Below are 57,671 nucleotides of genomic sequence, written 5' to 3'. Positions count from 1 at the left end.
TTTATTACGATGTTTACGTTAAATCCCGTCGTTTTAGCTTGTTCTCTGATCGGGAGTTTGCTTTTTTTCGCGATGATGACACCATTGAAAACCTTTTGTAAGGATATCGGCTTTTATTTGCTCGTGTTTTTATTAATTGCGATAACCAATCCACTATTTAGCCATAATGGTGAAACGATTCTCTTTTTTATGAATGATAATCCTGTGACTTTTGAAGCGATCATCTATGGCGTGGCGATTGCAACAATGCTAGTGGCCATTATTTTTTGGAGCAAATCGTATAGTGAGCTTGTGACGGCCGATAAATTTCTTTATTTGTTTGGAAAAGCGGTTCCGAAATTGGCTTTAGTTGTTTCTATGGCTTTACGATTTATTCCGCTATTTAAATGGCAAATAAAAAAAGTGCACCAGGCGCAAAAAACACTGGGCTTATATACGAGTGAAAGTGTAACGGATAAAATGTTGAGCGGTATGCGCGTTTTCAATAGTATGTTGACTTGGTCTTTGGAAAATGCGATCCACCAGGCAGATGCGATGAAGGCAAGGGGGTATGGACTGAAAGGACGGACGAATTTTTCGTTGTTTAAAGTGGAGGCAAGGGATCGCTGGATGTTTGGCATTCTGGTATTACTGCTCATTTTGATCGTGATCGGCTTTCACAAAGGAGATTTTGCGTTTCATTATTATCCGTTCATATCTCCATTCGCCATCATTTCAGCAAACCTGATCCATTATATCAGTATTTTTTTACTCATGTTTTTTCCTTGTATTATGGAAGCGAAGGAGAATATCCAGTGGAGATTATTAAGGTCGAAAATGTCGGTTTCACCTATCCGCAGCAAAAGGAAAGTGTGATTCAAAATATACATTTTAATGTTCGACAAGGAGAATTTATTGTTCTGTTTGGTGAATCCGGCTCAGGCAAAACGACACTATTACGATTGCTAAAAAGGGAGCTGTCTCCTCATGGAAAACGGCAAGGGGATATTTATTACAAAGGGGTCAACATTGACGAATTGGACGAACGAACGGCGGCAAGTGATATCGGCTTTGTGATGCAAAATCCGGAACACCAAATCGTAACCGATAAAGTATGGCACGAATTGGCGTTTGGTTTGGAAAACATCGGTGTTCCTACATCTATCATTCGCCGCCGAGTCGGAGAAATGGCGAATTTTTTCGGCATTCACGGCTGGTTTCGAAAAAAAACAACGGAATTATCGGGTGGGCAAAAGCAGTTGTTAAACTTGGCTTCGATTATGGTGATGCAACCGCAAGTGCTGATTTTGGATGAGCCGACATCTCAGTTAGATCCCATTGCGGCATCAGAATTTATTGGCACATTACAAAAAATAAATCGAGATTTAGGTGTAACCATTTTGTTGGCAGAGCATCGCTTGGAAGAAGTCTTGCCGATCGCCGATCAAGTCATTGTATTGGAAAAAGGCAATCTCATCCTCAATGAACGCCCGGAATCGGTCGGGCAGCAATTAAAGAAAATCGACGCAACTCATAACATGTTGCAAGCTTTACCGAGCGCTGTCCGCATTTTTTATGGGGTAGGTGGGGAAGGGCAAAGTCCTTTGACGGTTCGTGAAGGCAGAGCTTTTTTACAGCATTTTCACAACGATATTGTCCGAGTAGATTGTGAAAACAGGGATCATGATAGCGAAGTAGAAACTGTCTTGCAGCTGAAAAATATTTGGTTTCGCTATGAAAGACATTTACCGGATGTATTAGCCGGAGTCTCTCTTGAAGTAAAAAAAGGAGAGATTGTTAGCATTCTTGGAGGAAACGGCTCGGGAAAAACAACGTTACTAAGCGTCATAGCCGGTCAAAATAGAGCATATCGCGGGGATGTTTTCATTCAGGGGAAAAATATAAAAAAATATAAAGGAAAGGAGCTGTATAAGCATCTTTTAGCGTTATTGCCCCAAGACCCGCAGACGGTTTTTTTGAAAGCGACTGTGAGCGAAGATTATCAGGAAATCGGCAAAGTAATGGATTATACAAAAGAATTGGTTGAAAAATATACAAACGAAGTTGCCGAAATGCTCTCGATTACGCATGTATTAGACAAGCATCCTTATGACTTAAGCGGCGGGGAGCAACAAAAAGTAGCACTCGGAAAAATACTTTTATTAAAACCGAAGATTATTTTATTAGATGAGCCGACAAAAGGAATTGATGCCTTTTCCAAGCTTGTTTTACGCGATATTTTACTGGATTTAAAAAAGCAGGGAGTGACGATGATTGTTGTCACACACGATGTTGAATTCGCCGCGTTAATTTCCGATCGCTGCGGTTTGTTTTTTGACCAGGAAATTGTGTCGATCGACAAGCCGGGACCCTTTTTTTCCAATAATCATTTTTATACGACGGCGGCGAATCGGATATCGCGGCATCGTTATGAGAATGCGATCACTTGTGAAGATGTGATTGAAATATGCCGGTTAAATGGTGTGAGAAAAGAGTATGCACATGTATAAAAAACAAACAACCTATTTGATGATCTTATTTCTCATTCCTCTTTTGATCGCGTTAGGTGTTATTCCTTTTCGTGATCGGAGTTATATGGTTATTTCTATTTTCATTGCCATTTTATCATTTGTCCCGATTTTTTTTACCTTTGAGCGCGGGAAAACGAATACGAGAAAAATGGTCATGTTAGCTGTCATGATTGCGATGTCGGTAGTGGGACGGTTTATTTTCGCGGCCCTTCCGGGGTTTAAGCCTGTTACTGCGATTGTTGTGATTACGGCGATGTTTTTTGGCGCGGAGGCGGGTTTTTTAGTCGGGGCTTTATCTGCTCTTCTTTCCAATTTTTACTTCGGACAAGGACCGTGGACACCTTTTCAGATGTTTTCATGGGGAATGATTGGTTTTATCGCAGGATTGCCATATATAAGTGAGCAGTTGAAAAGTCGGCGATTGCTTCTTATTTTATATGGGATCTTTGCGGGTATTGTCTTTTCTTTACTGATGGATATATGGACTGTGATGGCGTTGGATGGTACGTTTCATTTTTCTCGCTACGTGGCAACCGTGGCGCTTTCATTGCCTTTTATGGCGGTTTATGCGGTGTCCAATGTGATCTTTTTATTGTTGACGATTAAGCCAATCGGTGAAAAATTAGAAAGAATAAGAGTGAAATATGGCATGTAACCGTATTTGACTTAAAAAACGAGGGAGAATTTAGTGATGAACCATAAATCTCAAGAAGTGATCGATGAAATAAAGAAAGTGATGAAAGGGAAGGATGACGTTATCAAAAAAGCCTTTATGGCCATTTTAGCACAAGGCCATATTTTGCTTGAAGATATTCCAGGGGTAGGAAAAACAACACTTGCCCTCGCTTTTAGCAAGGTGATGGGGTTAGATTTTAATCGCATTCAATTTACACCCGATGTGGTTGCTTCAGATGTCACCGGCTTTACGATGTATGAGAAAGAGCAGGGGACATTTATTTTTCGACATGGGGCTGTTATGTGCAATTTGCTTTTGGCGGATGAAATAAACCGGACATCCAGTCGTACGCAGGCGGCCTTGTTGGAAGTAATGGAAGAAAAAAAAGTAACTGTTGATGGAAAGACATATCCTTTACCAGTACCTTTTCATGTCATTGCAACTCAAAATCCAGTCGGCTCGTATGGAACACAATTACTGCCTCAATCTCAATTGGATCGTTTCATGATAAAAATGAGCATCGGCTATCCAGATTTTCAAAGTCAGGTAGAAATTTTAAAAGATCGCCAGATTGAACAGCCGCTTGATCTCGTACGCGAAGTGATTTCCAGGGAAGAGCTCATTGAGATGCAGCAAGAAGTGAGCCGGATTCATGTATCAGACGCCATTTTAGAATATATTACGCACTTAACAGAGGCGACAAGAGAGCACCCGTTGATTGTCCAAGGGATAAGCCCGCGGGGAGCGTTGGCCATAAGTAAAATTGCGAAGGCAAATGCTTTTGTCACAGGTAGGGATTATGTGATTCCTGAAGATGTGATTGATCTGTTTATTGATACTTGTAATCATCGAATTATTTTAGACCAAAAGTCGAAAATCACCTATGAACGTTCACATCATGTATTAGAAGAAATTTTAGCAGAAATAAAAACGCCGGATATTCAAGGGATGGCCATGAATTAATATATGAATCCGGTCATGCGGCGAGGCACGCTCAATGGAAAGAACGGCAATAAGCGCATGAATGAACATGAACAGCCGCGGAGCATGTTGGTCGAGGGGGAAAAGGATGCTGCAATCAAGAATACAAATGGTTCTCTTGCTTTTATTTGTTCTTTTATTCTATGTATTTTCTGATTCTTATTTTGCGCTATTTTTACTCGTTGCTTCAATTGTGATCGTCCTTTTTTTAGGAATGAGCATTCTCATGATAAAAAATAGATTGGTGATCTCCATTGAAACAGTTGGAACTGTTCATAAACATGAAGAAGGTGCTATCTATTTGCGAGCAAAAAACCATTCCTTTTTGCCCATTGCAAAAGTAAAATGCACTTTATCGGTTCGCAATCTTTTGACCGGTGAAAACGAAAACCGGAAACAGCATGTATTTTTCGCGATCAATGCGAAGGCGCGGGAACGGATCGATTTAGAAATGGTTAGTGCTTATAGCGGTTGCATAGAACTGAGGATCGAACAAGTCACTTGTTACGATTTTATGGGTGTGTTTTCAACAAGAAGCGAGCCGAAGTCGATGGCCCGGCTGTTTGTTTTGCCAAACACTTTTTTGGCGGCGATCGATCTAAGTGAAGCGAATGTAGAACATCGAGATGGCGTCATGTCGGCCGCTGTAAAAAAAGGGAGCGATTCCAGTGAAATATTCGGCATAAAGGAGTATGTTCCCGGTGACAATGTGAAACAAATTCATTGGAAATTAACCAGTAAGTTCGATGATGTGATTGTAAAGGAACTAAGCGAAACGGTCGATCATTCGTTTCTCATTTTACTGGAAACTTCGATTTCTCCGGGGCGTAAAAGAGAAGCGCCCGCAGTAACAGATGCGATGATGGAAGCTTTTGTTTCGATTTCAAACTCATTGTTGCAATATGAACATGTGATTTCAATCGGTTGGTTTGATCATGAATCGAATCACTTATGTATAGAGGAAGTCTATTCTGTTGATCATTTCATTGGTTTATACAGCAGATTCCTACAGATACAAATGTTGGAAAGTGAACAATCTGTCATGAGGCATTATTTGAATATGGGAGAAGAGATATGTTCTCATATCGTCTATATCACTTCGGAACAGGCTGGTGGATTCGCCGAAGATTGGCCGAGTGAATTAGAAATAACGGTATTAAAGTGCGTAGAATCTTTACCGGATGATAGAGAACGGCTGACAGCGGAAGGAACGATCTTTACGCCAAACAATGTAGAAGAGGAATTACGCCAGCTTAGTATATAAGGGGTATGTAGCAATGAATGATCATTTGCAAGCGGTGGGCAGCCACATTCACATTTTGAACAGAAAAGCGGAAAGCGGCCAGGGAGCAACTCACTGGCGGTTTATGGGGAATGTGTTGATTTCGGGCTTATTATATACAGCACTTGTATTAAATATATTATCAATGTTTCGTCTGGAAGATGTGTCCTTTTTAGCCGTCATTCCCGGCTTCTTCCTGATTGCCTTTTTGAATAACGTTTTTGGGCGATCTACATTACGCTTCGCATTGCTTGCGTCTTTCCTGTTTCTGCTGATCATATTTTTGGTCATACAACATAAGCTGATGATCGCCGGCTTGTTGTTAATCAATAACCAAATAGCGGAAACGATAGGAATTCATACCGGATTTATGATGAAGCAGTATGCGATTTCGATTGACGCGGATCAATATCGGCTGGCCGCCAGTTCTTTTTGGAATTATGTTTCGGTCATGCTCGCATTCGGATGTCATGTCATCGTTCGATATCGTAAAGCTCTTTTGATGTGGATCGTTATTTTGCCCCTCTTTGTTTTTCAAATATATACGGGAATGACGCCCAGTATTTATCATCATGTTCTTTTGTTTTTTAGCGCATTATTCGTTGTCAACGACTCGTTTATACATCGAACAGACCGGGGGCCCTTATTCGGAAATCGTAAAAATGGCGTCGTTCTTTCCGTTTCATTGATTGTGCTTGTGTTATGTAGCAGTACTTTTCTTATATTGAATATGATTGAACCGATTTCGGGTTATTCAAAAAATGAAACAATTGCTGATTTACAATATGCATTAACGAATAAAGTGGCTGAATTTCGTTATGAAAAAGAGAAAACGAACACTTTTACTCAAGGAGACTTCAGAAACCTTGGCGAGCTTAAACTGTTGGATGTTCCTGCTCTTGAAGTCATTATGGATCAGCCGACATCGCTTTATTTAAGAGGCTATGTGGGTTCTGTTTATACTAAGGAACGCTGGACGGACTTGGATCAGCGTGTTTATTATGATTCACATGGATTATTTTATTGGCTGAACAAATCGCATTTTCATGCGCTTAATCAGTTAAATACTGTGTCCGATATGACAACTGTCGCTTCAAAAAAAAATCAAAATATCCAAATTACTATTCATAATGTAAATGCCAATAGCAAATATCTTTATGTGCCCTATGAACTGGCAACGAGAAAAGATCAGTTTGACAAAGTAAAAACGTTCGCTGATAGTAAGGTGATGTCTACCGCGTTTTTCGGTGAACGCTTTTATAAGTATCAATCTAAAGTTAATTTAGTAACAAAATATCCTGCGTTGGCAAGTCAATTGTATGAGGCAAAAAATCATGTGGCAGTGGATGAGTATTTAAAGAATGAAAGCCATTATAATGCGTTTGTTTATGAAAACTATACATCCATTCCGCGCGAAACAAGATTGTTGCTTCAGAACCATCTCGGGATGATCAAAGAGGAACAAGAGACTCGGCGATCATATGAGCAAGCGATTGAAGAAGTAAGAAGTTATTTAAGAAAGAATTTGACATACAACATGAATGTGGAGCCCGTTCAGAAAGACAAAGATTTTCTCATGCATTTTTTAGAAGATACAAAGGAAGGATATGCCACGCATTTTGCGACAGCGGCGACGGTCATGTTCCGCTACTTAGGTATTCCTTCACGATATGTGGAAGGTTACTTGATTACACCAAAGGACGTCAAAGGAACTTCACCATTTGAAAAAATGACGATAAATGGCACGAATGCCCATGCTTGGACAGAAATTTATATTGATGAAATTGGCTGGATTCCGATCGAGGTCACTCCGCCTTACTATCATATGATGGAGAAAACAGATCTATCCAATTATCCAACGGGAGCTGCGGCACCCGATCATCATCAGTCAGTGGCTCCATCTTCCAGTAACGCACCTTCCGGAAAACAAGAAGTGATAGATCGAGAACACAAAAAGACGAAAAAACAAAAACCGAAAGAAAAAATGTCTTTATTGGAAAAATGGACAATCGCCATCATCATTGTGATAGGGCTGCTCCTTGCAGGTTATATGTTATATTTAATGAAAAAAAGAAGAGACGTCCGAAAAAGAAAGGAAAGTTTTGAAGGGACAAATTATAAGGAACTCATTCCCAACCTATTTGCATATATCATGCTCTTGTTACATTATGACGGGATTCCCAAAAAGGGGGGCTCAACGTTTTCTTATGTGGAGGCCTTGGAAAAGAAGTATTCGAAAGAATATATACAACAGTTTGAACAAGTAGTGAAAATCAATCAAACATCTATTTATAGTCATCATGAAATCACGGAAGAACAATATATCCAGGTGAAACATTTTATGAATCAAACCTTGTCTGATCTGGTGAAATCGAAAAATATGTTGCAGCGTGTAAAGATGAAATTCTATGACTTTATTTATTAATGAAAAAAACATTTATGGGGGATAGGCAAGGGTGTTCAATGCTTTGGATGCTATGCATGCGGAAGAACAGATGTCGGCCCCGCCATGGTTGAGCGGCCGATTTTGAAGGCTCGGTGTATAGGCTTCCTTGCAGAATTGGATGAAACCGGGATTTTCAATAGCGATATGATCGAAAAGAGATGAATGGAGACAGTACGAACTAACACCTTTTTGAGGAAAACGTGGGAAAATACGGCTTAGCCATCAAATAAGATGGCTGTTTTTTTTTGAATTTTATTCGCGCGTTCCATTGACGAATGTGGTATCTGAATAGTATAATCCAAACGCCAATAACCGTATTGGAGAACGTTTATGTTTGATCCCCGTTTTTAAAATCGTAGGTTAAAAGGTTGAACTGGCAATGGAATGATGTCGTGCGGAACAAGGGAACAGCAAAAGAACGATTATCGAAGCAACATGTGTTTTAGGCAATTGTAGGAGTGAAAGTTTTACAATGAAAGCAATGGCGGACTGCTTGATTGTTCCCAAAGCAGAGTTCAGAGCAAATGAACGGTTGGCTTCAGAGAGAATAAACAAAATGAACCACTTTGAATGGCTTACGACCCAACAGCTTCTGAAGCTTGGGATGGAAAGTGGAGAATTACGCTCACTGCCATTATTTTTATGCCCAGTCAATGAACTCACTAGAAGAAAATGTAGCAATGATGGTGGATGTGCCATCATTAACGACAAGGAGGAAGAATATGTCTTGGTTTTATTTGGCAGTCGCAATCTTATTTGAAATAGCAGGAACCGTCTCGATGAAGTTGTCCGAAGGGTTTACCAAAGTGACTCCTTCCATCTCTATGATTGTCTTTTACATACTTGCTTTTGCCAGTCTTACTTTTTCCTTGAAAACCATTCCGGTAAGTGTTGCCTACGCGATTTGGTCAGGGGTGGGCACGGCAGCTATTGCCATTATCGGATATCTTGTTTTCAAGGAGACATTAACGGTGACAAAGGGTTTTGCTATTTTATTCATTATCGTCGGGGTCGTCTTGCTCAATGTCAATTCGGAATCAAGCGATTCAAGCAAGACTCAAATGAATGCGGAAAAATATAAAATGGAAGTGTAAGGTGAAAGTCATTCAAACAGTGTCGCAGGTAATGGTAATGACACGCGAAATAGGAGAAAATGATCAGGGAAGCTTTACATTCTTTCAGGAAAGGGGAGGGGCGACTCCCCAGGCTGATTTTTACGGTTGATCACTAAATGCAATAATGAGTTCCAATTGGCAAACTAATTCCCCATCAACGGCAGCAATTCCTTTTCTCTTGCCAATAGAACCTTTTACTCGCATAATTTCAACTTCGAGCCGGAGCTGATCTCCTGGTTTTACCTGCTTTTTAAAACGGCATTTATCTATTCCTGCCAATAACCCAATGTTTCCCTTGTTTTCATCTTTAGATAGCATGACAATTGCACTTACTTGAGCCAATGCTTCTACAACTAATACACCCGGCATGACTGGATGATCAGGGAAATGACCATTAAAAAAGTGTTCATTTATGCTTACATTTTTGATTCCAATTGCTCTTTTTCCTTCTTCCAGCTCTATAACCTTATCAACCAATAGAAATGGATGGCGATGTCTAATTATATCCTTCACTTTTTGGGTGTCCAACATGATCAGCACCCCACTTCATAATCAGTCCTGCATGTGTAAGACCTCCGCCAAATCCATAAACTAACAGGGTATCCCCGGTTTTCAATTTGCCCTCATTGATCCCAATTTGTAATGCCAATGGGATAGAAACCGAAGATGTATTTCCCATATATTCAACGCTTGTCAATGTTTGATCCAAGGATAAGCCCGATCTTTCACATATAGATTCGACCATTCTCAAGTTGGCACTGTGGGGAACAAACCAGTCGATGTCATCCATTTGCATCCCTGCTTGTTTCAGCAACTCGTTTATACCCGATGGAAGTGTACGTGAAGCCCACTTATATATTTCTCTTCCATTTTGGACAATTTTCCCAATTTTACTGAGGCCATTTCCATGCATTTGCTTGGATAAGTTTGTTCGATATAAATGTATCCCGCCTGCTCCATGGGTCCCCATATGGCTTGCGATGAAACTTGGCAGTTCCTCATCTTTTTCCACTAAAACTGCTGCTGCGCCGTCTCCAAATAAGACGCATGTCGTCCTGTCTGTATAGTCCGTGATCTTGGATAAGGTTTCTGAAGCGACGAATAAGACTTTACGATGAAGGCCGGATGTAATGAGCCCATTGGCCACATGCAATCCGTACGTAAATCCGGCGCAAGCCGCATTCAGATCCATTGCGCCTGCTTGCTGAATGCGAAAATGCTCTTGAATTTGGCTAGCTACACTTGGAAATGTAAAGTCAGGTGTTGTGGTTGATACGAGGATACAATCCACATCAGAAAGATCTTTGTTGTATTGTTGAATTAAATGTTCTATCGCTTTGAATGCCAATGTGGATGTAAATTCGTTTTCATTGGCAATCCTTCTTTCCTTCATGCCTGTTCTTTGTACAATCCACTCATCGCTCGTATCTACCATTTGTTCTAAATCATCATTTGTCAGTATTTTTTCTGGCACATAAGTTCCTAATGCGGTTATTCTTGCTTTGGATGGGATGTTATTCATATAATCGCTCCTTTAGATCAGTAGATATTATGACCTGGTAACATTCTCAACCATATAAAACTCAATTTTGTTTGCTTATTTGGCTTTGCAAAAAATGTGTTTTTTCGGATAGAAGATTAGTAAAAGCATTCAACTCATCTTTACTATTTGTATTGACATGGAAGGGTTCTCCAAAAATGACTGTAGCTTTTCGCGCTTTTACGAGTTCTTTTAAAGTAGCAGGCCCTTCGTATGCTGCGGGAACGACTGGAACCTTCGCCAAATTGGCGATCGTAACGGCTCCTCGCTTTAAGGAAACATCTTCTACCGTCCTTGTTCCCCCGGGGAATATTCCGACAACTTCTCCGGATTTTAATTGTTTAACAGGTATCTTGATGCTGCTGGGTGAAGGGGTTTCGCGGTTGACCGGAAAGGCATTGATCGCAAAAAGAAAACGGGCAATCAACTTGTTTTGGAACAGTTCTTGTTTTGCCATAAAGTGGATCGGGCGTGGCGTGCAAATGGCTAGAACGACAACATCCAGCCATCCTTTATGAGTACAAGTTAAAACATAGCCCCCTTTACGAGGGAGTGTTTGTTTATTTTGAACTTCCACTTTACCAAGAGTTCGAATTATGATCGTTGCCAAGATTAAAACGAATGAATACATAAAATCACCCTTATTTGTCACCAAGTTTTAGTACCTGGTTCTAATTATATAGAAAGTGTAAAAAATATTCAATGAGAAATCATAAGTATCTTACATATAGTAAAATAGGTAGAGAATCAAGAAAAAGGGGGCAGTTGAATGATCTTGGTCAGTTCATGTCTGGCAGGACTTGAAGTTAGATATAATGGAACACATTGTTTAAATAAACAAATCCATAGATTGGTGGCGGAAAAGAAGGCGGCCATGATCTGCCCTGAATTATGCGGTGGGTTGCCGATTCCAAGAGAACCAGCGGAAATTTTAGCCGGTAATGGTTTTGATGTCTTGGATGGCAAGGCAAAAGTCCTGACAAAATCAGGCGCGGATGTAACGGATTTTTACATAAAAGGGGCTTACGCCATTTTGGAAAAAGCGAAGGAAATCAATGCGTCCATTGTTATTCTGAAAGAAAACAGCCCTTCTTGCGGAAGTTCCATGATCTATGACGGAGAGTTCAAAGGTAATCAAGTTGTTGGGGACGGAGTTACTTCCGCATTATTAAAAAGAAACGGATTTCGGGTCATTTCTGAGGAGCAACTGGATGAGGAATTGATTGATTCATTGATGAACATGTAACTAAATAAAGTGGGATAAACGGTAAGACCATAGGCGATAACAAAAAAAGGGCGTGAAGTGGTAGACTTATGTTCGCAAGAGGATGCAGCGGGAGATGGTTACTATTTATTATTTCGGGGAGCGATCAAGATATGAAGGGAATATCCAAAACAATTCCTTTGGTTTGTGATCAATGTTGAGACCGACCTTCAAATAAAAAAAACGCTTATTTTCATCTTAAAAATGGATAAGCGTTTTTCATTTTCGTCTAAAGATTAAGCTGTTTTTCCCTTTACTTGCTTTATTCCCGTTTGTAGCAACAAATAGGCGATAACAAATGTAAGAGCGGCAGTGTAAAATAATGCTGGATGTCCGAATAAGTCCATTGTTAAACCGAGTGTCGCGGGTGCAATGACAGATGCTGACATAGAGAACAAGTAATACATTCCAGTAAAAAAGCCAATTTTTGTCAGTCCTCCCAGATCGGCAACGAGCGGATAGGCCTGCACGTTAATGAACGCCCAAGCGATTCCGCCAATAAATAGGATTATTTTCAGAACGAACATGGAACTGAGCCAAGGCATGATTAAAAATACAATAGGTAAGAAAACCAACCCGAGTAACATCGTCTTTCCTTTGCCAAGCCGTGTTCCAATGATACCCGCAGGAATTGCAAACACGACAAATGATAAACTAAAAAAACCAAGTGTCAACCCCGCATCTCCGGGACTTGCTTGTAAATGTTCAGTGGCGTACACAGTAAATTGCGCTTCTAGCCCACTATAGCCTATAAAGTATAAAAAGATTGCTAGTAAAATAAATAAATGCCCTCGAAAATCTGTATGGAATAATTTAGAAGCACTTTCCTTTAATGCTTGTAACGCCTTCACCTCTTCGTTTTCTTCTTGATGGACAGCAGCATACTTTGGATTTCGTTCAACAACAAAAAATAAGAGAACGGCAGCTAGAAATAATAATATACCACCTATGGAAAATGGATAATAAATTGATTGATCATAAAGTGGGGCTAAAATGAAAAGAGCGATTAAAGCGCCGATCCCGCCCATGAAATTGATATAACCGTTTGCTTTTGAACGATCGTCCTTTGGAGTGTGATCGGGCATTAACGCAATGACTGGCGCACGGAAAATAGTCATCGCCAATAAAAAGATGATATCAACAATAAGCAAGATGAGAAGAGTCGTTTGACTGGAAAAAGGAAGAATAATAAAAAATAAGGCTGCTAATGGCATTCCAACGAGTAAAAATGGTAATCGTCCGCCAAGTGGCGTTTTCAGTCGGTCCGACCAAGCCCCAATGATGGGAATCAACAAGACGGCCAGTAAATTGTCTAGTCCCATAATGGAACCGCGGATTGCTCGACTTTCAATAAAGTCTCCCAAGATGATCGGCATATATGCGTTATATACTGTCCAAACGAGTGTTAAAGCAAAAAATCCGCTTCCAATACTTGTATATATAAAAGTAGGTTTCCTCATATTCACACTCCTCAATAAAAATTACTTATTCTTGACGAGAATCTATTCGCACTCGAGAAATAAATCAAACGAAAGGCCATACAAAATGGATTGATTTAGGCTTTTTGAAAAATTACTAACGATTTGTATTCCCCCTTTACTTTTAGGGCTGGTGCGCCTCTTTGCAGTGAAAGAAGAGCGCTGGTTCTATGTTATGCTAAAACCAACTCGATTTATATGAATATTTCATAATTTTTATAATGCCGTTTCATATTAAGCTTCAACATTTGCATGACGAGCTTGCTATTTGTGACGATTCAACGATGTTTTCTGGATTTCTTCCATGAGGATATTAATAATAGCTGTACCCTTTATCCCTGGAATTTTAAAAGAAGTGAATGGCATTTCTGGCTTGGACAGTGACATCCGCTATCGTGTAAGACATACGGGACTGATTCGTTCATATTTCGTATCAAAATAACCGATATGAGGTCCCTTTTTCTAAATCATATCATATGAAAACACAAACCCACACTATAAATAGGGAATATGTGAAACCTGTCTTAAGGGCTTCGGAAAAACGCAATTCATTTTCGGAAGAGGAGATAGCTGTTGGAGTCATAAAAAAAGTAGTATAGGGCTTGCTCTATAAATGGAAGCGATTGAGCTGCAATTGCTGGCAAAAGAATGAGCATTTTAAGTGCTCTTCTCCCGATATTTCAGATGGTCCAAGGAGATAAAGCAAGTCAGTTTTGAAAGAGACAGAACTGTTTTTCATATTGCTATGAAATGTAGACTGATGAAGGTGGAGAGTAGGATCGCTAAAAACCGATGATCCTACTGTTTGTCTTTGGTCCCGCCCTGATTCATTGATATGAGAGAGGACCGTCCATTAATTGGGAATTTCATATTGGTTGTTCAGCCGTCTGTCAATCTAGTTAAGGAAAAATGTATAATGTTATGGCATGAAGGTTTCTTGGTTTTCCATTTCATGGCGATTTTATTCTTTATATATGTTTTTCATGTCATCTAAACAAGTTATAAACTTGTGAATCAATTCTTTCGGATGCAAGATACGGACTTTGTTTCTATAACTGATAATGTGGGTAAGGGCTTGATCAATGGTGTAATATTCTTTCGTTACACTTATTGTCCCATCTGGATGATTCATTATTTCGTCTTCCCTGAAATTATCCAGCACTTGTGCTCTCGCCTCTTGACTAAACTGGAGGCGCACTGTGAATGGGATTGCGTTGTTTTCCGATTTCCCATTCTTCTTTGCGTCTATATCCTCCATTGTATAAGGACGTCTCGTAAAATAGCGATCTGTGTTAAGTGTTTCGATGATACGTGTGAGTTTGAATACCCGAAGCTCATGTCGCAATAAACAATAAGCCCAAGTGTACCAGTTGTAATCTTTTAAAAAAATAGCCATAGGTTCAATATATCGCTCTGTTTCATTGCCGTTATAGTCAACATATCGTATTCTGATCACTCTGCTATGTTGAATCGAGTGATAAATGACTTGAATATGATGCTGCGTAAGATCACTTGACTGCGAAATTTGAAAATGGACACAATGATCCTGTATTGATTCTGGATCAATTAACTGGTTGACTTTTGCAAGCAAAGACTCAATATCTTTTAAGCCGGTTGCGTTTTCTACGCTTTTCAATGCCCATTGTATAGAAAGCAGATCGTCTAACGTCAGGTATTTTTTATCTAATCGAAATCCCTCCATTAATTCATAACCGCCCTCTTGGCCGGGAAGTGACAGGATGGGAATCCCTGCACGGCTTAGAGAATTGATATCTCTGTAGATCGTTCTCTCCGATACTTCAAAGTACCTGGATAGCTCTGCCGCTTTCATTCTTTTTCGATGGATTAGCAAGACAGTGATTCCAAATAGACGCTCGATTTTCAATGTTCATCCCTCTGTTGAAAATCTTTTCTTATATATTGTGCGGTTAGGGAGTTGCTCTTTGTTGTGAAATCATATGGTGTACCAGCAAACATGATTTCTCCTCCTTTCTTTCCGCCACCGGGTCCAAGGTCAATGATCCAACCCGCTTGTTTGATCATATCTATTGTGTTCAATGGCAATAACTACTTCCATTATCAATCAAACGATTCAAGATAGCTCGATATCGGACATATGAAGTCCAGTTGTCGGCTCGTCAAGCACGTAGATGTTTCCGGTTCGATGCAACGCGCTTGCCAGTTTCACTCCCTGACACTTTCCACCAGATAGTGTATTAAGCGGCTGGCTTAATTCGCTAGGAATCTTTCTTCACCCGGAGAATGCCCTCTCCACCAGATAGTGTGTCAAGTGGCTGGTCCAATGTCATGTCGTCTAGGCCCACTTCCGATAATGTTTTTAAATTGCCAACGATCTCTTTACTCCGAAAAAAATGCACATGCATTCATCACTGTCAGATCTAAAACATTCTATATGGATTTGCCATTTAATGTATACTGGAGAACTGCTTCTTTAAACCGTTTGCCATGACATCTCTCATAAGGAGCTCTAACACTTTCGGGGAATGCGAGATCGATATAAATAAATCCGTTCCCCTGACATTCGGGGCAAGCTCCTTTTGAGTTGAAACTAAAAAGCTTGGGCAAAGGAATCTCTTATCGTATCCATTATACCTGTATAGGTTGCCGAGGGCGACCGTCCCTTTTGGATGATTGAATGAGAAAACATCGGATTCTTCCATGCGGGAAAATAATAATCGTAAGAATGAATCAATATCTGTGATTGTACCGAGCGCTGAACGACATTTCCTCCTAATGACTACCGCAGGGGAAAGATTCTCGATGGACAATGTGTTTGGTTGACTGGGCGTCGGCAATCTATTTTAAATATATGTCGTAAAAGTTTGATTCAACTGACCCTTACTGATTGTATCGAACTGCCTGATCCGGAAACGCCGGTGAACACCGTAAGCTTCTTCTTTGGAATCGTGAGTGACACATTTTTTACATGATTTTCTTGCAAACCAACCAATCGCATCATTTGATATTCAGCCATAACGGTTCGTTCCTGCAGTCAATATATAAAAGACTATACAGCAACTCCTTGACAGCATTATGTCAGGGATGCAAAAAATTATTTTCAGCTTGAAGGGGCTGTTCAAATAAAGTCAAGCATGAGATAAAGCGCAGTTCCCCATATAAACAGCGCTGAGCACTTGTTGAAGATGTTCATTAATTTTCCTCCGCCATCCAGTTGCTTCATGATCCGGCCCGCCGCTGTTAATCCAAAGAACCAAATCCAGGACACTGAAATGCAGGAAATTGTAAAAAGAATTTGTTCCCATCCGGTATATTTTAAAGCGCTTGTCCCAATGACGCCGATGATATCCAAGATAGCATGGGGATTTAATAAAGAGACGGACAAGGCAAAAATGATTTGCTGGCGGATTGGCAATGCTTTATTCGTCTCAGTTGTTGCGGGTTTTGCCCTCCAAATTACGTACCCCATGTAAAGTAAAAATAAAATGCCTGCAGCCATGAGGCCCATCCGCAGCCATTCAAATTGCAACACAATGGCGGATACTCCTAAGATGGCCAAAAGAATCAACAATGTATCGCATAGACCGGCTGTAATAGCCGCAGGCAGGGACCAAATCCATTTTGGCTGGGTGGCCCCTTGTGAAAATATAAATACATTCTGCACACCTAAAGGCAAAATGAGGCCGAATGCCAAGATGATTCCGTGTAGAATGCTTTCCAAAACGATCAGCTTCCTTTCTAATTCTAGCGCACTATGTTACAACTAAAAGAAAACGGCCAATTGGATGGTTTTTTGCCCAACCATTTAGGGATGGTGAGGCGAATGGGAAACCGAATCGGCCTACTCTTTTTTCTTTCTAATTCTAGCGTACTATGTTACAACTAAAAGAAAACGGCCAATTGGATGGTCTTTTGCCCAACCATTTAGGGATGGTGAGGCGAATGGGAAACCGAATCGGCCTACTCTTTTTTTCTTTCTAATTCTAGCGTACTATGTTACATCTAAAAGAAAACAGCCAATTGGATGGTTTTCTATCCATCCAATTTAGGGGTGATAGGATGAGTTGGAAACCGAATCGACACTCTCATTTGACGATTCATGAACAAATTGTTGAATGGATCAAGTCCAGAATTGAGAGAGGGGATTGGACAGTTGGTACGAAACTTCCGACACAGCGTCAGCTTGCGGCACAGTGTGAAGTGAATCGCAGTACGGTGCAGCTCGCTCTTGATGAATTACGGGCGGATGGGTGGCTGGAATCGAAGGTCGGATCAGGCGTATACGTGGCGAATAATGTTTGGAATATGCATTTGAGAAAAGTCCAGCCGAATTGGAAGAAGCATATTGAATCAAGTATCTATAAACCGAACTATCATACGATTCAACTGATCAATGAGTTTGAACAAAATGATCGGATCATCCGGCTTGGAACAGGTGAATTATCACCTGAATTGCTGCCAACAAAACTGCTGGAGCAGTCTTTACAAGAAATATCACTTGAACAAAAGGCAATCGGTTATTCCTCGCCGCAAGGAAGCGAAAAGTTGCGCGGCATTTTATGTAAGTATTTAAAAGCCAGGGGAATCGAAACCGCCCCGGAAAACATACTGATTGTTTCCGGTGCGCTTCAAGCGCTTCAATTAATTGCCATGGGCCTATTAGAACAGGGCTCGATTGTATTCCAGGAACAGCCCTCATATTTACATTCCGTCCATCCTTTTCAATCAGCCGGCATGCGTATGATATCCGTTTTAAGAAATAGTCGCTTGGGTGGCCATTTGCGAAAAATTAAGAGAAACAGGCAATCTTTATTTTATTGTGTGCCGACATTAAACAATCCGACGGGGCACAGTTGGTCTTTGGAGGAAAAGAAACATTTGTATGAAGTGTGCAAAGAGCTGCAAATTCCCATTATTGAAGATGATGTATACCATGAATTATTATTTCAGCGGCCATCTCCTCCTATCAAGTCGTTTGACACATCAGGACAAGTGCTATATATCGGCAGTGTTTCCAAGACACTAAGCCCGGGTTTAAGGATTGGTTGGGTAGTTGCGCCTGAACCTGTTGTGAAAAGATTAGCAGATATTAAGATGCAAACGGATTATGGTTCAAGCGCCTTTTCCCAAGAAATTGTTGCTCACTGGATATCGACCGGTTTATACGACATTCACTTGGAAAATCTCCGTACTCAATTGAAGAAAAGAGCGGCATTTGTAGAAGGATTATTAGAACAGCATTTTCAGAAGGTGGCCAGTTGGAAAAACTCGGAGGGCGGTTTTTACATATGGCTCAGGTTCCATGAACCGGTCGTGAACAAGGCTCTTTTTTTAAAATTGCTTCACTATCATGTCTTAATTAATCCAGGCTACATTTATGAAACAAGGGATTTACATCATATTCGCCTTTCATACGCCTATGCGTCGTTGGAAGAATTAAAAGAAGGGTTGCTTACTTTATTGGAGCTTATAAAGTGAAACTTCATTCAGTAGGCGTTTTCTTCCCTCTTCTACTGAATGTTAGTTGAAAACGAATCGGGCATTTGGGTGCGTTTTCTCCCACTTAGACCTTTTGTATCAACTCAGGTCTTGAAGTGGTGTATATGGCACCTTACATGCGGGATAAAGTGAAACTTCATTCAGTAGGCGTTTTCTTCCCTCTTCTACTGAATGTTAGTTGAACGAATCGGGCATTTATGTGCCGTTATCTCCCACTTGGACCTTTTGTATTCACCCAAAATTTTGAAGTGGTAGTCTTACGGCACCTTACATGCGGGATAAAACAATAAGTTGGCAGAGGAAAGATATACATATTTTTCAATTTGATATAAAAAGCCGGGATTCCTTCCCGGGAAATCACCGCCTGGCAAAAGTTCAGAAAGTTCACTAACTAGAATGTACAAACGTACTTCCATTAGGTGCGATCACTTTTACCAGGTTGCTATTTTCTTCATTTTCAAGGATTTATCAGCGGAAAGTCAGTAATATAGTGTTGAAGCTGTTACCGGCATGTTACCATTGAATAAAACAGACGCGGGAGGGAATACAATGCTGATCGGCCATATCAAGGAAATTGTTCGTCATCCTGTAAAATCTTTTCACGGAGAGAGAGTCAACAAGACGAAAGTAATGGCGTATGGCTTATACGGTGATCGAAGCCACGCCTTTTTAGATAAAAAGCGCCCCGGGAAGTTTTTAACCATTACTCAATTTCCGGGAATGGTCCGCTATAAAGCGAGATTCGCGGGAGAGGAATCGATGACGCGGTATCCTAGAGTGGAAATAACGACCCCAGCTGGAAAAGTGTTTAACTGGGGAGATGAAGATCTGATAAAGGATATTGAAAATAGAGCAAACAGGGAAGTAGCGTCAATTGTTTATACACCCGAGCAAGTTCCTCTCGGGGCTATAGAAGAGGAGCATATTCAACTTGTAACGGATGCCTCCGTCGAAAAACTGCAAGAAATATGGGGGAAATCGGTCAATTATCGACGTTTTCGTCCCAATCTATTGATTTCTTTAAAAGATAAAATCCCTTTTATCGAAGAGGAATGGTTCGGCAAAAAAATAAAAATAGGCAAGCAAGTTGAAATAGAGCTAAAAAGACATTGTGAAAGATGCATGATCATCACGGTCGACCCCAATCATGCGGAACGGGACCCCAGCTTGCTCAAAACAGTTGTTAAAGAAAGGAATAATCATTTTGGTGTTTATGCTTCTGTCATAAAAACCGGTGACATTCAGGTGGGTGATGAAGTATTTCTTATGGATTGATCTGCGTTAAAACGATTATAATAGAAGAATGAACATGATAGGGGGCATGCTGATGAATCCAGGACAACAGAAATTCAAGTCGTTTATTTTGGAAAGAGTAAAAGAGGGCGAGCAGGACAAAGCCGAAGTGTTACTTTCCGAAAGCTTTCAGAAACTGGATGAAAGAAGTTTTGACCAAAGCTATCTCAAGAGCTTTATGCCCAGAATGAAAAGCTTGTTAAAACCAGAACATGTTGAAGAGGTTGAAGCGATCATGAAAGAATTCGGCGCGAAGTTTTCCGGATAATGTGCAAGGACAGGGGGAGAAAGCCTGTCCTTGTTTTTTTTCGAAAAAAGCTTTCCAGTTTTTAATGGGAATATGATTAGAATAAAACAGCCAAAAACCAAAAAAAGCCAGACGGCCACCTCCCAAGTAAGGAAGGGAAAACCGAATATCTGCTTTGTCAGGGCTGATTTTTATAAAAGTTTGGCTCCTTTTATCTTGATCCCTGAGTTGATGGTTTATCCGTCAACTCATTTTTTTATGGGCTGAACTTACCCATTATAAAATAATTTATGTTGGACAGGATATACGGTAAACAGGGATCATTTGCTCCCATTTTCATGTCACAACTTGAGGTGCAACTATGCGAAGAAAGGCCATTATCATTACTTTATTCTTTATTTTGGGGTTTGCGGCTATTATGGGAGTGAACTTTCAAAGGCAAGCGGACCAAGAGCCTTTTCACTCCAACGAAGACCAGAGTGTCAGAAATTTACAAGTGAATAACTTACAGCAAGAAAGTTCCCGTATTCAAAAAGTAGATATGCTTTCTGTCGGCAACAATATAAAAATGAAATTGAACAGCAACCCCTCTATCAAAATCATCCGCCATAATGAGAAGGATCAAAGTCATTACTACGATAAAGAAGCCGTTGTGGATTTTAAAGGTCCTCCTACTGAAGCGGAAATCCATAAAATAGTCCGGGAAATTGACGGGGAACTGAAGAAAAAACTCGATTCCGTCTATATTTTTCAATCAAATAGCCAATCCACGGCTGAATTGATACAATATTTTACCCAAAACGATCAAGTTGCGTTTGCTGAACCGCATTATATTTATTTGCAAAATGAAGTGAACGATACTTTTTTTCGCAATTATCAATGGAATCTGCCGGCGATCGGAACAGAAAGAGGATGGAATGTCACGCGGGGTTCGGAAGATGTAAAAATTGCCGTAGTTGACACAGGTGTGGATTTGGATCACCCTGATTTATCCGGCCGGTTGGCAGAGGGGTATAATGTTCTTGCTCAAAATGACAATCCGGATGACGATAATGGACATGGCACTCATGTAGCCGGGATTATCGCGGCGGTGACGAATAATGCCGAAGGGGTGGCGGGAATTACATGGTATAACCCGATTATGCCGGTAAAAGTGATGAATGCCGAAGGAATTGGCGGTTCCTTTGATGTGGCTGAGGGCATTCGCTGGGCGGCCGATCATGGGGCTAACGTCATCAACCTGAGCTTGGGGAATTATCAGCCCTCTGTCATTTTAAAGGACGCCATTCGTTACGCATTGGAAAAAGATATCATTGTCATCGCAGCGGCCGGAAATGATAATACAATTCAGCCGAGCTTCCCGGCAGCCCTGCCGGGGGTCATCAGTGTAGCTGCGGTCGATTGGGAAGGAAAGCGGGCTCATTTCTCCAACTTTGGGGATCATATTGACATAGCGGCGCCTGGAGTTTATATTCCCAGCACTTTTACGGACGGGCAGTATGCAAGTCTCAGCGGCACATCTATGGCTGCTCCCCATGTCAGCGCTTTGGCTGGCCTCATCCGTTCTGTAAATCCGGATATGAAGAACACGGAAGTGCTGGATATCATCACACAAACAACACAAAATATTGGAAGGAACGGCCCAGACATTTACTACGGGAACGGGATTATAGATAATACGAAAGCATTGCGGGTAGCCTATAATAGAACAAGGCCTTTTGGACGGGCCCGAGAGTGGTTTAATCAATTTGGCGGCTGACAGCTGATTCGAGTGTTTGCTCAGCCGCCTTTAGAGCTGATGATTGATCTTCTTGCTATATGAACAGTTGTACGAATACTCATAAAAAATAGGCATTGGAATCAGTAACAATACCCACCCATCGTTCATAATTTGTGAGTATTGAAGTACAGGTGGACTTAAAATCAGCAGTTACACATTTGTAATTCCATTTGGTTTTGTTCACCTTTCCATACTTCTGGAAGATCTTTTCATTACATTTTCGGAGGCGGCAAAAATGAACGATTTCCAAAACGAACTACAAATGTTAAATGTGGGTGATTTCCAAGCAAGTGAGGCAATTCCTTGGGACTATAGCCAGTACAATTTGGATTCCTCTCGACAATTCGGCGTTTTTGGCGGCTATGGCGGTTGTTTTCGATGTTATAGTTGTTTTAATTGTTTCAATTGTTCTAACTGCTATAGTTGTTTTAGTTGTTACCGTTGCTATAGTTGTGGTGGCGGCTGTGGTGGTCGTTGTGGCGGTCGATGCGGCGGCCGTTGCGGTGGTCGATGCGGTGGTTAAAAAAAATACCAAAGGTCCCTGTATAAGTTGTGCGGGGACTTTTTTTTAAAAGATTAACATAAGAAACAAGTTCCTTTACATAACATTATATTGATAATGATGATTCAGTTAAGGGTAAGGAGGAGCGGAATGCCAAATGTGACCCCTGATATGCGCTTGAAGGTGAAAAGAGATACGTTTTTTCTCCCTGATTCAAACAATAGTGTGTATTTCCGAAATAACGTCAGTTCTTTCCGCATGGAAGGAAGCGCAATCGATCAGTGGATTGAAAAGTTATTGCCGATGTTTAACGGTGAGTACACGCTGGAAGATTTAACGGAGGAATTACCAGGTTCATACCGGGATCGTATCTATGAAATTGCTGAAGTACTGTACCGGAATGGATATGTTCGGGATGTGAGCCAAGATCTTCCGCATCAGTTGATGGATCAGGTTGTTAAAGAATATGCTTCTCAAATTGAGTTTTTAGATAGTCTGGGAGGTTCTGGTGCGAACCGATTTCAAACCTATCGTCAGTCCAAAGTGTTGGCAGTCGGCTCTGGTCCTTTTTTCGTCTCGTTGGTATCCTCGTTGCTTCAATCCGGTTTGCCAAAGTTCCAAATGTTAATGATGGATACTGTACCGACCAATAGACAGCGATTGAAGGAGATTGTGGCACACTCTCGTAAAACAGACAGCGAAGTGGAGGTAGAAGAGATCCGCTTTCAGAAGGAGGGGATAAGTGCTTGGCGAGAGGTTGTTCAACCGTTTGATTTCATATTGTATGTATCTCAAGAGGGAGATATAGAGGAATTGAGAGTTCTTCATACGATTTGCAGGGAAGAGAAGAAGACTTTTTTCCCAGCTATTTGCCAACAGCATGTGGGACTGGCAGGTCCGTTGGTGCGTCCGGACTCTAAGGGGTGTTGGGAGTCTGCGTGGAGGCGCGTGCATAGAACTGTATTTTCTGGCGAACAGCAGGCTCCCGGTTTCTCTGCTACAGCATGCGCAATGTTGGCTAATGTAATGGTGTTTGATTTGTTTAAAGAGATTACAAGAGTGGCCGGAACTGAACCGAACAACCAATTCTACCTGCTTGATCTGAATACATTGGAAGGGAACTGGTATTCTTTTTTTCCCCATCCGTTGGTGGCAGGCCGACGTTTATCTGCTGAATGGGTAAGAGATTTAGAATTGCGTCGCGAACGAAAACCAGACATAGATGTTCAACCGGATGAATTACTTCTTTATTTCGATCAGTTAACATCAGAGGAATCCGGGATTTTCCATATTTGGGATGAGGGGGATTTGAAGCAACTGCCTTTAGCTCAGTGCCGGGTTCAGGTAGCCGACATATTGTCTGAGGGACCTGCGGAGGTGTTGCCGGAAATCGTTTGTACCGGTCTGACGCATGAGGAAGCACGCAGGGAAGCTGGTCTGGCCGGAATTGAAGCATATGTGTCGCAAGCAGTCGATTTGCTTGATATGACTCCTTCATTTCACGAAGTAGAGGAAAGCGCGGCAGTACAGGAATTCATTGGCGTTGGTGCGGGTGAAACGTTTGTTGAAGGTGTTTGCCGGGGATTGCAAAGGTGTTTAGATGAGGAACTGAACAAGCAGCGGTTCCATAAGAAAATGACTTTTACCCGATTGCAGTTGGCTAAGATAGAGGATGAACGCTGTCGGTTTTATCTGGAGTCACTGGCTACCATGCAGGGACTGCCAATTATTGGTTTAGGAGAGGAAGTGGCCGGTTTCCCTTTGGTATGGGTCGGTACGAAGGACAACTGGTTTGGCAGTGTAGATTTGAATATCACAATGGCATTAAGAAAAGCTTTACAACAAGTGCTTATGAAGGCCCAAAACAAAGAAGCTTCACTCACGTTGAAAACATTGAAGGCTTCGTCCATCTTAATGGAAGAAAAGATTCCCTTAAGACTTGAAATCCCGGCTTGTGAAAAGATAACTGGACCAGATATTCGTTCCGCTATGCAAGTTTTGGAGCGTAACAACAAGAGGCTCTTAGTCTTTGATTTGGCCTTGGAACCATTTTTGAAAGAAGGAATCGCAGGCGTATTTGGTGTGCTGTTGCGGGAGGAGGGATCACGATGAGTGCTGTAGTGGCGGTTGTAGGAGAAGGGTTGCTTGCAGACATTATGTCAAAAGAACTGTGCGCTCAAGACATAGTAGTTCGCCGTATCAATCTTGAGGCGGGGGTACCGGAAACAGCTGATCTTGTTCTAGTATTACATGATATGTGGCATCCTTCCATTCATAAAAAGGCGGAAGAAGTGTTGCGGACAAGCGGGATCCCGTGGCTGCGAGGCTTTGTTTCATTTGGAGAGGGTGTGATTGGACCGCTTGTACGTCCTGGTACACCAGGATGTTCCAATTGTGCCGATAAGCGACGCTTTATGGCTGGGCGAGACCGCAATGAAATGTGGGAAATAGAGAAGGGACTGGAAGCGTACGGAGAAGTGCCGCGTGACGCATGGGCATCGCGCACGGGACTATCACAGCTGGCCTGCCTTCTTGAGGCGGAGGCAAGGAAAGTATTGGAGGGCGCTCAGGCTTACTCGGAAGGCCGCTTATTTTTAGTGAATCTGAAAACGTTGAAGGGTTCGTGGCATTCGTTTCTTCCCGACCCATCATGCCCGTTTTGCGGCCATTTACCCAATGATTCACCTGCAGGGGCCAGCATTTCTCTGCAGCCCAGTCTTAAGATCCATAGCGACAGTTACCGCTGCCGTTCGATGGATGAGCTGAAAAATGTACTAATCAAAGACTATCTCGATCATCGGACTGGTTTATTAAATGCTAAAACGTATGAGCTTGTTCTGCCATTTGCCGATGTAAGTGTCAATCTGCCATTGTTCAGCGGGGACGAAGGAGTGGCTGGCAGGACTCATTCATATATGATTAGTGAGTGCACAGCTATTTTGGAAGGATTGGAGAGGCATTGTGGTCTGTCTCCCCTTGGAAAACGAACAGTCATTCATGACAGTTTTCGTCATTTGGAAGACCGGGCACTCAATCCCATCAAAGTAGGCGTTCACTCTCAAGAACAGTATGCACAGTCCGATTTTCCTTTTAAAGCATTTCATCCCGATCAACCTATTAATTGGGTGTGGGGCTATTCATTTTTGCTCGAACGACCTATTTTGGTTCCAGAGTTGCTTGCTTATTACAGCTTGGGCTGCGGAGGGGGTTTTGTCTATGAAACTTCCAATGGATGTGCAGTAGGCGGAAGTTTAGAGGAGGCCATTTTTTACGGTATTATGGAAGTCGTTGAGCGTGATTCGTTTCTGATAACTTGGTATGCCGAGCTGACACTCCCGCGCATAGACCCTTTCTCCACTGATGACCAAGAGTTAAAGCTGATGATTGAACGTGTGCGGACAGTGGGTGGATATGATCTGTATTTTTTTAACTCAACGATGGAAAACGGAATTCCAAGTGTTTTGGTGTTGGCGAAAAACAGAAAAAAAGAGGGGCTAAATATCATCAGTGCTGCTGGTGCTCATCTGGATCCGATAAGAGCTGCGAAGAGCGCGGTTCATGAGTTGGCTGGCATGATGCTAATACTCGATGAGCATTTTGAGACTAATAAGCAGGAGTATATGCGAATGTTGCAAAACTCTTCCCTTGTGCGGAAGATGGATGATCATGGCATGTTGTATGGGTTGCCGGAAGCGGAAGAACGCTTGCATTTTTTGCTGGCAAATAATCGTCCATTGCGAACGTTTGGAGATGAATTCAAATGCAGGGAAGGGCATGCAGATCTTACTGATGAACTGCGGGATGTTCTTAAGGTGTTTAGCCGATTGAACCTGGATGTAATAGTAGTCGATCAAACGACACCGGAAATCAGACGAAACGGACTGTTTTGTGTGAAAGTACTGATTCCAGGGATGTTGCCGATGACATTCGGGCAACATCTTACCCGCTTAACAGGGCTGGATAGAGTGCTCAAGGTACCAATGGAACTCGGTTATGAGAGACAACCGCTCACATTGGAACAACTCAATCCATATCCACATCCATTCCCGTAACCGATGGCTAGGAGGCAGGAGGATGAGTTTAGAGGAATTTTTATACAATCTCCATTTTAACATTGATAAGGCAGTTCCGGCAGAATGGGAAGTAGATTGGGACGATGCGCCGCTTTCGTATAAGCTCTACCTTGGTTTGCCTACGATTCCGCTTTCATTGGAAGTGCCGCTGACGCTTGAAGGCAGAGAAGCATTTTCAAAGCTTGACTTATATGGAATCGGTCATTTTCTTTGGTATGTCTTTGGTATTACTCAATTTTGCGAATCGGTTAATTCCTTGGATGCCGAAATGGATTTCATGCAGTCGCATAGGCGTTTTGTACCTTCCGGTGGCGCATTGTATCCCAATGAATTGTATATTTATCTAAAGTTGGAGAATGTTCCTGCGGGTGTTTACCATTATGATGTGGCACATCACCGATTGGTGTTACTGCGGGAAGGAAACTTCGATTCATATATATCGCGCGCTCTTTGTAATCGATGTCATATATCCGATTGTTTTGGTACTGTTTTTGTGTCGACAATGTTTTGGAAAAATTACTTTAAGTACAATGATTTTTCCTATCGTCTGCAAGGATTGGATGCCGGTGTGTTGATTGGACAGTTACTGGAAGTGGCAAAGCGCTTTGGCCTCGCTTCTGGGGTATACTTTCAGTTTCTTGATCGAGCCATCAACCACCTGCTTGGGCTTTCTGAACAGGAGGAGAGCGTTTATGCGGTTATCCCGCTATCAGTTGAGCCAACAAGCAACTTTACGGATGAGAGCGACACAGACGCAGCTTTCACCAGCACTGACTTGTGTCAAGAGTTGCCGGCGATTCAACCTGTTCACGATGCACAGTCCCGAAGTGTTTTAGAGTATCAGGCGTTAACCAAAATGAATGAAGCATCCATGATGGAAACAACTAGATCGTTTCGGCAAATCAAAGTTGAGGGAAATTTTGAATGTGAAGGTGAAGCGGTTGTTTTGCCCCACGTGAAGCGAATGTCATATGATTTAGCGGAAGTCTGCAGAAAGCGATTTTCACCAGATATAGATTTCGTTTTCGGAAAGGTAAGTCAGTTGCAGTTGGCTACTTTGCTGAAGGAGGCAATGGATTCTTTTTCATACAGAAATGATTTGGATGGACTTGATCAAAAAGAGCATGAGCCACGCGTCTCACTTTACTGTTGCTTGTATCATATCGAGGGTATTCCGGATGGTGCTTATCGTTATGACCGCTCAGCTCACGCATTACGCCGGATACAATCTGGAGATTTTCGATTACTGTTACAATCCGGATTGTCGGGAAGTAATGTAAATATGTTTCAGATACCGCTCTGCCTGCATGTAGGAGGGAGCAAAGATTACTTCAAAACGGAACTGGGGTACAGAGGATATCGTATCCAACAAATGGAAGCGGGCATGCTTGTACAACGAATACTATTGGCAGCATCGGCACTCGACATGGGGGGACATCCACTTCTGGGATTTGATCCGAAATTGTGTGATGAGATTTACAACATACAAGGAAAAACCAGCCTCATTCAAATCCCGATTGGCCCGTATCGACAGCGACCTTGGTTAAGGGGAAATCTGCATAGTTAGGGAAGACAAGAATGAAAAACTTGGATTTTGCTACAATTTATAACTTGCAATGAATATTGGCTGAGAAATAGATAGCATGTATATAACGTTCTTAAAAATATAAACCATTTATTATTCCGTTCATAATAAAAAGAAAATGCATGGAAGAATCTATTAGTGATTTGATGAAGAGCGAGTATGATGAAAAAAGAGTTGATGATTTTTTCATTGACTCTTATTTTAGTGCGCCCAGTGTCGGTGTGTAGTTTAAAAGAGTCAAGTTCCAAAAGATGTTCAAATGCCCTCAAGTGCTACCTGGGTGTTTTTTATTTGTCACGAATAAAAAACAATAAAAATTCCTTGCATTATAAAATTCCTGTCCATATAATCTACATTAATGTTGGCTTTTAGGGAGCGTTGGAAATGGTTCGTCGTTTTTTTGTCTATTATCTCCCCCATAGAAAATTATTTATTCTTGATTTCAGTTGTGCGGTGGTCGTGGCCGTACTGGAGCTCGCGTTCCCTTTAGCGGTACAATGGTTTATTGATACACTGCTTCCTGCCGGTGACTGGTCAATGATTGTCGCTGTCAGTATCGCTTTGGCGCTGCTCTACGTCCTCAGCACCTTTTTACAGTATATTGTCAATTACTGGGGACATATGCTTGGAATCAATATCGAAACAGATATGCGGCAACAGTTGTTTGAGCATGTCCAAAAGCAATCATTTCGATTTTTTGATAATCACAAAACAGGGCATATTATGAGCCGAATCACGAACGACTTGTTTGACATTGGCGAATTGGCGCATCATGGTCCAGAGGACTTGTTTATTGCGATAATGACGTTTGTCGGGGCATTTTGGATTATGCTGACCATTCATGTTCAACTGGCACTCGTTACCATTTTCGCGATGCCGCTGTTGATTTGGTTAATCACTTTTTGCAATATTCGAATGAATCGCGCATGGAAGCAAATGTATAGCGAGATCGCAGATGTGAATGCCAGGGTGGAGGACAGTGTGTCCGGGGCAAGAGTTGTTCAATCGTTTACAAATGAAGAGTATGAGATACAGAGGTTTACGAAAAACAACCGGAACTTTCGGCGGGCAAAGCTTGGTGCCTATCGGGTCATGTCGTATAGTTCTTCGGGGATGTATATGACAACGAGGTTTGTGGTTCTTATGGTGCTCGTGTTCGGGGCGTGGTTAAGCTTCAACGGCAGCCTGTCATATGGGGAACTTGTCGGTTTTGTTCTCTATGTAAACGTACTGTTTAAACCAATTGATAAAATCAGTGCTTTACTGGAACTTTATCCAAAAGGCATGGCTGGCTTTAAACGTTTTACGGAGCTGGTTGACCAAGAGCCAGATGTTGTGGATGAAAAAGACGCCATTGGAGTACCTGCATTACGGGGAAATATCGAGTTTAAAAATGTCACCTTCGGTTATGAAAAAGGCCAAACCGTGCTGGAAGGAATCAACTTGAAGATTGAAGCCGGAGAAACAATTGCTTTTGTTGGGCCTTCAGGAGCAGGAAAGACAACGATCTGTTCACTTATTCCACGTTTTTATGATGTTAATAAGGGAACCATCTCGATCGATGGCGTAGATATACGAAGAATGACAAAACGATCGCTCCGCTCGCAGATTGGCATTGTTCAGCAGGATGTGTTTTTGTTTACCGGAACAATCCGGGAAAATATTGCCTACAGCCGGCTTGATGCAACAGATGCAGAAGTCAGAGAAGCGGCGAGGCGTGCTCATCTTGAAAGTTTTATTGATTCCCTTCCCGCCGGGTACGAAACAGAAGTGGGAGAGAGGGGGCTCAAGTTGTCCGGCGGACAAAAACAACGGATTGCGATTGCGCGGATGTTTTTGAAAAATCCGCCAATCTTGATTTTGGATGAGGCGACGTCGGCTCTTGATACCGCAACAGAAATGATGATTCAAAAAGCGCTCGCCGAGCTCGCTAAAGATCGCACTACTCTCGTAATCGCTCATCGCTTGGCAACGATCCGAAACGCTGATCGGATCGTCGTCGTGACAGAAGACGGAATCGCTGAACAAGGGAGTCACGATGAACTATTGGATAGGGGAGGTATTTTTGCTAGTCTGAACCGTGTCCAGATGTAATGTAAATTATTTTCAATTCCAGGGTGTAACGAACGAGGCTTAAAAAAAAGTTTGGCAAAATCCAAGGGGGCACCCTCCCCATTTATTTAAAAAGGAGGGTGCCATGATGTCTGCTTATTATGAAGATTTTTAAAGATCTGCATATTATTTTCAAGTCGATGTTTTTACAAATTACCCAAAAACTTGGGCGGCAATTCCGAACAAGGTATTGTTTCTGGAAGGCATATTAACAGCATTCATGACCATTATAAGAGGTTGATTTACATTAACAAATCCATTTTTTTCCAATAACATCATAAACTCATTATTACCTGATGGCACATCAATTCTTAATTTTCCTTGATGCTTTGAAGATAATTTATCTATTAAAATTATTGCTGTTTGGTAGTCTGGCGCTACAATGGGACCCAATATGAGATTTATTGATCCGGAAATGGAAAGTCCATATCCCACAATTAAGCCATTATTATCTTTAACAACCAAGCATTTTTCAGATTGTTTTATTCGAGCCATAAGAAAACGACTTCTTTTGTCTCTGAAAGCGTTTTCACCAAGCTTAAGTAATTCATCAATATCAACTTCACTAAACTCTTCAATGATAATCTCACTGTTATTCAACGGTTTAGTGTTAGCTATATAATGATCACATATATATTTATGAACAAAATCAACAGTATTGAAGCCCATTTTTTCATACAGGGGTTTTCCTTCTTCTGTTGCAATGAGTATAATGACAGTTCCCTTAGAAACACTTTCTATACATTTCTTAGTAGCCTTTTCCCTATTCCCATACCTCTAAAATCTTTACGATAACCATACCAATGGAAGCTAAAAAAGTATCATAAGGGATGATTGCGGCACTAGACACAATTTCCCCCTCGGCATTTTTATGTCCAAATATTTTACCTGATGACAGAAAGTTCCAATTTCTTTTTCAACATAATCCCATCCAACTGATGCAGACAGCTCGATTAATCTTGGAACATCAGATCTATCAAATTGCTAATTTTAATATTCGTTTATTGTATGTGACCATTATGATTTCTCCTTCTTTAGGACAGTATATTATAAGTACTCCATTTTTGATGTTTTTTCTCCATTAAATGGCTCAATTGCTGGAGCTGTCGCCATTCTCTCTAACTTAATTGTATCAAAATTTTTGTGAATGATCGGACTTATTCCAAATGATCAATAATTATTTCAAAGCTCCAAAGGCTTTTTATTTTTTACAAATTCAATTGTTTGGCTATTGAAGCCCGGTTTGTTGATTTGGAAGATGCTCAACCCTGTCCCTAACGGAAATACTGCTCATTATTTTAGTTTATATAAAACTCTGTATATATACCAAATTATTTCAAATAAGTGCATCAGTATGAGGTAGAGAGCTTTATCGTTTTACATCTCAGTTCGCATTGATGCTCTCTCAGATTTAGTAGCAGAGTCCAATAGTGATTTTGAAGAATGAAATCAGAGAAAAATTTCAAAGTTTGGTATTACACAAGGAAAAAAATAGCGATGAAACCAGGTAATGTCATAAAGTATCAAAGCAATGTACTATGACGACCGTATAAAAAAACATTACATTGAAAAACGAAACTATTTGAGTTGCAGATCGTAGAAAAGATAGTATGTGAGGTGACAAATAAATTGATACCGATTATTTTAACTATAATTCTGCTAAGCGCCCTCATATTTTCCATATGTATTGTGATAAAAAAGAGAAAAAAAGCTGGAGTAACAGGGATAAAAAGCGCTTTAACCTCAATTTGTTTTTATCTAATCGCTATAACAAACGTATTGGCTTATTGGCTTGATTTTATGGGATTATTTAGTTGGTCTATCACTATGATTTTATTGATTTTAGGTGCTTATTTTACAAAATATATGTCTGTATCCCAAAAGTGATTTTAAAGCTAATGATGTTTCTCTTTTAAAAAATGAAGGGTGAAAACCTTGACATTATGGTGGTTGATATCGTCAGTCGTGTTGTTATTTCTTAAATCCAAAAGCGAGAGTAAAAATAACAATTTTTCTTCAACATTAGCGGTGTTAAAAGGTGATAGTCTGTTTTGAGTTGCCAATAAAAAAATGAGCATTATATTTTGCATCAATCGTACCGAAATGAAATTTGTTTTGTTTTGGCTATCAGTTATATTCTTCCTTTGCGCAAATGAATGTTCGCAATCGAGATCATTCCGATTGAAAGAAAAACAGACCTGAAAAGCAAATCAAATTGGCTGTTGGTTTAAAAAAAGAAGTTGAAAAGTTTCTCCGGACTGTTGCCGTTTGAGACGATCTTTTGCCATCAAGAAAAGGGAGCCATCCAATAAAGGATATAAGGCCTTTTGGGGGATCTATTTGAGAATCGTGCCGCTACATTCAAGTAGCAAATCATAACGAATCAGCCCCTCATTTGATAACCTCTTTATGACTGCTGTCAATTTCGGTCAGCCTCATGGCCCCTTTCCAAATTGAAAAATGGGCCGCCTTTTCTCCCAGGGTTCATTTCAGCTACGGAACTATTTCACGCCATATTGCACACATGTTTTTTTAAAAAAAGCATTGTCCACTACCTTTTATGAGTGCGTGGCATCGGCTCTCGCTGAACTCCATTTCCGTCGCACTCAATATGGGGGCGTGAATTAAATTCTCGTCAATCTGTAGCCCGTCCAAGTCATTTCTGTCGTGGCACTCTATTCCATCATATCATTTCAGACCATCTCTATATCATACCCCTATATTGATTTCATCATTTTCTCATATTGAGGAATACTGAACATATCAGTTCTCAAACAACGGAGGAAGAACAATGCCCGAATTTCCAGAGATGGAAACGTATAAAGTGAAACTTCATTCAGTAGGCGTTTTCTTCCATCTCCTCCTGAATGTTAGTTGAACCAATCGGGCATTTAGGTGCCGTTTTCTCCCACTTGAACCTTTTGTATTCACACAAGATTTTGAAGTGGGAGTCTTACGGCACCTTACATGCGGGATAAAGTGAAACTTCATTCAGTAGGAGTTTTCTTCCATCTCCTCCTGAATGTTAGTTGAACCAATCGGGCATTTAGGTGCCGTTTTCTCCCACTTAGACCTCTTGTATTCACTCAAGATTTTGAAGTGGGAGTCTTACGGCACCTTACATGCGGGATAAAATCTTACTGGAGCAATTGATTTTGAATAAAACCATTACAGGAGTAGCGATCAACCGGGACAAATCCATTAATGTCCAGTGGAACATTTTAAAAGTTGTCAGCATGAACGATAAGGAGAATCTATATGAAATTTGGCTGCCATCTGTCTATACGAGACGGCTACCTAGGAGCTGCAAAACGAGCGTACGCAATGAATGCCGGCGCTTTTCAATACTTTCCGAAAAACCCCCGAAGTTTATCTGTAAAAGACTATCCCAAGGAAGATGCGGCATTATGTAACAACTTTTGCAAGGAAAATGGCCTATTATCCGTCAGCCACTCTCCTTATCCCACCAGCTTAACTCCGAACAATGAAAATAAACGTGAGCAAGTAACGGATTCATTATTAAATGACCTGGAAATTTCAGAGGCTTGCGGTTCAATTGGAGTTGTCGTTCATTTTGGCAAACCGGTTCCTCATCTGACCTTGCTTGAAAGCTATCAACTTATGATTGAAGTGCTGAATGATATTCTGAGCCGGTGGGATGGAACTGCCAAAATCCTGCTGGAAAACAACGCGGGCTTGCCTGGAACGATGGGAACTACGATAGAAGAGCACGTCCAAGTCCGAAAATTATGTGAGTATCCGGAAAAAATCGGGTTTTGTTTTGATACATGCCATGCGTTTTCCAGTGGATTGTGGGATGGAGAAAATTGGGATGACGTCTTGGAAAAAGGGCAGGAGCTTGGTTATTTCGACGAGTTGCAAGTCATTCATTTTAATAATTCCAAGTATGCCACTCGTGAAGGAAAAGACCGTCACGCTTCTATATTTGGGACTGGTTTCATAAAAGAGAATCAATTTGCCCAAATCGTAAAGACTCCGCAGTTGGCGGACATCCCCTTTATTTTGGAAACCCCTAAAGAGGAGATGTCACATGAAAAAGAAATAGAGTTATTACAAGACAAATGGGGTGATTGAAAAGCAAATTTTTCATTGTCACGGACAGACATTCATCATATGATTGAATGATGAAATAGAAAAAGGAGAAAGAAATGGACCGCGATTTTTTTCATGTCATCATGATTTTGCGGGAAACCTCCAATTGGTTGATGACATGATGATTGTAAGTTCAAAGTGGGGAATATACGCTTTTATCCTTACAGTCGTTCTAATTGCCGTTTTTAAAAAGCAGCGCTTGTACGGGGGTTACGGCATCATAGCGCTTGTTGCAGCCTTATTGATTAGCCGGATTTTAAAATATACGGCGAACCGAGAAAGACCTTTTATAGCGGAGGACGTACATATACTGTTTGAAAAATCCGCCCCTCCGTCGTCCCCCGAGTGACCAAGGGATTATTTGTGTTTGCCGCATTATGATGGATTGTTGCTCCCGAATGGAGAGGGCTCACGTTGAGCATGGCGTTATTAGGGGCTGTTTCCCGAGTTTAGGTGGGACATCATGATCCGTCGGACGTAGCGACGGGACTGATCATTGGCGGTATTTGCTTCTTTGTCATGTATCGTTGGAACCCATGGGACAAGCATAAAGTGAAACTTCATTCAGTAGGGCTCCTACTGAATGTTAGTTGAACCAATCGGGCATTTAGGTGCCGTTTACTCCCACATGCACCTTTTGTATTCACCCAAGATTTTGAAGTGGGAGTCTTACGGCACCTTACATGAGGGATAAAGTGAAACTTCATTCAGTAGGCGTTTTCTTCCATCTCTTACTGACTGTTAATTGAACGAATCGGGCATTTAGCTGCCGTTATCTCCCACTTAGACCTTTTTTGGATCAACTCAGGTCTTGAAGTGGTGGATATGGCACCTTACATGCGGGATAAAAAAGATTGATATTCACAATCACATATGAAGTTAAAAATCTCCAGCACCTAGTAGAGTAAGAGATTGTCTGTTTGGTGGGGAAATTGGCCGGAAAGGAGGCAGGTAAATTGATTTCCTTGCTTGATTCCGCAATCAGTATACACTCATTGATTTGGCTATTTCTTGTTGCTTTCATGCTTCATGATTTCGAAGAAATCATCCGGATCGAACCTTGGATGCGAAAATATTACGATCAGATTGAGCTTAAGATTCCTGAAAAGTTCCGTAAAGATGTTCAGTCGTTTTCACAAATCACTTCATCGCAGTTTGCGGTTGCCGTATGTATTGAGTTTATTGTGTTTGTTCCCTTTACCTTCATGGCGGCTGAAAAAGGACAGTATTTATTTTTCTTGGGTTTCAATACGGTGCTGTTGCTCCATGTATTCATGCATGTTGGGCAGGCGTTATATGTAAAAATGCTTGTCCCGGGTGTTGTTACGGCTGTCGGCATCACTTTACCCTATTCCGTTTATTTATTTTATCGATTACTTCATGAAAATGTCATTTCATTTACGGATATTTTGATCAGTTTTCCAATCGGATTGACATTAATGCCAATTGTTCTTATTGGGCACAAAGTGGGAAAACGGCTCATTCCAGCGACTAAGTGAATTCCATCTCTTTATGAAGACGAGAAAGGAGAATCAGCTTACTATGAAAGACTTATCTCGAATCATTGATCAATTACCTGGGAGTGAGGCAAAGAACATATTGGTAAACATCATGTACCGGTTGGACCTGATGAAGGAATCTCCGGAAATTCAAGATGAAATGATCAAAGAGCTTTACTCCTTGTACGATGAGATTGTGGACGGATGTCAAAATGATTCGTACTTGGAGCGGGAATATGAAGCTGTCCATATTGCATGTGGAGAAGCTGCCGCAGGTTCGCTACGAGTAGGCTTAGACCACAAAAACAAAGTGATCGGCTTTCCTGATTTCTTTGCTGTGGGGCCGATATGGCAGCTTCATCGTGACGTCGGCCGTCAACACCGTTATGAGTGGCTGAAGAACCATATCCATATAGAGATGGATTATATGGAAGAAGAGTATAAGCAAAAATTTCTAAAAGCTCTCGAAGAAATCAAAGTTATCCCGGATCGTCTCCCCATTGTATTGTGGACGGCTGAAAATGCGGATGAACAAACGGGCATGCGGTACATCCTGTACTTATTGAAGGAAAAAGCAAATCCCGTTTTTCTCATCCATTCAACGCTAGCCTATAAGGAGCTATATGATACAGAGGAATATCAAAGTTTTCGTCTGCACACGGGAGAAATTGAACCGGAAAAACTGAAAGCCATTGATCACAAGATGCGGTCAAATGCGCTGAATGCGGAAAAAAGAAAAAGGTATGAAGGGGAATGGATGGCCCTTGCAGATACAAAAGAAGTATTGCGAATTTGGGAAAAGGGGCAAATAAAATCTGTAAGCGAACATTATTTTGATGCCTTTATAATAGAGTGTGCCCAAAAACTGCAAGCTGATCACGATCATTATGACTCTATATTATCAACGAGAGTGATCGGTGAAGTGCTGGGGAATTTGGATCAGAGCATAGGAGATGCTTTTTTGGAATACAGGCTCAGAACGCTTATTTACAAAGGGGTTTTTGAGATAAAAGAAGTCCCGAAAAGCATGAGGTTTTATAGTGTGAAATTAAGATGAAAGACCAAACAGTGTGAAAACCATTTGACAATGGTGGAAATCCGCTATAAAGTGAAAGTATATTAAATGATCGGAAGGGTGAACCAACTGAATGCTGAACTAATCCTATTTACGAAAACCTTTAATGGAAGGCGATTTTTAAACAGATGTATATCTCGTTTATTTATGTTGCCTTTAACAGCGTTTTCAGAATAGGATTGGTTTTTCTTAGTTGGGCCCAACAAGGGATTCATGTCTTTTTTTGTTGTCCGCCTATACTTTATGCCTCCTATTCTGAATTCGAATAGGGGGCGTTTTTTGTCCCCTGATCTTAGAGATTGGGGATGGTTACATGGCTTTATTAGAAGCACTCAATGTAAAGCATTATATCAAGGATCGTTTATTGCTGGATATAAAGCGGCTGGAAATTCAGGAGAATGATCGGATTGGCCTCGTTGGACGAAATGGCAGCGGAAAGACCACTCTATTGAACGTGTTGTCGGGAAAACTGGTTCCGGATCAAGGGACAGTGATCCGGCATGTGACGAGTGAACTGTTACCGCAGCTAAAACGAACAGATACTACGAAAAGCGGGGGAGAAGTGACGCAGGAATATATTCAAGAAACGCTAATCAAGGGACCTAACATCTTATTTGCTGATGAACCGACAACAAATCTTGATACGGAGCATATCGAATGGGTTGAAAAAAAACTGGCTGAATGGCCGGGCGCTTTTGTGATTGTATCCCATGACCGGGCATTTTTGGATGCGCTTTGCACGACCATATGGGAAATCAATGAGGGGCAGATCAAAGAATATACCGGTCATTATTCTGATTATGAAAAGCAAAAAGAATGGGAGCATCGTCAACATAAGCTCGCTTATGAAAAATATGAAGAAAAGAAAAAGCAGTTGGAAGAAGCGTTGAAAGCCAAAGAAAGAAAAGCCGAAAAAGCAACGAAAGCACCAAAAAAGGTCAGCAAATCAGAGGCGAAAATAACGGGCGCGAAACCATATTTTGCCAAAAAACAAAAGAAGCTGCAAAAGACGGCAAAGGCCATTACAACGAGGTTGGAAAAGCTTGAAAAAGTCGAGAAAATGAGAGAGCTTCCTCCACTTAAAATGGGTTTGCCCAATGAAGAGTCATTCAAAGACCGGATTATGATTCGGGTAGAGAATGTAACAGGTACCATAGATGACCGCCTTCTTTGGAACAAAGCGAGCTTTCATATTCGCGGTGGAGATAAGGTCGCGATTATCGGTCCCAACGGCAGTGGAAAAACCACTTTTGTGAAAAAGTTGATCCATCAAGAAAAGGGGATCACTGTTTCTCCAGCCGTGAAGATCGGCTATTTCAGCCAGAACTTACATATATTGAATGTTGATAACTCGATATTGGAAAACGTTAGTTCCACTTCCAATCAGGATGAAACATTTATTCGGACCGTATTGGCAAGATTGCATTTTTTTCGGGAGGATGTTCATAAGCCGGTTGCAGCTTTGAGTGGTGGAGAGCGTGTCAAGGCAGCGCTCGCCAAAATATTTGTGAGCGCCAGCAATACATTGGTATTGGATGAACCGACAAACTTTCTCGATATCGAAGCCGTCGGCGCGTTAGAATCGCTGTTACAAGAATATGAGGGAACCGTCATTTTTGTCTCTCATGACCGCCGGCTGATTGAAAAGGTCGCCACTCGGATAATGGTGATTCGCGATGGAAAGCTTGACATGTTTGAGGGAACGTATAGACAATATGCAGCGGATAAACGTGAAAAAACACGAGATGCAAAGGCCGATCGGCTTCTCGTACTGGAAACGAAAATATCAGAAGTGCTTAGTCGTTTGAGCGTTGAACCGAATGAAGAGTTGGAAAAAGAATTCCAAAAGCTTGTAAAAGAAAAAAGAACATTAGAGTAATCATTCAACAAACAGAATCCATTTCGAAAAAGGCCAAATGGATTCTGTTTGTTATTTTACATTCAACGTAGAAATTTCATCTCAATCTGCCAATCGTATTACTCATAAGGTGGCGCCCAGCGGAGTGTTTTCATACATTATCTTACAGCTTCAAGACCATTCTCACTGTCTTTAAAATATGTCCGTCAAACTTCTCAGCGAATTCTGTGACAGTCGTAAATCCTTTTGCTTTGTAAAATGCTATTCCGGAATCGTTCTCCTTTTCAACGTTTACAAATATGTTTTGCGCATCGTTTAAGTGTTTAAGCCCTTCGTTGAGCAAGGCTGTTCCCAGCCCATTGCTTTGGTGAGCAGGATCAATATATATTGCTGTAAGTTCCGCATGGCCATTTTCTTGTACAGGAGAAAAGCCGGCAAAACCAACTATTTTTTCGCCAACTTCCGAAACGAACATCATGGATCTTGCCAACCGTTTATTCAGCATCGCATCACTATATGCGAACTCCAAGAACCTTTCTTGTATTTCTGATGGTATGATTCCTTCGTATGTATGATTCCAGCTTGTTTTGGCGACTTGCCGGACTTGCGGTATATCGCTTTTTTGCATTTTCCGGACATAAAATGGCAATTAGATCACCCTTTCGAGTTAGAAATGTAAAATAGTCGGAAAAAACGCCGCTCGATCAGAATGTAGAAATACATATGGACAATATAACATGTTTTTTCATAGGCGGGGAACTTGTTATGTAAAACTCGCATGCCGGATAGGAGCTATATGTAATGGAGGAAGAAGCGAGCAATTTAGCTGTATTGAAAGGAAGTCTGACTGATTTTCGAAACAGCTGTTTTTGGCGCAAAGGTGATTATTGGTCGAATGATGGAAACGCTCGTAATGACTGCCGGCACATATCAGTATTGAGAGGAGGGTTTATGAAATTAGTTGACGGGCTTTTTCAACATCTTGGAACAAGCTTTTTACAGTAAAGACAAAGGCCTTCTTCCGGAAGAATTTTTAGAGCGAAGGACAATATAAGAAATGGGAGGGGCAAAAACCGAAATAAAAATATACTTAACTGTTGAAATATATTAAAAACGGTGATATTATTCAAGAACTACATATTTTTGCAGAAAAATAAGGGCGCTCTAAACAGGAAAGAACGTTATGAAGGAGGAATGGACAATGTTTGTACGTGCTGAAAACTTTGAAGCAGCTAATTCCATATATTGTCCATACTTGTTTTCTGCATTACTGTAATTTTCACCAACACAAACGGTATGGAAAAATTCTATACCCATTTGGAGATGCATACTCTGTTAGGGTATGCGTTTTTTTGTTGCCATTTAAAAATATCTTGAAAAAGGAGTAGATGGAAATGTTCTGCAAACAAAAAAGGTTGAGATATGAAAAGTTGTTGCTTGATAGCGGTTAGCCATAGGTACTGAAACGGAAAGAAGGGTTTATATATGTTTGGTGTATTAGGAAAATTGGGATGGTTCTTTCAACGGTATTGGGTGCAGTATTCGATCGCTATTGTACTCCTCATTATTACGAGTGCACTAGAAGTCATTCCACCGTATTTACTTGGTAACATCATCGACATTTTAACGGCCGGAGAAATGACGAAAGCGATATTGGGTAAATATATGCTGATATTCGCTGTGATCATTATCGGTGGTTACGTTTTGAATTTTGTTTGGGAATATGGGTTATTTGAGGGCGCCATCAATTTGGAAAAGATCATGCGCCGCAAATTAATGCTTCATTTTTTAAGAATGTCTCCGCCTTTTTACGAAAAATACCGAACCGGTGACTTGATGGCACGCGCGACAAATGATTTGAATGCTGTATCTTTAACAGCAGGCTTTGGAATTATGACTCTGATAGACGCCACTATTTATTTGGGTGCGATTATTTTGGCGATGGGTTTCATGATTTCATGGAAATTAACGTTATTTGCAATGCTGCCGGTGCCTGTTATGGCAATATTCATCCAATATTTTGGCCGGCTTATACATGAACGGTATATAGAAGCACAGGATGCGTTTGGGGAAATGAATGACAGCGTTTTGGAATCCGTGGCGGGTGTGCGTGTGATTCGTGCCTATGTGCAAGAGAAAAACGATGAAACAAGATTTGGCGATATGAGTGAAAAGGTATACGAAAAAAATATGCAAGCCGCCAAAATCAATGCCTTATTCGGTCCCATAACGAGGTTGGGAACAGGGGTCAGCTATATCATTTCGCTTGGATACGGTGCATTCTTAATAGCAAATGGTGAAATGACGGTTGGGCAGCTTGTCACATTTAACGTATATTTGGGGCTTGCCGTGTGGCCTATATTCGCCTTCGCCGAATTGGTCAATGTGATGCAACAAGGAAATGCTTCGCTTGATCGTGTGAACGCCATCCTTGACTATAAAGCAGACATTCAAAATCGGAGAAATCCTATACGGGTGACGGAACCCCATACGATTCGTTTTGATGAGTTGGCGTTTCAGTATCCGACGAGCCAAGTGAAAAATTTGCAGGAAATTACCATGTCTCTAAAAAAAGGAGAGACACTTGGCATTGTCGGAAAAACAGGTGCCGGGAAAACAACTTTACTCAGGCAGCTGCTGCGGGAATATCCTTTTGGCGATGGACAATTATCAATTAATGGAGTAGAGATAACGGCACAACGAAAAGAGCAGATTCTGGATTGGATCGGGTATGTGCCGCAGGATCATGTGTTGTTTTCACGCACTATCCGGGAAAATATTTTATTCGGCAAAGAAGATGCAACAGAAGCCGATTTGCAAAAAGCTATTCGTCTAGCTTCCTTTGAAAAGGATTTGGAACAGCTTCCGATGGGTCTTGAAACGCTTGTAGGAGAAAAAGGGATTTCGTTGTCAGGGGGGCAAAAGCAGCGTGTGTCTATTGCTCGCGCCTTGATTAAAGATCCGGAAATATTGATTCTCGATGATTCGCTTTCGGCTGTTGATGCCAATACAGAAGCTGGCATTATCAAAAACATTCAAAATGAACGCAAAGGCAAGACAACCATCATTACGACACATCGTCTATCAAGCATACAACATGCCAATCATATTATCGTCCTTGATGAAGGGCGGATCATCGAGCAAGGGTCTCATGATGAGTTGATTCAGCAAGAAGGCTGGTATCAAGATCAATTTGTCCGCCAGCAGCTGGAAGGAGGCGGCTCATGAGTACGAGTAAACGATTGACAACATATGCCATGCAATATAAGCGACCTATTTTTCTGGGGCTGCTTTTCTTGACGGCAGCCGTTTTTACAGAACTGTCCGGCCCATTTATCGCAAAGTATATCATTGATGAACATATGATGATGGGAACCATTGCCATAGAGCCGATTGCTTGGCTGCTTTGTCTCTATTTGCTATTGTCTATCGCCACAGCGGTTTTGCGTTACTTTATGTTTGTTTTTTTGCAAATGGGAGCCAATCGTGTTGTACAAAAGCTGCGTCAAGATGTGTTTGGGCATATGCAAACATTGCCGATTCAATATTTTGATCATCTTCCTGCCGGTAAAATCGTGGCGCGTGTGACAAATGACACAGAGGCAGTCAGAAACTTATATGTCCAGGTTCTTTCCAATTTTGTGACAGGGCTCATTTCGATCGCCGGTGTGTATGTGGCCTTGTTTATTTTAAATTGGAAAATGGCGTTGATTGCTTTGACATTGGTCCCGGTCATCTACCTATGGATGATTTTATACAGAAGATATGCTGCTGGATATAACAAGGTGATTCGTTCAAAAATTGCCGATCTGAATGCGATGATGAATGAATCTATACAAGGAATGGCCATTATCCAAGCCTTTCGGCGAGAAAAACAAATGACAAGCGAATTTGATGAGATGAACGAGGAACATTATGCGTATCAGCGAAAATTATTGGTTTTGGATTCGGCTACGTCTTTTAACTTGGTAGGTGCGATCCGTTTGCTCATGTTTGCGATTTTCATTTTTTACTTTGGAACTCAATCAATTACGACAGGGGCAGTCGTCACGGCAGGCACTTTATATGCTTTTGTGGATTATTTAACAAAGTTATTTAATCCCATTACGAATATCGTCAATCAATTCTCACAGCTTGAACGCTCCCTCGTTGCCGCAAGCCGTGTATTTGAAGTATTGGACATAAACGGGGAAGAAGTCTCGCGGGAAACCGTGCCAAGATACGAAGGGCGTGTCACTTTTAAAGATGTTTCATTTGCATATAAAGACGATGAATACGTTTTGAAAAATATTTCTTTCGAAGCAGACCGTGGCGAAACTGTGGCATTTGTGGGCCATACAGGATCCGGAAAAAGTTCGATTATGAATCTGTTGCTTCGTTTTTACGATCCGTCGAAAGGGAAAATTAGTATTGACGGGATAGACATCACAACAGTCCCGAGACAGGCGATACGGAAGCATATGGCTATTGTTTTGCAAGATCCATACTTATTTACAGGGACTGTATACTCTAATATCAGCTTACATGACCCGCGAATCACTCGGGAAAAAGCGGCAGAAGCGTTGAGAGCAGTCGGCGGCGAACGTGTACTTGGCCATCTAAAAAAAGGGCTGGATGAACCAGTGGTGGAAAAAGGAAGTACGCTATCTTCCGGGCAGCGCCAACTCATTTCATTTGCCCGGGCGCTTGCTTTTGATCCGGCGATTTTAATATTGGATGAGGCAACATCCAATATTGATACGGAGACAGAAGAAGTCATCCAACACGCGATGGAAGTTCTAAAGAAAGGACGGACAACATTCATGATTGCCCACCGTCTTTCCACCATTAAAAATGCCGACCGTATTCTTGTGTTGGAACGTGGCAGCATGAAAGAACAGGGAACGCACGAGGAACTACTGAGGTTGGGCGGTATTTACAATCAAATGTATCAAATGCAGGCGAAATCGCTGAAAGGAAAAATAAGTGTGTAAATGAGATTACTTTGGTCGTTTAACCATCAGATTCTAATAACTGTTTCTTCCAAGAAACATAACATTGAAGAGCGCTGAAGCAAGCTTAACTAAAGCGAACGTTTGAATGCCTCCATGACCTATCATAAAGCGGACTGATATTGACAGTAAAAAGTTCAATTTAGCCTAAATGCATGAAATATAAAGCCCAAGATTGTTGATTTTACAGCATTCTTGGGTTTGTTTTTAAAATTATTACTTTTAGGATATCCTCTTTTTCTTTCTAATATAAGGAAAACATGCACTTCATTTATATCGATAAATACGATATAATCTGAATGAGCGATATAGTGAGGAGGGTTTTGTATGTTGGAAGAACTAAACCGATACTTTACCGATATTTATTTCCATTTACATGCTGCGCATGAAGAAACGATTTCTCACCAAAGTATTCGGATTTTACAATTCGCGCAGAAAAAGCAATCCGTCATGATTCGTGATATTGCCGAGTATTTATCGATATCACATAATACAGCTTCTGAACATGTCAAAAAATTAGTAAGCAATGGCTGGTTGTATAAAGAGAGAGCGGAGCAAGATCAGCGAAAGGTATACATACATTTAACAGATCGCGGTTCTTCCATATTAAAAAAGAATACAGAATTGGATGAGGTAAAACTTCAGGCTGCGCTAAGCCGCTTATCCGTCTTTGAAAGAAAAAAGGTGGTTGAAGCATTTCGGATATTAAGCGAGGTCTCAAAATAAATGTTTTTCGTGATAAAAATAATCAGTTCGGCAGTTATTATCGGCATTGTAACAGAGCTGGCTAGACGATTCCCGTTATACGGCGGAATGCTTGCTGCCCTTCCCTTAATCAGTCTGTTAAGTATCATTTGGTTGAAAATCGAAGGGGAGTCTCTTCAGGGCATTTCCAAGTTTACTCTTGGGGTTCTAGCAGGTTTTCCGGCGACAATTATAATGTTATGCGTGGTATTTGGTCTCTTAAAGCAGTCCCTTCATTTAGGTATAGCAATTGGGGTGGGAATGATTGCTTGGGCGCTATGTTTAATCGTTCAAGATTTTATTGTAAAAGGGTTTATTTCATAAGCTTTTTAAAAAAGAACAGGATGGCGTAAATCACCCTGTTCTTTGACTTTTAATCATTTATATAAAAGATCCTTGTTTCCCTTGTGACTTTGCCAGCCTTGTTTGCTGCTTCAAAGGTCACAACGTGGAATCTTTCTTTCAAAGCCTCATGTAGCTGCAGTGACATGGTAGAATGTTGCCGATCAAAAACAGGTTTGTAAGGAATACCGTCAACAATAACGCGAAAGCTGCTTTCATCTGCTTTGGCCCCTTTTTCTGCTGTCACTTTTGCAGAAAGAAGCGGTGTTCTCTCCTGGATGATTTCACCCATTTCGTATTCTGGTGTAATGGTAAGCCCTCTCCCAACTTTTGCGGGGTCATGATCGGCAGTTTTTTCTACTACCTTTAACACACGAAGCATATTTTTGCCAAGAATTTTTTCTATGTCTTGCTTCGTATAACCTCTTTTTACTAATTCCTCTGTTAGCTTTGGCAGTTGGGATGAATCTTGGAGGTCTTCCGGCAGAGAAGCACCGTCAAAATCAGATCCAAGACCGACATGATCCACTCCGATTACATTCACGACATGATCAATATGATCAACGATATCTTTTACATAAGCCTGCGAATTGTTGGTCAAAAATACCGGATAAAATACGATATTAATGACTCCGCCATTTTTTTTCAACGCCCGTAATTGATGATCCGAAAGGTTCCGCTGGTGATCTTTTAATGCTTTCACACCCGAATGAGAGGCGATTATAGGCGCTTTGGAAACTTTGATGACATCCCAGAAAGTACTTTCAGCCATATGGGAAACATCAATCAACATCCCTAAGCGGTTCATTTCCCGGGCAACGTCCGACCCGAGTTCTGTTAGTCCTCCTTCGGAGGGCGTTTTGTCCGGATCATTGTATTCCCTGTTGGCTCCTTCACCCAAATCATTGGAATAATTCCATGTAAATCCGATCGCTTTGATACCCAAATCATCATATTGACGCAAAAGTTCGATCGCATTATTCTTATCCATGGAATAAGCGCCCTCTATCGTTGGGACGGCTGCGATGTTGTTATCGCGAACCGCTTTCATGATTTCTTTATACGTTGAAGAAATTTGAAATGTGTCCGGATTGTTTTTCTCCGTCCAATACAATGCATTGATCAGGGCGAGCGTTCTGCTGATACTGCGAGGAGTGTTATTGTAATAGCCGGATGTATATGCCGCAAAAAATGGAACATGGAGGCCTCCTGTCTGAAGCTTTGGTATATCTACCTCAAAAGGTGTATTCTGTCCAATATTCACGCTCGGAAGCCATGTTTCCGGGTCGATGACCTTACTCATTGTATCGCTATGGCCATCAGTAATGATAGAATCAAAATGAATATCGTGCGGTGAATCGGACTTCGCCAAAGCTACGGGAGCCTGAAAGAGGACAAGAAGAACTGTTGCTACGAGGTAAAGCAGCTTTTTTTTCAAAATAAACCCTCCTTTTAAGAATTATTCTACTATTCTAAAATATATATGGGAATAGGACGAAGGATTGGTTTTAGAGCGCCAAAAAAGCCTGGCGGGTCAAAAGGAACCTTTCTAATGATTATTCGTAGAAATAGATAAAGATTCGAAAGGGTGATTGCTTTGCTATGTGGATGTGATCATGGAAAAACAACTGAATTAAAAATAGAAGGAGATATAGGCGCAGATCCGGTATGGTGCCATCATTGTGGGATGAATTTGGAGTTAACAAAGATCCCGATTTCGCAAGAATTGGCCGGGCAACTGTCGGATTGGTGCGCCACTTATGGAGAATGGATTGACTGGGAGAAGGACCGTTTGAAGTGTAATGGTATCGAGCTTGAGGAAGCGCATAATCGAAAAGGGGCTTTATTAACAGAAAAAGTGAAACAGGAAGTCGGTAATGAGTATGTAGTCATATTTTCACCATCAACAAGTGCGCAGCTGTACAAAAGTATCATGGGCGGGCAGCGTGAAACATAAATGGTCGTGAACGATGCTTGAAAGCATAGCCGGCCACGGCTTCCGAATCAGGTTGTCCAGGTGTCATTGCATACATTTTATTCAAATAGTTTCAATAAGTTTATGAAGAATGGATCAGATGAAAATAACGGGGTTTTGAGGAATTGAAAAGAAAGATTCACCGATCGGAAAAAGTGCTTATAACGGGATCGGGTTTCATATTACTTTTTATGATATTTCATGACTGGTTGCCACTCGGGCCACTCAATGATGTTCAAGCAGTTGCCGCGACTCATTCTACTGGAGAGTTGGTGATCATTACTTTATTCTGGACAGCCCAAATTATGCTGCTTATGGGAATCATATTATGTTTCATCGGCAAAACATATCCTTTTTCTGGGCCAAGTTATGGCTGATGATCCAGCGATCGCTGATCATGGCGGGGGTTCTCCTAGATTGGTGGATTCCTTATTTTTTTGGAATAGGTTCGGCAGATAGAGTAGAAAGCTATCAAGTCATGTTTGGTGAGACACATACTTTTTTGCCTGTTATGAATGGATCGTTCCTAATACCATCCATGTACTTTTTAACTCGACGTTGCTGATTTGTCTTATTTTGACTGTGTAAATCAGCTTTACCAATCAGAATAAATCGGCCATTCAAGCCGCACGCTACATACACAAGCAATAAGCCTTCAGTGCTGGTCCATCCTGTTATTTTGTTCGCGATTGTCAGACCAATGAGGATAGATGTTATTCTTCATTTCAAAAAGTGTTGACTATTTTTGAAATATTGATTATACTCTACACAAGTTAATAATTATTTTCTTATCGAGAGAGATGGAGGGACTGACCCGATGATATCTCAGCAACCAGCAATACGATTGCCCGGTGCTAATTTCAGAAGAATACGGAAGTATTCTAAAGATGAGAATGGATGGAAAAACATGCCCTTCTCTCATCTTTTTTGAGGAAGGGCTTTTTCAATTGAAAAATAGGATTTGGCCTACTAGTCAACTAGCGGCTCTCACTTTAAGGATTCCCTTAGTGAGAGCTTTTTTAATGGGCTAAACCAATATGTAGGAAAAGGGGATAGTTGGTATGGCACTTCATGTTCAAAAGAAAGAAACATATGGCGCAATTAGAGAACAATTAAGTGAAATCATTGATCGTGTTATTCGACCAAATGCTGATCGTCTCGATCGGGAAGGGGCTTTTCCGCTTGAAAATTTGAAAGTGCTGGGCCAAGAAGGTTGGAGCAGTATTTTTCTTCCAAAAGAGCTGGGCGGATTGGAGCTTGATTATGAGGCATTTGGCCTCGTTGTTCAAGAAATTGCACAAGCATGTCCATCTACCGCACTCGTCTATACGATGAACGTTGGAGCGGCCGCTATTATTTATCATTATGGCAACGAAGATCAATGGCATCGTTGGTTGAAGCCATTGCGTAAAGGAAAGTTCGGGACGATTGCCAATAGTGAAAGGGCATCAGGCGGCCAATACTGGCTCAGTCATAGCAGGGCCGAATGTAAGGGGGATGGGTATCTGCTGAATGTGGAAAAATCTTTTGTCACCAGCAGTGGTTATGCTGATTTTTATGTGTTGCTAACGAGGTCTCCTCATGCGGAAGTGTCTTATGACCTTTGTTACTTTATTGTGGATGCGAAACAGGATGGAATTGAAGCGGGTGTGTGGGATGCGCTTGGTGTGCGTGGAAATCATAGTTCTCCCGTTCGTTTTGATCAAATTTTTGTGCATAACCGTGACCGGATCGGTGAAGAAGGCACTGGAAAAACAATAGTCGAGAATAGCCATGTCTATTTATTTGGTTTGGGTGCCGCTTGGGTGGGCACAGCCATTGGCATTTTTCATGAGGCTGCTGCGCATGCGAAAAAATCTTCGGCAAAATATCAAACGATAAGAAATCAGCTTGCCTCGGCAAAGATATTGATCAACAGTTTATCCGCTTGGCAAAAGGATATTGCCGCCCGATTGAATGAATGGATTCAATTAGGCGCACCTCTTCCGAATGAATTACGGACATTGTTGTATCAGTTTAAAGTCCATGCTTCCGAGACGGCCAATCAAGTTGCGCAAATCTCCATGGATGTAGCCGGCGGATTTGGATATAAAAAAGGAACGTTGGAACGTCTATACCGGGATTCGCGTGCGGGCATTGTGATGGGCCCTTCTAACAATCTGGCAAAAGAATTAATCGGCAAGCAAATTGTCGGAGTGGAAACATCCCTTTGGCCTGAATATAACAATCAACAGCAAGGAGAGCGTAGAAAATGACCAGTAAAAAAATGTTATTAAATGCTTTTGTCATGAACTGCCCGGGAAATCAGTCTCCTGGATTGTGGCGGCATCCAGATGATCAATCCCATCGTTATACTGATTTGGAACAGTGGATAGAGTTGGCGAAAACGTTGGAAAAAGCCAAATTTGATGCTGTTTTTATAGCGGATGTGCTCGGTCACTATGATGTCTACGAAGGAACCAAGGATGCGGCGCTTCGGCAAGCCGTGCAATCACCCATCAATGACCCGCTTTTGATTATACCGGCCATGGCATCTGTCACAGAATATCTTGGATTTGGCGTAACCGCTTCGGTGACACATGAGAACCCGTATCCATTTGCCCGCCGGATGTCGACTTTGGATCATTTGACAAAAGGAAGAGTCGGCTGGAATATTGTCACTTCTTATTTGAAGAGTGCTTCATTGAACATTGGCTTGAAGAAACAGATTAAACATGATGAACGCTATGATATTGCCGAGGAATATTTGGAAGTATGTTACAAGTTATGGGAAGGCAGTTGGGAAGATGATGCTGTTGTAAGGGATAGGGAAAGAAAAATGTTTGTCGATCCAGCCAAGGTTCATGATATCGATCATGATGGCCGTTACTTTCATATACCCGGCGCCCATTTATGTGAACCGTCACCACAGCGAACTCCCGTCATTTATCAGGCAGGCTTATCTCCGAGAGGAAGTGCCTTCGCCGCCAAGCATGCGGAAGGAGTATATATATCAGCTCCCGTCATTTCGATCGCCAAAAAATATGTTAATACGATTCGGAAGCAAGCGGAGCATTATGGAAGAAAAGGTGATGAGATCAAAATATTTAGCTTGTTTACGCCCATTGTTGGCAAAACACAAGTGGAAGCGGAAGCTAAATACAAAGATTATAAAAATCACATTAGCCGGGAAGGGGCATTGAGTTTATTCAGCGGCTGGACCGGTATAGATCTTTCACAATACGATCCCGACGAACATCTGCAATTCATTGAAAATGACGCAATGCGTTCCAGGGTGGAGATTTTTACGAAAGCGGATCCTGATAAGCAATGGACTATAAATGAAATTGCTGAATTTGTAGGTATTGGCGGAATTGGTCCCGTTGTTGCAGGAACACCGGAAACGATTGCCGATGAGATGGAAAAGTGGGTGAATGAGGCTGGTGTGGATGGCTTTAATATCACATACACCGTCATGCCTGGTTCTTTCGAGGAATTTTCAGAGCTTGTTATACCTGTGTTGCAAGAGCGAGGATTGGTAAAAAAAGAATACGAACAGAAAACATTGCGCGGCCATTTATTTGGCTTTGACCAGTTGGCAAATCATCATCCGGGAAAACAATACTCATGGAAACACTTGTCCACACATCGCTCTTAAGGAAGTTGACTGGACGACTGGAGCCTCTTATGAAAACGAGTAAGGGGCTTTTTCTATTGTGACTTTATTCAATGATGAAGAGGCGGAAAATTGAATGAAACAATGAAGCATATATTTCATGTTTTTTTCTCGCATCATATAGGTGGGGAAAAACAAGAAATCAATATAGGAGCAACTACTGTAGATTCAAATAAATTTTACTGTTTAAAAAAGTTGCGCCGATTTGAAAAAGTTACTCATTGATAAAAAAGAAGGGGTTTCGGCTTACCTTATGGAACTAACAGGATAGCAGAGTGAATCTGCGAATAAATGTGGAAATGGCTGATGAAAAAAAGCTGGCTCCAAATAGGGAGGAAGGTTAGAGGAAAAAAATGTTAAATAAATGATAGTTTGGTTTATATCATCCACGAGCCCCTCCATTTTGAATTTTCCATGTAAAGCCAACTATATATATCGGAGGGAAATGAAATGAGAAATGAACAAGAAATGATGGGGCTTATCATAAACAACGCCAAAGAAGATCAACGTATTCCGGCCGTCTATATGAACGGTTCAAGAACAAATCCGAATGTGCCAAAGGATATTTTCCAGGATTACGATGTTGTTTATGTTGTGACAGAAACAGTATCTTTTGTAAAAGATAAGACATGGGTAAATGCTTTTGGGGATTTAATCATGATGCAAGAACCTGACAAAAATGATTTCGGCGAGGAAATAGATTTTGATTTTACGAGCTCTTACGGATTTTTAATGCTCTTTACAGATGGAAATCGCATAGATCTCCGCATCCAAACAAAAGAAGTTGTATTTGAAGAGTATGGAAAAGAGTAAGCTCACTCTTCCCTTATTGGATAAAGATCATCTTTTACCGGCAATCCCTTACCCCACTGATATAGATTACCATGTCAAAAAGCCATCCCAAGGTGAATACGATAGTTATACAAACAATTTTTGGTGGTGTTTACAAAACGTTGCAAAAGGAATTTGGCGTGATGAGCTTCCGTATGCAAAGCATATGTTTGAATATACGATAAGAGAATCTTTGGATAAAATGGTTACTTGGTGGATTGGGACACAAGAAGATTTTCAAGTTTCAACAGGTAAATTTGGTACATATTTTAAAATATACCTTCCAGAATCATATTGGGAAATGTACCAAAAAACGTATGCTGATTCTGAATATACAAATATGTGGGAATCAATATTTGTTACTTGTGAATTGTTTAGAATCTTATCTAAAGATGTCGCTAAACACTTTCAATTCACTTATCCAATGAATGATGATAGAAACATGATTCAATATCTTAAACATGTTAGAGATTTACCTTCTGACGCAAAAGAAATATTTTAAGAAAACGGACGCACCCTGTTAAGCTGATGGGGTGCTTGCTCAATGAACGGGCGCTTACCATATCTCATGATCCGATTTTTGAGTGCTTGCTCAATATTGAATCGGCGCTTTGCCGACAAGGATGTCAAAAATGCTCACACTTTTTTATAAAGTGAAACATCATTCAGTAGGCGTTTTCTTCCCTCTCCTACTGAATGTTAGTTGAACCAATCGGGCATGTAGGTGCCGTTTTCTCCCGCTTAGACCTTTTGTATTCACTCAAGATTTTGAAGTGGTGTATATGGCACCTTACATGCGGGATAAATAAGTAATGTGTTACAATCATTAGAGCAGATTTGAACAATCTTGTCCTATTTTTCAAACAAGTTATTAGGAATTTGAATCAAACTTACTTCTAAAGCTACAGCTATATGGAATTGATTTTTTGCGGTAACTGGGTTTTGTCCCATTTCCGGAGGTGCAATTCTGGCCGATAAAACGATCTATAGTAGAGATCATGTTTGGGGGGATAATGGTGTCCATCAAAGGTCTTAATCATTTGTTATTTTCTGTTTCTGATCTGGAAAGAGCGATTACGTTTTACCAAAATGTATTTAACGCCCGATTGCTTGTTAAGGGCAGAACGACAGCCTACTTTGATTTGAACGGCATGTGGCTTGCGTTAAATGAAGAAAAAGATATACCCCGCAATGAAATAAGCCAATCTTATACACATATCGCTTTTTCCATTGATGAAACGGAATTTGAAAAAATGTATAAGAAACTGCAAAAGTTGCATGTCAACATATTACCAAGCCGTCCAAGGGATGAAAGGGATAAAAAGTCGATCTATTTTACCGACCCTGATGGACATAAATTTGAGTTTCACACTGGTACGCTGCAAGATAGATTGGATTATTATCGTGAAACCAAATCACATGTGACGTTTTTTGAATAAGCGAGATCGAAAAAGCCGGCTCTCCCTTTACGGGGCAGCCGGCTTATTTTATAAAGTGAAACTTCATTCAGTAGGCGTTTTCTACCATCTCCTACTGACTGTTAGTTGAACGAATCGGGCATGTAGGTGTCGTTTTCTCCCGCTTAGACCTTTTAACTCAAGTCTTGAAGTGGTGTATATGGCACCTTACATGCGGGATAAAAGGGAGATGATGAACCCGCCCGCAGCACCGGTAAAGACGACCAGCCATGGCGGCCATTTCCAATAAACAAGCATACTGAATAAGATGGCGGCGAGAGAAAAGTCCAATGGCGATGAAATGGAACTGGTCCAGATCGGATGATAGAGCGCGGCAATTAAAATGCCGACAACTGAAGCGTTCACTCCCATAAGGGCACTCGCCACTTTCGGGTTACCACGCAGAACATCCCAAAAAGGGAGAACGCCTAAAATGAGCAGAAAAGCAGGCAAAAAAATGGCCGCTGTTCCCAACAATCCCCCTGGCCACCCACCAACCACAGTGCCAATATAGGCGGCAAAAGTAAAGAGGGGGCCCGGCACAGCCTGTGCCACTCCGTATCCGGCCAAAAATTGCTGCTCATTCAACCAGCCGCCGGGAACGAATTCACGTTCCAATAACGGCAAAACAACATGTCCTCCGCCAAATACGAGGGAACCAGAACGGTAAAAGCTGTCAAAAAGAGCAATCCAATCGGCAGTGCTCCACCCTCTTAACAGCGGTAGCAGGACAAGCAATCCAAAGAAAAGGGATAAACATATAAATCCAGTAGTTCGGGAAACGGGGAATTTGCTTGTGACCGCTTTTTCCAATTCTGTTTTTTGACCGTACAAGATCAATCCGATGATGCTTGCCGCCAGGATGACACCTACTTGTGTATAGGTGGCGGGCCATACAAGCGTCACGATAAGTGCAAATAAGGCAATCGATTTTCTTTTCGCATCCGGAGTCAAGCTTTTGGCCATCCCCATAATCGCGTGGGCGACAACGGCTACGGCCACGATTTTGAGACCCCTGATCCAACCGGTCTCGTCTACTTGAAATGTATGTAAAAGGGAAGCGAAAATCATGAGCACGATAACGGAGGGAAGCGTAAAGCCGATAAAAGAAACGATTCCGCCCAAGATACCGCCACGCATGACCCCAATTCCAATGCCAACTTGACTGCTGGCAGGTCCGGGTAAAAATTGGCACAAGGCAACCAAATCCGCATAACTTTTTTCGTCCATCCACTTTCTTCTGCGAACGTACTCTTCATGAAAATAACCTAGATGAGCAACTGGACCGCCAAAAGAAGTGAGCCCTAACCTTGTGGAAACGAGTAAAATTTCCCACAGTCGTTTTAACAGATGCTGATTCATGTAAACCACCTTCTTTCAGCTAAAGAAAAAACATCGGTAGGATGAAGCATGGTCAATTCGGTGTTCGAAATGTGATGGGTTGACATTGAAAACCTCCAAATCGTTACTTTTTAAAAGTATTATAGCATCGGGAAGGAGTCCTGATGCTTAAGAAAATCCATTTTTACAAAAACGTAACAACCGTTTGTTGATGGAAAGAGGGGAAAATGCCCTCTTTCAGCGTTTCTGAAATGACAAGTTCAACAGTCTTCCTTATCATAACATTTCAAAAACGGATAAACATTCCTTTTCTTATTTTCGGCCATCTGAAACGTGGGACATGCTTGACCATCGCTTTGAAAATGATTCCCCATTGGTGCTCTGATAAACTGCCAACTGGAATAGCACTGTTTATGCGCATATTTCTCTTTAAGTGTTTCAGTTGGGGGACGGTAAATATTCCTCTTGTTCTATAAATTGTCCAGCTGTTCTTTTTTTTATTTCGGCATAGTGAATCGTTATCCGTAAACTTTTTGGGCCCGGTCCACCTGGTAATATCGCCCCCTGTTTGCTCATAGGAATCAATTAAAGAGGAAAAGAATAAGCAGGAAAAAGCAGTATAGTAAGCAATGATATAATACGATTTTGTTAGTAGTGCATGATCCTTACTAAGAAATGAGCCTCCAAACCTAGAAATTGTTTTGGAGGCCCTCATTGTCTATTATATTTCAAATTCTACGAGATCTCGTTTATCTTCATTCCATACCCCTGGAGGAACAGCTAAATAAATCTTTTCATTTGAATGAAGAATGTTCTTGGGAACAACAAATTTTAAAACATAATCTGTTTCACTATCTTTTTGTATTAACTCTCTACTTGCATAAGTCACATAGATTCCTTTATTTAATTGGAATTCACTCATCATAAGTCTGTCATCTGAACTTCCATTATTTTCAACATTCAGTTCAACTGCCAAAATAGTATCCGAATCTTCCATATAAAATGTAGGATCCATTTCTTTTTGTAACTTTATTTCCTCTTCCGTCATTTCATAAGCCTTCTTCACCATGATGGTAAATTCTTTTACTTGAAAGGGTTCTTTTAATGGGTGAAGAGTATCCTTAAATGCAAAAGCATTTGTATTCACTTGAGAAATTCGGATGATGCTAGTCGCTATAACAACAAGCAGCATGATTAATAAAAGTATTTTTTTATTCATGTAGACGGCCCCCTAATGTACCATTGAGCTTTGCTTAGACAAAGCCCCATTCTCCATTTCATATATCTCATCTGATAAATGGAGAATTTCTTGATCATTATGGCTTGCAATCAAAATCGTTTTACCTCGCTCTTTTAATTGGAACATTAGATTTTGGAACATTTTACAACCAGATCGATCTAAAGCATTGGTTGGTTCATCAAAGATAAGCAGATCCGGGTCTTCCATAATGGCTTGCGCTATTCCCAGACGTTGTTTCATCCCTAATGAATATTTCTTTGTTTTAATATCCGCACTTTCTTTCAAACCAACTAGATCAAGCACATTATAAATATCTGAACTTGTAATTTTATGATGGATAGAGGCTAGATACTCTAAGTTTTTAAATCCGGTATATTGTGGAATAAACCCAGGATTTTCCAAAATTATTCCAGTGTTTTTAGGAAAGGAAATATCCTTGCCAACTTTTTCACCATTGATATGTATTTGGCCTTCCGTTAATTTTATAAAGCCGCAAATAGCGCGAAATAGCATGGTTTTCCCAGAGCCGTTGTGTCCTACAAAACCATAGATCTTCCCTTTTTCTAAACTTAGATTTATGTTATTTAGTATTTTCTTTTTGTGAATTACTTTTGTGGCATTTTCTATTACAAGGTAGTTCACCATAAATTCCTTCTTTCCTATTTTCTATAAAGCAAATCCACTTTTTTATAGTAATGGCTCCCTAGCAAGATTAACACTGTGGTGAGTAATAGATGGAAGGTAAATCCTAACATAAATTGAAGTTCACCATCCATAATGGAATAGGCTAAAACATCTGAAATATGCCCCGGGAAAAAGAATGTATTAAAATATAAATTTACAACACATAGAATGACAACTAGAATAATCCCTAGCATAGGTGTGAACATAATCGATAATATAGCTTGCAGCATCAGTAATGTGAAAGTTCCCACTAGGAAAGAAACAGTGAGACCAAGCAGATGATCGGAAAGTTCTATATAAATTATTTGACTTTCAGACCAAGTTGAAACATGAAAGAAAAAACCCATTATTTCTACGAAAACAAAAATAAGCAAGTAATACAGTAAGGTAATTACTGCCAATATAAAAACTTTTGAAAACCATAATAATCTCCTGCTTCTAATACGCAATAATATAAACGGGCCTGATTGGAATAGATCTTCATAAACGTATGTTCCTACTAAAAAGATGGGTAATAATTGAATGGTCAGCCAATTAATATTTGATGTAAGAGGGTTGCCTCCATCGGCCGGGACTTGCAGCATACCATACACGATATCCAATAAAGTTCCATTCTCGCTATTTACAAAGAGTACACCCAGCAACAAAAATAAAACAATTGATATAAAAATGAGCCGGAATTTAATATAGTTCCACAGCGTCCAACATTCTCGGATGATCACCTTTTTAAAAAGCTCCATCATCGATTACCTTTCTTACTTGTAAATAAAAAATCATGACGATTCATCAGCTTTTTACCGATAAATGAAAAACATAAGATGACACTAAAGGTGATTAAAGCATTCCCCAAAATAGAAAAAGGGTTCAAAAAACCCAATTTATCTAACATCAGGTAAGGAGATAATATGCCAAGCTGGCTGGAATAACTATCTATCATGATAATAACCACAAGCAAGACAAATACCAATGGTGTGTTTTTTATCAAAAGCTTCATAACTGCAAAAACAAAGCCAATACAACACAATCCTAATGTCATATAGACTACATAAATCAATAGGACACTAGGGCTTGTATATAGAAAGGATTGAACGGATAAATGTGAGCTGTTTTCAGCTAAAATTGCGGCGAGTTCCCCAGAAGGATCTTGCCAATGGTTTACAAAGCTTTTGATCATCAATCCGCCTAAGATATAGGTCGCCGTTACACTCAGAAAAGAAAAAATAAAGGCTGATAATCCAAAAGCTAACATTTCATTATTCCATAGGGAACTGCGGCTATGTATGCGAATTAAAACAAACTCACTCTTGATCACATTAAAGCTATTTGCAAAGAATAAATAACCTGGAATCATAATAAGGGAAATTGTATCTCCTTGCATCATATCAGCTACCAAATCAAGGGGACCAACCTTTGTATTTGGCAAGTAAAAAATGTATGAAATGGCATTTAAAAATGCATGCCACTTGTCGCCTCCAATTATTGCTGTATTAATGATTCTTTATAA

Annotated in this window: 48 protein-coding genes, 2 pseudogenes and 1 riboswitch (1 of these 51 running past the window's edge); of the genes and pseudogenes, 35 read left to right on the top strand and 15 right to left on the bottom strand. The window is 40.9% G+C overall.

The window, feature by feature from the left end:
• From JOC94_RS15580 to JOC94_RS15545, 8 genes are all read left to right on the top strand, one after another.
• On the top strand, positions 1 to 855 hold the 3' portion of the coding sequence (locus JOC94_RS15580) for an energy-coupling factor transporter transmembrane component T (protein WP_205179832.1). 60 nt of this gene lie to the left of the window's left edge; 855 of the gene's 915 nt are visible here — the last part of the coding sequence; the start codon falls outside the window, past its left edge; the stop codon is at positions 853 to 855.
• The gene (locus JOC94_RS15575; protein WP_205179830.1) at positions 795 to 2,489 is read left to right on the top strand and encodes an ABC transporter ATP-binding protein; all 1,695 of its coding nucleotides are present in this window, start codon (positions 795 to 797) and stop codon (positions 2,487 to 2,489) included. Before JOC94_RS15580 ends, JOC94_RS15575 begins: the two co-directional genes overlap by 61 nt.
• A complete protein-coding gene (locus tag JOC94_RS15570; RefSeq protein ID WP_205179826.1) occupies positions 2,482 to 3,165 on the top strand; it encodes an ECF transporter S component in 684 nt (227 codons plus the stop codon). The genes JOC94_RS15575 and JOC94_RS15570 overlap by 8 nt, the downstream gene beginning before the upstream one ends.
• A 36-nt stretch (positions 3,166 to 3,201) precedes the next feature.
• The gene (locus JOC94_RS15565) at positions 3,202 to 4,149 is read left to right on the top strand and encodes an AAA family ATPase (RefSeq protein ID WP_205179825.1); all 948 of its coding nucleotides are present in this window, start codon (positions 3,202 to 3,204) and stop codon (positions 4,147 to 4,149) included.
• A 106-nt stretch (positions 4,150 to 4,255) separates the two neighbouring features.
• Entirely contained in the window at positions 4,256 to 5,431 is a 1,176-nt protein-coding gene (locus tag JOC94_RS15560; RefSeq protein ID WP_205179824.1) for a DUF58 domain-containing protein, read from the top strand.
• 13 nt (positions 5,432 to 5,444) lie between these two features.
• Entirely contained in the window at positions 5,445 to 7,874 is a 2,430-nt protein-coding gene (locus JOC94_RS15555) for a transglutaminase-like domain-containing protein (protein WP_205179823.1), read from the top strand.
• 493 nt (positions 7,875 to 8,367) lie between these two features.
• The gene (locus tag JOC94_RS15550; RefSeq protein WP_205179821.1) at positions 8,368 to 8,655 is read left to right on the top strand and encodes a hypothetical protein; all 288 of its coding nucleotides are present in this window, start codon (positions 8,368 to 8,370) and stop codon (positions 8,653 to 8,655) included.
• The gene (locus tag JOC94_RS15545) at positions 8,618 to 8,989 is read left to right on the top strand and encodes a DMT family transporter (protein WP_205179819.1); all 372 of its coding nucleotides are present in this window, start codon (positions 8,618 to 8,620) and stop codon (positions 8,987 to 8,989) included. Before JOC94_RS15550 ends, JOC94_RS15545 begins: the two co-directional genes overlap by 38 nt.
• Before the next feature lie 120 nt (positions 8,990 to 9,109).
• Here the strand turns inward: JOC94_RS15545 and fabZ are convergent, their stop codons facing one another.
• The 3 genes from fabZ to JOC94_RS15530 form a co-directional block, all read right to left on the bottom strand.
• A complete protein-coding gene (fabZ, locus tag JOC94_RS15540; protein WP_205179817.1) occupies positions 9,110 to 9,541 on the bottom strand; it encodes a 3-hydroxyacyl-ACP dehydratase FabZ in 432 nt (143 codons plus the stop codon).
• Entirely contained in the window at positions 9,507 to 10,523 is a 1,017-nt protein-coding gene (locus JOC94_RS15535; RefSeq protein WP_328799806.1) for a ketoacyl-ACP synthase III, read from the bottom strand. The genes fabZ and JOC94_RS15535 overlap by 35 nt, the downstream gene beginning before the upstream one ends.
• Positions 10,524 to 10,593: 70 nt before the next feature.
• The gene (locus JOC94_RS15530) at positions 10,594 to 11,181 is read right to left on the bottom strand and encodes a lysophospholipid acyltransferase family protein (RefSeq protein ID WP_077114186.1); all 588 of its coding nucleotides are present in this window, start codon (positions 11,179 to 11,181) and stop codon (positions 10,594 to 10,596) included.
• Between the two features lie 138 nt (positions 11,182 to 11,319).
• On the opposite strand from JOC94_RS15530, the gene JOC94_RS15525 reads away from it, so the two are divergent.
• Positions 11,320 to 11,796, top strand: a complete 477-nt coding sequence (locus JOC94_RS15525; protein WP_077114184.1) for a DUF523 domain-containing protein — start codon at positions 11,320 to 11,322, stop codon at positions 11,794 to 11,796.
• A gap of 254 nt (positions 11,797 to 12,050) precedes the next feature.
• On the opposite strand, the gene JOC94_RS15520 is transcribed toward JOC94_RS15525, so the two are convergent.
• The 4 genes and pseudogenes from JOC94_RS15520 to JOC94_RS15495 all read right to left on the bottom strand — a co-directional run bounded on the left by JOC94_RS15520 (position 12,051) and on the right by JOC94_RS15495 (position 16,992).
• Positions 12,051 to 13,274: an MFS transporter gene (locus JOC94_RS15520; protein ID WP_205179813.1), complete on the bottom strand. Its 1,224-nt coding sequence runs from the start codon at positions 13,272 to 13,274 to the stop codon at positions 12,051 to 12,053.
• A 979-nt stretch (positions 13,275 to 14,253) separates the two neighbouring features.
• The gene (locus JOC94_RS15515) at positions 14,254 to 15,177 is read right to left on the bottom strand and encodes a helix-turn-helix transcriptional regulator (RefSeq protein WP_205179811.1); all 924 of its coding nucleotides are present in this window, start codon (positions 15,175 to 15,177) and stop codon (positions 14,254 to 14,256) included.
• Positions 15,174 to 15,930 (bottom strand): annotated as a pseudogene (locus JOC94_RS23575) (hypothetical protein); the annotation flags it as partial. The pseudogene JOC94_RS23575 and the gene JOC94_RS15515, both read right to left, overlap by 4 nt.
• Positions 15,931 to 16,389: 459 nt before the next feature.
• Complete coding sequence (locus JOC94_RS15495; RefSeq protein ID WP_205179804.1) at positions 16,390 to 16,992, bottom strand: LysE/ArgO family amino acid transporter; 603 nt, start codon at positions 16,990 to 16,992, stop codon at positions 16,390 to 16,392.
• Between the two features lie 338 nt (positions 16,993 to 17,330).
• On the opposite strand from JOC94_RS15495, the gene JOC94_RS15490 reads away from it, so the two are divergent.
• The 9 genes from JOC94_RS15490 to JOC94_RS15450 all read left to right on the top strand — a co-directional run bounded on the left by JOC94_RS15490 (position 17,331) and on the right by JOC94_RS15450 (position 30,344).
• Positions 17,331 to 18,749, top strand: a complete 1,419-nt coding sequence (locus JOC94_RS15490; protein ID WP_205179802.1) for an aminotransferase-like domain-containing protein — start codon at positions 17,331 to 17,333, stop codon at positions 18,747 to 18,749.
• Positions 18,750 to 19,319: 570 nt separating this feature from the next.
• Entirely contained in the window at positions 19,320 to 20,045 is a 726-nt protein-coding gene (locus tag JOC94_RS15485) for an MOSC domain-containing protein (protein ID WP_205179800.1), read from the top strand.
• 52 nt (positions 20,046 to 20,097) lie between these two features.
• Positions 20,098 to 20,331 (top strand): hypothetical protein, encoded by a 234-nt coding sequence (locus JOC94_RS15480; protein ID WP_077114170.1) that lies wholly within the window; start codon positions 20,098 to 20,100, stop codon positions 20,329 to 20,331.
• A gap of 340 nt (positions 20,332 to 20,671) precedes the next feature.
• Positions 20,672 to 22,069, top strand: coding sequence for a S8 family peptidase (locus tag JOC94_RS15475; protein ID WP_205179798.1), 1,398 nt, complete (start codon positions 20,672 to 20,674; stop codon positions 22,067 to 22,069).
• 256 nt (positions 22,070 to 22,325) lie between these two features.
• Positions 22,326 to 22,613, top strand: a complete 288-nt coding sequence (locus JOC94_RS15470; protein ID WP_077114164.1) for a heterocycloanthracin/sonorensin family bacteriocin — start codon at positions 22,326 to 22,328, stop codon at positions 22,611 to 22,613.
• A gap of 129 nt (positions 22,614 to 22,742) precedes the next feature.
• Positions 22,743 to 24,704, top strand: a complete 1,962-nt coding sequence (locus JOC94_RS15465) for a putative thiazole-containing bacteriocin maturation protein (RefSeq protein ID WP_077114162.1) — start codon at positions 22,743 to 22,745, stop codon at positions 24,702 to 24,704.
• Complete coding sequence (locus tag JOC94_RS15460; protein ID WP_077114160.1) at positions 24,701 to 26,644, top strand: TOMM precursor leader peptide-binding protein; 1,944 nt, start codon at positions 24,701 to 24,703, stop codon at positions 26,642 to 26,644. The genes JOC94_RS15465 and JOC94_RS15460 overlap by 4 nt, the downstream gene beginning before the upstream one ends.
• Positions 26,645 to 26,666: 22 nt before the next feature.
• Positions 26,667 to 28,232, top strand: coding sequence for a SagB family peptide dehydrogenase (locus JOC94_RS15455; protein ID WP_077114158.1), 1,566 nt, complete (start codon positions 26,667 to 26,669; stop codon positions 28,230 to 28,232).
• Between the two features lie 402 nt (positions 28,233 to 28,634).
• Positions 28,635 to 30,344 carry an ABC transporter ATP-binding protein gene (locus JOC94_RS15450; RefSeq protein WP_077114156.1) on the top strand — a complete coding sequence of 570 codons (1,710 nt, stop codon included), beginning with the start codon at positions 28,635 to 28,637 and terminating at the stop codon, positions 30,342 to 30,344.
• A 171-nt stretch (positions 30,345 to 30,515) separates the two neighbouring features.
• On the opposite strand, the gene JOC94_RS15445 is transcribed toward JOC94_RS15450, so the two are convergent.
• Complete coding sequence (locus JOC94_RS15445) at positions 30,516 to 31,031, bottom strand: GNAT family N-acetyltransferase (RefSeq protein WP_236017125.1); 516 nt, start codon at positions 31,029 to 31,031, stop codon at positions 30,516 to 30,518.
• 960 nt (positions 31,032 to 31,991) lie between these two features.
• On the opposite strand from JOC94_RS15445, the gene JOC94_RS15440 reads away from it, so the two are divergent.
• The 6 genes from JOC94_RS15440 to JOC94_RS15415 all read left to right on the top strand — a co-directional run bounded on the left by JOC94_RS15440 (position 31,992) and on the right by JOC94_RS15415 (position 38,928).
• Positions 31,992 to 32,249, top strand: a complete 258-nt coding sequence (locus JOC94_RS15440) for a hypothetical protein (protein ID WP_077114154.1) — start codon at positions 31,992 to 31,994, stop codon at positions 32,247 to 32,249.
• Positions 32,250 to 33,620: 1,371 nt separating this feature from the next.
• On the top strand, positions 33,621 to 34,457 hold the full coding sequence (locus JOC94_RS15435) for a deoxyribonuclease IV (protein WP_077110433.1): 837 nt from the start codon (positions 33,621 to 33,623) through the stop codon (positions 34,455 to 34,457).
• A gap of 124 nt (positions 34,458 to 34,581) precedes the next feature.
• A complete protein-coding gene (locus JOC94_RS15430; RefSeq protein WP_139345586.1) occupies positions 34,582 to 34,824 on the top strand; it encodes a phosphatase PAP2 family protein in 243 nt (80 codons plus the stop codon).
• Between the two features lie 574 nt (positions 34,825 to 35,398).
• Positions 35,399 to 35,974 (top strand): HXXEE domain-containing protein, encoded by a 576-nt coding sequence (locus JOC94_RS15425; protein WP_253191863.1) that lies wholly within the window; start codon positions 35,399 to 35,401, stop codon positions 35,972 to 35,974.
• A 43-nt stretch (positions 35,975 to 36,017) separates the two neighbouring features.
• Complete coding sequence (locus JOC94_RS15420; RefSeq protein WP_077110437.1) at positions 36,018 to 37,031, top strand: DUF1835 domain-containing protein; 1,014 nt, start codon at positions 36,018 to 36,020, stop codon at positions 37,029 to 37,031.
• Positions 37,032 to 37,362: 331 nt separating this feature from the next.
• Positions 37,363 to 38,928 (top strand): Vga family ABC-F type ribosomal protection protein, encoded by a 1,566-nt coding sequence (locus JOC94_RS15415; protein ID WP_077110439.1) that lies wholly within the window; start codon positions 37,363 to 37,365, stop codon positions 38,926 to 38,928.
• A gap of 142 nt (positions 38,929 to 39,070) precedes the next feature.
• Here the strand turns inward: JOC94_RS15415 and JOC94_RS15410 are convergent, their stop codons facing one another.
• The gene (locus tag JOC94_RS15410; protein ID WP_139345587.1) at positions 39,071 to 39,556 is read right to left on the bottom strand and encodes a GNAT family N-acetyltransferase; all 486 of its coding nucleotides are present in this window, start codon (positions 39,554 to 39,556) and stop codon (positions 39,071 to 39,073) included.
• A 152-nt stretch (positions 39,557 to 39,708) separates the two neighbouring features.
• Between JOC94_RS15410 and JOC94_RS15405 the strand changes: the two genes are divergently transcribed.
• From JOC94_RS15405 to JOC94_RS15385, 5 genes are all read left to right on the top strand, one after another.
• On the top strand, positions 39,709 to 39,912 hold the full coding sequence (locus JOC94_RS15405) for a hypothetical protein (RefSeq protein WP_077110441.1): 204 nt from the start codon (positions 39,709 to 39,711) through the stop codon (positions 39,910 to 39,912).
• Positions 39,913 to 40,392: 480 nt separating this feature from the next.
• On the top strand, positions 40,393 to 42,135 hold the full coding sequence (locus JOC94_RS15400) for an ABC transporter ATP-binding protein (protein ID WP_077110443.1): 1,743 nt from the start codon (positions 40,393 to 40,395) through the stop codon (positions 42,133 to 42,135).
• A complete protein-coding gene (locus JOC94_RS15395) occupies positions 42,132 to 43,880 on the top strand; it encodes an ABC transporter ATP-binding protein (protein WP_077110444.1) in 1,749 nt (582 codons plus the stop codon). The genes JOC94_RS15400 and JOC94_RS15395 overlap by 4 nt, the downstream gene beginning before the upstream one ends.
• A gap of 345 nt (positions 43,881 to 44,225) precedes the next feature.
• Positions 44,226 to 44,624 (top strand): MarR family winged helix-turn-helix transcriptional regulator, encoded by a 399-nt coding sequence (locus tag JOC94_RS15390; RefSeq protein ID WP_077110446.1) that lies wholly within the window; start codon positions 44,226 to 44,228, stop codon positions 44,622 to 44,624.
• Positions 44,625 to 44,966 carry a DUF3147 family protein gene (locus tag JOC94_RS15385; RefSeq protein ID WP_077110448.1) on the top strand — a complete coding sequence of 114 codons (342 nt, stop codon included), beginning with the start codon at positions 44,625 to 44,627 and terminating at the stop codon, positions 44,964 to 44,966. It abuts the gene before it with no gap.
• A gap of 49 nt (positions 44,967 to 45,015) precedes the next feature.
• On the opposite strand, the gene JOC94_RS15380 is transcribed toward JOC94_RS15385, so the two are convergent.
• Positions 45,016 to 46,422: a dipeptidase gene (locus JOC94_RS15380; protein ID WP_077110450.1), complete on the bottom strand. Its 1,407-nt coding sequence runs from the start codon at positions 46,420 to 46,422 to the stop codon at positions 45,016 to 45,018.
• A 150-nt stretch (positions 46,423 to 46,572) separates the two neighbouring features.
• On the opposite strand from JOC94_RS15380, the gene JOC94_RS15375 reads away from it, so the two are divergent.
• The 6 genes and pseudogenes from JOC94_RS15375 to fosM all read left to right on the top strand — a co-directional run bounded on the left by JOC94_RS15375 (position 46,573) and on the right by fosM (position 52,884).
• Positions 46,573 to 46,941, top strand: coding sequence for a hypothetical protein (locus tag JOC94_RS15375; protein WP_321189661.1), 369 nt, complete (start codon positions 46,573 to 46,575; stop codon positions 46,939 to 46,941).
• 143 nt (positions 46,942 to 47,084) lie between these two features.
• Positions 47,085 to 47,336 (top strand): hypothetical protein, encoded by a 252-nt coding sequence (locus JOC94_RS22990; protein WP_236017123.1) that lies wholly within the window; start codon positions 47,085 to 47,087, stop codon positions 47,334 to 47,336.
• A 408-nt stretch (positions 47,337 to 47,744) separates the two neighbouring features.
• Positions 47,745 to 47,853: riboswitch (SAM riboswitch) on the top strand.
• Between the two features lie 167 nt (positions 47,854 to 48,020).
• On the top strand, positions 48,021 to 49,214 hold the full coding sequence (locus JOC94_RS15365) for an acyl-CoA dehydrogenase family protein (RefSeq protein ID WP_205179796.1): 1,194 nt from the start codon (positions 48,021 to 48,023) through the stop codon (positions 49,212 to 49,214).
• Positions 49,211 to 50,596 (top strand): LLM class flavin-dependent oxidoreductase, encoded by a 1,386-nt coding sequence (locus JOC94_RS15360; protein WP_205179794.1) that lies wholly within the window; start codon positions 49,211 to 49,213, stop codon positions 50,594 to 50,596. The genes JOC94_RS15365 and JOC94_RS15360 overlap by 4 nt, the downstream gene beginning before the upstream one ends.
• A gap of 468 nt (positions 50,597 to 51,064) precedes the next feature.
• Positions 51,065 to 51,947, top strand: a pseudogene (locus tag JOC94_RS15355) (aminoglycoside 6-adenylyltransferase).
• 511 nt (positions 51,948 to 52,458) lie between these two features.
• On the top strand, positions 52,459 to 52,884 hold the full coding sequence (fosM, locus tag JOC94_RS15350; RefSeq protein WP_213089080.1) for a FosM family fosfomycin resistance protein: 426 nt from the start codon (positions 52,459 to 52,461) through the stop codon (positions 52,882 to 52,884).
• A gap of 186 nt (positions 52,885 to 53,070) precedes the next feature.
• Here fosM and JOC94_RS15345 read toward each other — a convergent pair whose 3' ends face one another.
• The 5 genes from JOC94_RS15345 to JOC94_RS15325 all read right to left on the bottom strand — a co-directional run bounded on the left by JOC94_RS15345 (position 53,071) and on the right by JOC94_RS15325 (position 57,560).
• Positions 53,071 to 54,264 carry a chromate transporter gene (locus tag JOC94_RS15345; RefSeq protein WP_205179792.1) on the bottom strand — a complete coding sequence of 398 codons (1,194 nt, stop codon included), beginning with the start codon at positions 54,262 to 54,264 and terminating at the stop codon, positions 53,071 to 53,073.
• A gap of 700 nt (positions 54,265 to 54,964) precedes the next feature.
• A complete protein-coding gene (locus JOC94_RS15340; protein ID WP_077110462.1) occupies positions 54,965 to 55,462 on the bottom strand; it encodes a hypothetical protein in 498 nt (165 codons plus the stop codon).
• Positions 55,463 to 55,474: 12 nt separating this feature from the next.
• Positions 55,475 to 56,125, bottom strand: coding sequence for an ATP-binding cassette domain-containing protein (locus tag JOC94_RS15335; protein ID WP_139345588.1), 651 nt, complete (start codon positions 56,123 to 56,125; stop codon positions 55,475 to 55,477).
• A 17-nt stretch (positions 56,126 to 56,142) separates the two neighbouring features.
• Positions 56,143 to 56,910, bottom strand: a complete 768-nt coding sequence (locus JOC94_RS15330; protein ID WP_205179790.1) for a hypothetical protein — start codon at positions 56,908 to 56,910, stop codon at positions 56,143 to 56,145.
• Positions 56,907 to 57,560 (bottom strand): hypothetical protein, encoded by a 654-nt coding sequence (locus JOC94_RS15325; protein ID WP_205179788.1) that lies wholly within the window; start codon positions 57,558 to 57,560, stop codon positions 56,907 to 56,909. Before JOC94_RS15325 ends, JOC94_RS15330 begins: the two co-directional genes overlap by 4 nt.
• Positions 57,561 to 57,671: the final 111 nt, after the last annotated feature.

The organism is Siminovitchia thermophila (assembly GCF_016909185.1).
Taxonomy (GTDB): Bacteria; Bacillota; Bacilli; order Bacillales; family Bacillaceae_C; genus Siminovitchia; species Siminovitchia thermophila.
This window is presented reverse-complemented; position numbering and strand designations above follow the sequence as displayed.

What these genes read in the sequence shown, in the direction of transcription:
- JOC94_RS15340 (WP_077110462.1), bottom strand. Translation starts at nt 55,462, where the DNA reads ATGAATAAAAAAATACTTTTATTAATCATGCTGCTTGTTGTTATAGCG.
- JOC94_RS15455 (WP_077114158.1), top strand. Translation starts at nt 26,667, where the DNA reads ATGAGTTTAGAGGAATTTTTATACAATCTCCATTTTAACATTGATAAG.
- JOC94_RS15345 (WP_205179792.1), bottom strand. Translation starts at nt 54,264, where the DNA reads ATGAATCAGCATCTGTTAAAACGACTGTGGGAAATTTTACTCGTTTCC.
- JOC94_RS15485 (WP_205179800.1), top strand. Translation starts at nt 19,320, where the DNA reads ATGCTGATCGGCCATATCAAGGAAATTGTTCGTCATCCTGTAAAATCT.
- JOC94_RS15570 (WP_205179826.1), top strand. Translation starts at nt 2,482, where the DNA reads ATGTATAAAAAACAAACAACCTATTTGATGATCTTATTTCTCATTCCT.
- JOC94_RS15460 (WP_077114160.1), top strand. Translation starts at nt 24,701, where the DNA reads ATGAGTGCTGTAGTGGCGGTTGTAGGAGAAGGGTTGCTTGCAGACATT.
- JOC94_RS15525 (WP_077114184.1), top strand. Translation starts at nt 11,320, where the DNA reads ATGATCTTGGTCAGTTCATGTCTGGCAGGACTTGAAGTTAGATATAAT.
- JOC94_RS15435 (WP_077110433.1), top strand. Translation starts at nt 33,621, where the DNA reads ATGAAATTTGGCTGCCATCTGTCTATACGAGACGGCTACCTAGGAGCT.
- JOC94_RS15545 (WP_205179819.1), top strand. Translation starts at nt 8,618, where the DNA reads ATGTCTTGGTTTTATTTGGCAGTCGCAATCTTATTTGAAATAGCAGGA.
- JOC94_RS15415 (WP_077110439.1), top strand. Translation starts at nt 37,363, where the DNA reads ATGGCTTTATTAGAAGCACTCAATGTAAAGCATTATATCAAGGATCGT.
- JOC94_RS15450 (WP_077114156.1), top strand. Translation starts at nt 28,635, where the DNA reads ATGGTTCGTCGTTTTTTTGTCTATTATCTCCCCCATAGAAAATTATTT.
- JOC94_RS15480 (WP_077114170.1), top strand. Translation starts at nt 20,098, where the DNA reads ATGAATCCAGGACAACAGAAATTCAAGTCGTTTATTTTGGAAAGAGTA.
- fabZ (WP_205179817.1), bottom strand. Translation starts at nt 9,541, where the DNA reads ATGTTGGACACCCAAAAAGTGAAGGATATAATTAGACATCGCCATCCA.
- JOC94_RS15395 (WP_077110444.1), top strand. Translation starts at nt 42,132, where the DNA reads ATGAGTACGAGTAAACGATTGACAACATATGCCATGCAATATAAGCGA.
- JOC94_RS15360 (WP_205179794.1), top strand. Translation starts at nt 49,211, where the DNA reads ATGACCAGTAAAAAAATGTTATTAAATGCTTTTGTCATGAACTGCCCG.
- JOC94_RS15405 (WP_077110441.1), top strand. Translation starts at nt 39,709, where the DNA reads ATGGAGGAAGAAGCGAGCAATTTAGCTGTATTGAAAGGAAGTCTGACT.
- JOC94_RS15490 (WP_205179802.1), top strand. Translation starts at nt 17,331, where the DNA reads ATGAGTTGGAAACCGAATCGACACTCTCATTTGACGATTCATGAACAA.
- JOC94_RS15420 (WP_077110437.1), top strand. Translation starts at nt 36,018, where the DNA reads ATGAAAGACTTATCTCGAATCATTGATCAATTACCTGGGAGTGAGGCA.
- JOC94_RS15470 (WP_077114164.1), top strand. Translation starts at nt 22,326, where the DNA reads ATGAACGATTTCCAAAACGAACTACAAATGTTAAATGTGGGTGATTTC.
- JOC94_RS15465 (WP_077114162.1), top strand. Translation starts at nt 22,743, where the DNA reads ATGCCAAATGTGACCCCTGATATGCGCTTGAAGGTGAAAAGAGATACG.
- JOC94_RS15330 (WP_205179790.1), bottom strand. Translation starts at nt 56,910, where the DNA reads ATGATGGAGCTTTTTAAAAAGGTGATCATCCGAGAATGTTGGACGCTG.
- JOC94_RS15560 (WP_205179824.1), top strand. Translation starts at nt 4,256, where the DNA reads ATGCTGCAATCAAGAATACAAATGGTTCTCTTGCTTTTATTTGTTCTT.
- JOC94_RS15565 (WP_205179825.1), top strand. Translation starts at nt 3,202, where the DNA reads ATGAACCATAAATCTCAAGAAGTGATCGATGAAATAAAGAAAGTGATG.
- JOC94_RS15555 (WP_205179823.1), top strand. Translation starts at nt 5,445, where the DNA reads ATGAATGATCATTTGCAAGCGGTGGGCAGCCACATTCACATTTTGAAC.
- JOC94_RS15520 (WP_205179813.1), bottom strand. Translation starts at nt 13,274, where the DNA reads ATGAGGAAACCTACTTTTATATATACAAGTATTGGAAGCGGATTTTTT.
- JOC94_RS15385 (WP_077110448.1), top strand. Translation starts at nt 44,625, where the DNA reads ATGTTTTTCGTGATAAAAATAATCAGTTCGGCAGTTATTATCGGCATT.
- JOC94_RS15390 (WP_077110446.1), top strand. Translation starts at nt 44,226, where the DNA reads ATGTTGGAAGAACTAAACCGATACTTTACCGATATTTATTTCCATTTA.
- JOC94_RS15530 (WP_077114186.1), bottom strand. Translation starts at nt 11,181, where the DNA reads ATGTATTCATTCGTTTTAATCTTGGCAACGATCATAATTCGAACTCTT.
- fosM (WP_213089080.1), top strand. Translation starts at nt 52,459, where the DNA reads ATGGTGTCCATCAAAGGTCTTAATCATTTGTTATTTTCTGTTTCTGAT.
- JOC94_RS15550 (WP_205179821.1), top strand. Translation starts at nt 8,368, where the DNA reads ATGAAAGCAATGGCGGACTGCTTGATTGTTCCCAAAGCAGAGTTCAGA.
- JOC94_RS15445 (WP_236017125.1), bottom strand. Translation starts at nt 31,031, where the DNA reads ATGGGCTTCAATACTGTTGATTTTGTTCATAAATATATATGTGATCAT.
- JOC94_RS15475 (WP_205179798.1), top strand. Translation starts at nt 20,672, where the DNA reads ATGCGAAGAAAGGCCATTATCATTACTTTATTCTTTATTTTGGGGTTT.
- JOC94_RS15365 (WP_205179796.1), top strand. Translation starts at nt 48,021, where the DNA reads ATGGCACTTCATGTTCAAAAGAAAGAAACATATGGCGCAATTAGAGAA.
- JOC94_RS15400 (WP_077110443.1), top strand. Translation starts at nt 40,393, where the DNA reads ATGTTTGGTGTATTAGGAAAATTGGGATGGTTCTTTCAACGGTATTGG.